The organism is Pseudomonas sp. NBRC 100443 (genome assembly GCF_030268185.1).
Classification (GTDB): domain Bacteria; phylum Pseudomonadota; class Gammaproteobacteria; order Pseudomonadales; family Pseudomonadaceae; genus Pseudomonas; species Pseudomonas citronellolis.
In genome coordinates, this window is sequence record NZ_BSQE01000029.1 from 1 (window position 1) to 53,292 (window position 53,292).

At 64.6% G+C, this 53,292-nt stretch carries 62 protein-coding genes (1 of these 62 only partly in view); 41 read left to right on the plus strand and 21 right to left on the minus strand.

Annotated features, from left to right (window positions below):
* From QSJ95_RS28305 to katG, 31 genes are all read left to right on the plus strand, one after another.
* The coding region (locus tag QSJ95_RS28305; RefSeq protein ID WP_285646896.1) for an elongation factor Tu at positions 1-836 on the plus strand (836 nt) is incomplete at its 5' end.
* Positions 837-995: 159 nt separating this feature from the next.
* A complete protein-coding gene (gene rpsJ, locus QSJ95_RS28310) occupies positions 996-1,307 on the plus strand; it encodes a 30S ribosomal protein S10 (protein ID WP_003243886.1) in 312 nt (103 codons plus the stop codon).
* Positions 1,308-1,389: 82 nt separating this feature from the next.
* Positions 1,390-2,025 carry a 50S ribosomal protein L3 gene (gene rplC / locus QSJ95_RS28315; protein ID WP_009617147.1) on the plus strand — a complete coding sequence of 212 codons (636 nt, stop codon included), beginning with the start codon at positions 1,390-1,392 and terminating at the stop codon, positions 2,023-2,025.
* Positions 2,026-2,039: 14 nt separating this feature from the next.
* Entirely contained in the window at positions 2,040-2,642 is a 603-nt protein-coding gene (rplD, locus tag QSJ95_RS28320) for a 50S ribosomal protein L4 (protein ID WP_009617148.1), read from the plus strand.
* Complete coding sequence (gene rplW, locus QSJ95_RS28325; protein WP_043273414.1) at positions 2,639-2,938, plus strand: 50S ribosomal protein L23; 300 nt, start codon at positions 2,639-2,641, stop codon at positions 2,936-2,938. Before rplD ends, rplW begins: the two co-directional genes overlap by 4 nt.
* Positions 2,939-2,949: 11 nt before the next feature.
* On the plus strand, positions 2,950-3,771 hold the full coding sequence (gene rplB / locus QSJ95_RS28330; protein ID WP_009617152.1) for a 50S ribosomal protein L2: 822 nt from the start codon (positions 2,950-2,952) through the stop codon (positions 3,769-3,771).
* 16 nt (positions 3,772-3,787) lie between these two features.
* Entirely contained in the window at positions 3,788-4,063 is a 276-nt protein-coding gene (gene rpsS, locus QSJ95_RS28335) for a 30S ribosomal protein S19 (protein WP_003093734.1), read from the plus strand.
* Positions 4,064-4,075: 12 nt separating this feature from the next.
* Positions 4,076-4,408 (plus strand): 50S ribosomal protein L22, encoded by a 333-nt coding sequence (gene rplV / locus QSJ95_RS28340; RefSeq protein WP_003103908.1) that lies wholly within the window; start codon positions 4,076-4,078, stop codon positions 4,406-4,408.
* Positions 4,409-4,421: 13 nt separating this feature from the next.
* The gene (gene rpsC / locus QSJ95_RS28345; RefSeq protein ID WP_009617162.1) at positions 4,422-5,108 is read left to right on the plus strand and encodes a 30S ribosomal protein S3; all 687 of its coding nucleotides are present in this window, start codon (positions 4,422-4,424) and stop codon (positions 5,106-5,108) included.
* Between the two features lie 11 nt (positions 5,109-5,119).
* Positions 5,120-5,533, plus strand: a complete 414-nt coding sequence (rplP, locus tag QSJ95_RS28350) for a 50S ribosomal protein L16 (protein WP_009617163.1) — start codon at positions 5,120-5,122, stop codon at positions 5,531-5,533.
* Positions 5,533-5,724, plus strand: a complete 192-nt coding sequence (rpmC, locus tag QSJ95_RS28355) for a 50S ribosomal protein L29 (protein ID WP_009617164.1) — start codon at positions 5,533-5,535, stop codon at positions 5,722-5,724. The genes rplP and rpmC overlap by 1 nt, the downstream gene beginning before the upstream one ends.
* A gap of 2 nt (positions 5,725-5,726) precedes the next feature.
* A complete protein-coding gene (gene rpsQ, locus QSJ95_RS28360; RefSeq protein WP_009617165.1) occupies positions 5,727-5,993 on the plus strand; it encodes a 30S ribosomal protein S17 in 267 nt (88 codons plus the stop codon).
* 16 nt (positions 5,994-6,009) lie between these two features.
* Positions 6,010-6,378, plus strand: coding sequence for a 50S ribosomal protein L14 (gene rplN, locus QSJ95_RS28365; RefSeq protein WP_003093714.1), 369 nt, complete (start codon positions 6,010-6,012; stop codon positions 6,376-6,378).
* A gap of 12 nt (positions 6,379-6,390) precedes the next feature.
* Positions 6,391-6,705 (plus strand): 50S ribosomal protein L24, encoded by a 315-nt coding sequence (rplX, locus tag QSJ95_RS28370; protein WP_009617167.1) that lies wholly within the window; start codon positions 6,391-6,393, stop codon positions 6,703-6,705.
* 17 nt (positions 6,706-6,722) lie between these two features.
* Positions 6,723-7,262, plus strand: a complete 540-nt coding sequence (gene rplE / locus QSJ95_RS28375) for a 50S ribosomal protein L5 (protein ID WP_009617168.1) — start codon at positions 6,723-6,725, stop codon at positions 7,260-7,262.
* Between the two features lie 13 nt (positions 7,263-7,275).
* Positions 7,276-7,581, plus strand: a complete 306-nt coding sequence (rpsN, locus tag QSJ95_RS28380) for a 30S ribosomal protein S14 (RefSeq protein WP_009617169.1) — start codon at positions 7,276-7,278, stop codon at positions 7,579-7,581.
* A gap of 188 nt (positions 7,582-7,769) precedes the next feature.
* Positions 7,770-8,162: a 30S ribosomal protein S8 gene (gene rpsH, locus QSJ95_RS28385; RefSeq protein ID WP_009617170.1), complete on the plus strand. Its 393-nt coding sequence runs from the start codon at positions 7,770-7,772 to the stop codon at positions 8,160-8,162.
* 11 nt (positions 8,163-8,173) lie between these two features.
* Positions 8,174-8,707, plus strand: a complete 534-nt coding sequence (gene rplF / locus QSJ95_RS28390) for a 50S ribosomal protein L6 (RefSeq protein WP_009617171.1) — start codon at positions 8,174-8,176, stop codon at positions 8,705-8,707.
* A gap of 10 nt (positions 8,708-8,717) precedes the next feature.
* A complete protein-coding gene (rplR, locus tag QSJ95_RS28395) occupies positions 8,718-9,068 on the plus strand; it encodes a 50S ribosomal protein L18 (RefSeq protein ID WP_009617172.1) in 351 nt (116 codons plus the stop codon).
* A gap of 3 nt (positions 9,069-9,071) precedes the next feature.
* Positions 9,072-9,572: a 30S ribosomal protein S5 gene (gene rpsE / locus QSJ95_RS28400; RefSeq protein WP_009617173.1), complete on the plus strand. Its 501-nt coding sequence runs from the start codon at positions 9,072-9,074 to the stop codon at positions 9,570-9,572.
* Positions 9,573-9,574: 2 nt separating this feature from the next.
* On the plus strand, positions 9,575-9,751 hold the full coding sequence (rpmD, locus tag QSJ95_RS28405; RefSeq protein ID WP_009617174.1) for a 50S ribosomal protein L30: 177 nt from the start codon (positions 9,575-9,577) through the stop codon (positions 9,749-9,751).
* A 3-nt stretch (positions 9,752-9,754) separates the two neighbouring features.
* Positions 9,755-10,189 carry a 50S ribosomal protein L15 gene (gene rplO, locus QSJ95_RS28410; RefSeq protein ID WP_009617175.1) on the plus strand — a complete coding sequence of 145 codons (435 nt, stop codon included), beginning with the start codon at positions 9,755-9,757 and terminating at the stop codon, positions 10,187-10,189.
* Positions 10,190-11,524, plus strand: coding sequence for a preprotein translocase subunit SecY (secY, locus tag QSJ95_RS28415; protein ID WP_009617177.1), 1,335 nt, complete (start codon positions 10,190-10,192; stop codon positions 11,522-11,524).
* Between the two features lie 29 nt (positions 11,525-11,553).
* Positions 11,554-11,670, plus strand: a complete 117-nt coding sequence (gene rpmJ / locus QSJ95_RS28420; RefSeq protein WP_002555468.1) for a 50S ribosomal protein L36 — start codon at positions 11,554-11,556, stop codon at positions 11,668-11,670.
* A gap of 130 nt (positions 11,671-11,800) precedes the next feature.
* Positions 11,801-12,157, plus strand: coding sequence for a 30S ribosomal protein S13 (gene rpsM / locus QSJ95_RS28425; protein WP_009617178.1), 357 nt, complete (start codon positions 11,801-11,803; stop codon positions 12,155-12,157).
* 18 nt (positions 12,158-12,175) lie between these two features.
* Positions 12,176-12,565 carry a 30S ribosomal protein S11 gene (gene rpsK / locus QSJ95_RS28430; RefSeq protein WP_003093689.1) on the plus strand — a complete coding sequence of 130 codons (390 nt, stop codon included), beginning with the start codon at positions 12,176-12,178 and terminating at the stop codon, positions 12,563-12,565.
* Positions 12,566-12,581: 16 nt separating this feature from the next.
* Positions 12,582-13,202 carry a 30S ribosomal protein S4 gene (gene rpsD / locus QSJ95_RS28435; protein WP_009617181.1) on the plus strand — a complete coding sequence of 207 codons (621 nt, stop codon included), beginning with the start codon at positions 12,582-12,584 and terminating at the stop codon, positions 13,200-13,202.
* A gap of 22 nt (positions 13,203-13,224) precedes the next feature.
* Complete coding sequence (locus tag QSJ95_RS28440) at positions 13,225-14,226, plus strand: DNA-directed RNA polymerase subunit alpha (RefSeq protein WP_009617182.1); 1,002 nt, start codon at positions 13,225-13,227, stop codon at positions 14,224-14,226.
* A gap of 43 nt (positions 14,227-14,269) precedes the next feature.
* Positions 14,270-14,659 (plus strand): 50S ribosomal protein L17, encoded by a 390-nt coding sequence (gene rplQ, locus QSJ95_RS28445; protein ID WP_009617183.1) that lies wholly within the window; start codon positions 14,270-14,272, stop codon positions 14,657-14,659.
* Between the two features lie 202 nt (positions 14,660-14,861).
* A complete protein-coding gene (gene bfr, locus QSJ95_RS28450; protein WP_009617184.1) occupies positions 14,862-15,326 on the plus strand; it encodes a bacterioferritin in 465 nt (154 codons plus the stop codon).
* A gap of 260 nt (positions 15,327-15,586) precedes the next feature.
* The gene (gene katG / locus QSJ95_RS28455) at positions 15,587-17,731 is read left to right on the plus strand and encodes a catalase/peroxidase HPI (RefSeq protein WP_009617185.1); all 2,145 of its coding nucleotides are present in this window, start codon (positions 15,587-15,589) and stop codon (positions 17,729-17,731) included.
* Between the two features lie 304 nt (positions 17,732-18,035).
* Here katG and uvrA read toward each other — a convergent pair whose 3' ends face one another.
* Positions 18,036-20,891 carry an excinuclease ABC subunit UvrA gene (gene uvrA, locus QSJ95_RS28460; protein WP_116426070.1) on the minus strand — a complete coding sequence of 952 codons (2,856 nt, stop codon included), beginning with the start codon at positions 20,889-20,891 and terminating at the stop codon, positions 18,036-18,038.
* 210 nt (positions 20,892-21,101) lie between these two features.
* Here uvrA and QSJ95_RS28465 point away from each other — a divergent pair, with 210 nt between their 5' ends.
* The 3 genes from QSJ95_RS28465 (at position 21,102) to QSJ95_RS28475 (ending at position 23,896) form a co-directional block, all read left to right on the plus strand.
* Positions 21,102-22,490, plus strand: coding sequence for an MFS transporter (locus QSJ95_RS28465; protein ID WP_043273422.1), 1,389 nt, complete (start codon positions 21,102-21,104; stop codon positions 22,488-22,490).
* 18 nt (positions 22,491-22,508) lie between these two features.
* Positions 22,509-23,006 carry a single-stranded DNA-binding protein gene (ssb, locus tag QSJ95_RS28470; RefSeq protein WP_009617188.1) on the plus strand — a complete coding sequence of 166 codons (498 nt, stop codon included), beginning with the start codon at positions 22,509-22,511 and terminating at the stop codon, positions 23,004-23,006.
* 692 nt (positions 23,007-23,698) lie between these two features.
* On the plus strand, positions 23,699-23,896 hold the full coding sequence (locus QSJ95_RS28475) for a hypothetical protein (RefSeq protein ID WP_285646915.1): 198 nt from the start codon (positions 23,699-23,701) through the stop codon (positions 23,894-23,896).
* Between the two features lie 43 nt (positions 23,897-23,939).
* Here the strand turns inward: QSJ95_RS28475 and QSJ95_RS28480 are convergent, their stop codons facing one another.
* The 19 genes from QSJ95_RS28480 to QSJ95_RS28570 all read right to left on the minus strand — a co-directional run bounded on the left by QSJ95_RS28480 (position 23,940) and on the right by QSJ95_RS28570 (position 41,070).
* Positions 23,940-25,175: a putative porin gene (locus QSJ95_RS28480; protein ID WP_285646916.1), complete on the minus strand. Its 1,236-nt coding sequence runs from the start codon at positions 25,173-25,175 to the stop codon at positions 23,940-23,942.
* 356 nt (positions 25,176-25,531) lie between these two features.
* Positions 25,532-26,488 carry a PDR/VanB family oxidoreductase gene (locus QSJ95_RS28485; RefSeq protein ID WP_285646917.1) on the minus strand — a complete coding sequence of 319 codons (957 nt, stop codon included), beginning with the start codon at positions 26,486-26,488 and terminating at the stop codon, positions 25,532-25,534.
* On the minus strand, positions 26,485-26,922 hold the full coding sequence (locus QSJ95_RS28490) for a RidA family protein (RefSeq protein ID WP_116426065.1): 438 nt from the start codon (positions 26,920-26,922) through the stop codon (positions 26,485-26,487). The genes QSJ95_RS28485 and QSJ95_RS28490 overlap by 4 nt, the downstream gene beginning before the upstream one ends.
* Positions 26,919-27,950: a Rieske 2Fe-2S domain-containing protein gene (locus QSJ95_RS28495; protein WP_285646919.1), complete on the minus strand. Its 1,032-nt coding sequence runs from the start codon at positions 27,948-27,950 to the stop codon at positions 26,919-26,921. Before QSJ95_RS28495 ends, QSJ95_RS28490 begins: the two co-directional genes overlap by 4 nt.
* Positions 27,951-27,969: 19 nt before the next feature.
* On the minus strand, positions 27,970-28,191 hold the full coding sequence (locus tag QSJ95_RS28500) for a recombinase-like helix-turn-helix domain-containing protein (protein ID WP_074985997.1): 222 nt from the start codon (positions 28,189-28,191) through the stop codon (positions 27,970-27,972).
* A 1-nt stretch (position 28,192) separates the two neighbouring features.
* Positions 28,193-28,510, minus strand: a complete 318-nt coding sequence (locus tag QSJ95_RS28505; protein WP_043315328.1) for a hypothetical protein — start codon at positions 28,508-28,510, stop codon at positions 28,193-28,195.
* A 9-nt stretch (positions 28,511-28,519) separates the two neighbouring features.
* Positions 28,520-29,662 carry an FAD-dependent monooxygenase gene (locus QSJ95_RS28510; RefSeq protein WP_285646922.1) on the minus strand — a complete coding sequence of 381 codons (1,143 nt, stop codon included), beginning with the start codon at positions 29,660-29,662 and terminating at the stop codon, positions 28,520-28,522.
* Positions 29,663-29,673: 11 nt separating this feature from the next.
* Positions 29,674-30,642 (minus strand): VOC family protein, encoded by a 969-nt coding sequence (locus QSJ95_RS28515; protein ID WP_285646924.1) that lies wholly within the window; start codon positions 30,640-30,642, stop codon positions 29,674-29,676.
* The gene (locus QSJ95_RS28520; protein WP_285646926.1) at positions 30,639-32,126 is read right to left on the minus strand and encodes an aldehyde dehydrogenase; all 1,488 of its coding nucleotides are present in this window, start codon (positions 32,124-32,126) and stop codon (positions 30,639-30,641) included. Before QSJ95_RS28520 ends, QSJ95_RS28515 begins: the two co-directional genes overlap by 4 nt.
* A gap of 10 nt (positions 32,127-32,136) precedes the next feature.
* Positions 32,137-32,940 carry an aspartate dehydrogenase gene (locus tag QSJ95_RS28525; RefSeq protein ID WP_285646928.1) on the minus strand — a complete coding sequence of 268 codons (804 nt, stop codon included), beginning with the start codon at positions 32,938-32,940 and terminating at the stop codon, positions 32,137-32,139.
* Between the two features lie 10 nt (positions 32,941-32,950).
* Positions 32,951-34,633: a thiamine pyrophosphate-binding protein gene (locus QSJ95_RS28530; protein ID WP_285646930.1), complete on the minus strand. Its 1,683-nt coding sequence runs from the start codon at positions 34,631-34,633 to the stop codon at positions 32,951-32,953.
* Positions 34,626-35,423, minus strand: a complete 798-nt coding sequence (locus QSJ95_RS28535) for an SDR family oxidoreductase (RefSeq protein ID WP_285646933.1) — start codon at positions 35,421-35,423, stop codon at positions 34,626-34,628. Before QSJ95_RS28535 ends, QSJ95_RS28530 begins: the two co-directional genes overlap by 8 nt.
* The gene (locus QSJ95_RS28540) at positions 35,420-36,241 is read right to left on the minus strand and encodes an IclR family transcriptional regulator (RefSeq protein ID WP_043315318.1); all 822 of its coding nucleotides are present in this window, start codon (positions 36,239-36,241) and stop codon (positions 35,420-35,422) included. The genes QSJ95_RS28535 and QSJ95_RS28540 overlap by 4 nt, the downstream gene beginning before the upstream one ends.
* Positions 36,242-36,245: 4 nt before the next feature.
* The gene (locus QSJ95_RS28545; RefSeq protein ID WP_285646935.1) at positions 36,246-37,082 is read right to left on the minus strand and encodes an alpha/beta fold hydrolase; all 837 of its coding nucleotides are present in this window, start codon (positions 37,080-37,082) and stop codon (positions 36,246-36,248) included.
* Positions 37,083-37,101: 19 nt separating this feature from the next.
* Complete coding sequence (locus QSJ95_RS28550; RefSeq protein ID WP_043315315.1) at positions 37,102-37,635, minus strand: cupin domain-containing protein; 534 nt, start codon at positions 37,633-37,635, stop codon at positions 37,102-37,104.
* A gap of 11 nt (positions 37,636-37,646) precedes the next feature.
* Complete coding sequence (locus QSJ95_RS28555) at positions 37,647-38,408, minus strand: SDR family oxidoreductase (RefSeq protein WP_285646938.1); 762 nt, start codon at positions 38,406-38,408, stop codon at positions 37,647-37,649.
* Between the two features lie 10 nt (positions 38,409-38,418).
* A complete protein-coding gene (locus tag QSJ95_RS28560) occupies positions 38,419-39,192 on the minus strand; it encodes an ABC transporter permease (RefSeq protein WP_285646940.1) in 774 nt (257 codons plus the stop codon).
* A gap of 16 nt (positions 39,193-39,208) precedes the next feature.
* The gene (locus QSJ95_RS28565; RefSeq protein WP_069862201.1) at positions 39,209-40,207 is read right to left on the minus strand and encodes an ABC transporter substrate-binding protein; all 999 of its coding nucleotides are present in this window, start codon (positions 40,205-40,207) and stop codon (positions 39,209-39,211) included.
* Positions 40,208-40,227: 20 nt separating this feature from the next.
* The gene (locus QSJ95_RS28570; RefSeq protein ID WP_134163483.1) at positions 40,228-41,070 is read right to left on the minus strand and encodes an ABC transporter ATP-binding protein; all 843 of its coding nucleotides are present in this window, start codon (positions 41,068-41,070) and stop codon (positions 40,228-40,230) included.
* Positions 41,071-41,678: 608 nt separating this feature from the next.
* Here QSJ95_RS28570 and QSJ95_RS28575 point away from each other — a divergent pair.
* The 7 genes from QSJ95_RS28575 (at position 41,679) to QSJ95_RS28605 (ending at position 51,121) form a co-directional block, all read left to right on the plus strand.
* Complete coding sequence (locus tag QSJ95_RS28575; protein ID WP_285646943.1) at positions 41,679-42,731, plus strand: hypothetical protein; 1,053 nt, start codon at positions 41,679-41,681, stop codon at positions 42,729-42,731.
* 114 nt (positions 42,732-42,845) lie between these two features.
* Positions 42,846-43,100, plus strand: coding sequence for a PAAR domain-containing protein (locus QSJ95_RS28580; RefSeq protein ID WP_069866530.1), 255 nt, complete (start codon positions 42,846-42,848; stop codon positions 43,098-43,100).
* A 42-nt stretch (positions 43,101-43,142) separates the two neighbouring features.
* Complete coding sequence (locus QSJ95_RS28585; RefSeq protein WP_285646946.1) at positions 43,143-46,031, plus strand: type VI secretion system Vgr family protein; 2,889 nt, start codon at positions 43,143-43,145, stop codon at positions 46,029-46,031.
* 2 nt (positions 46,032-46,033) lie between these two features.
* Entirely contained in the window at positions 46,034-48,007 is a 1,974-nt protein-coding gene (locus tag QSJ95_RS28590; protein ID WP_285646948.1) for a phospholipase D-like domain-containing protein, read from the plus strand.
* 4 nt (positions 48,008-48,011) lie between these two features.
* On the plus strand, positions 48,012-49,055 hold the full coding sequence (locus tag QSJ95_RS28595; RefSeq protein ID WP_285646950.1) for an SEL1-like repeat protein: 1,044 nt from the start codon (positions 48,012-48,014) through the stop codon (positions 49,053-49,055).
* A 31-nt stretch (positions 49,056-49,086) separates the two neighbouring features.
* On the plus strand, positions 49,087-50,088 hold the full coding sequence (locus QSJ95_RS28600) for an SEL1-like repeat protein (RefSeq protein WP_285646953.1): 1,002 nt from the start codon (positions 49,087-49,089) through the stop codon (positions 50,086-50,088).
* A 49-nt stretch (positions 50,089-50,137) separates the two neighbouring features.
* Positions 50,138-51,121, plus strand: coding sequence for an SEL1-like repeat protein (locus tag QSJ95_RS28605; RefSeq protein WP_502945327.1), 984 nt, complete (start codon positions 50,138-50,140; stop codon positions 51,119-51,121).
* A 254-nt stretch (positions 51,122-51,375) separates the two neighbouring features.
* On the opposite strand, the gene QSJ95_RS28610 is transcribed toward QSJ95_RS28605, so the two are convergent.
* On the minus strand, positions 51,376-53,292 hold the 3' portion of the coding sequence (locus QSJ95_RS28610; RefSeq protein WP_285646958.1) for a TonB-dependent siderophore receptor. It continues 525 nt past the right edge of the window; 1,917 of the gene's 2,442 nt are visible here — the last part of the coding sequence; its start codon lies off the right edge, out of view; it ends in the stop codon at positions 51,376-51,378.

Below are 53,292 nucleotides of genomic sequence, written 5' to 3' on the forward strand. Positions count from 1 at the left end.
TCCTGCTGTCCCGTCAGGTAGGCGTTCCCTACATCGTCGTGTTCCTGAACAAGGCCGACATGGTTGACGACGCCGAGCTGCTGGAACTGGTCGAGATGGAAGTTCGCGACCTGCTGAACACCTACGACTTCCCGGGCGACGACACTCCGATCGTGATCGGTTCCGCGCTGATGGCCCTGAACGGCCAGGATGACAACGAGATGGGCGTTTCCGCCGTGCGCAAGCTGGTGGAAACCCTGGACTCCTACATCCCCGAGCCGGTTCGTGCCATCGACCAGCCGTTCCTGATGCCGATCGAAGACGTGTTCTCGATCTCTGGTCGCGGCACCGTGGTAACCGGTCGTGTCGAGCGCGGTATCGTCAAGGTCCAGGAAGAAGTGGAAATCGTCGGCATCCGTCCGACCACCAAGACCACCTGCACCGGCGTTGAAATGTTCCGCAAGCTGCTCGACGAAGGTCGTGCTGGCGAGAACGTCGGCGTCCTGCTGCGCGGCACCAAGCGTGAAGACGTAGAGCGTGGCCAGGTTCTGGCCAAGCCGGGCACCATCAAGCCGCACACCAAGTTCGAGTGCGAAGTGTACGTGCTGTCCAAGGAAGAAGGCGGTCGTCACACCCCGTTCTTCAAGGGCTACCGTCCGCAGTTCTACTTCCGTACCACCGACGTGACCGGCAACTGCGAGCTGCCGGAAGGCGTCGAGATGGTAATGCCGGGTGACAACGTCAAGATGACCGTCACCCTGATCGCTCCGATCGCCATGGAAGACGGCCTGCGCTTCGCTATCCGCGAAGGCGGCCGTACCGTTGGCGCCGGCGTGGTTGCCAAGATCATCGAGTAATCGACCGATCTAGCGCATGAGGAAAAGGGGCCCTTCGGGGCCCCTTTTTCGTTGGATTGGTTAAATATTGACACCCTCCAGGGGCATCCGTACAATTGCGCCTCCTTTTAACGGGCGGAGTCCGCCCGTTGGGAATGGCAACTTGGAGTCTGAGGTCAAATGCAAAATCAACAAATCCGTATTCGGTTGAAGGCTTTTGACCATCGCCTGATCGACCAGTCTACCCAGGAAATCGTGGAAACCGCGAAACGTACTGGGGCTCAGGTGCGTGGTCCGATTCCTCTGCCGACCCGCAAGGAACGTTACACCGTGCTGATTTCCCCGCACGTCAACAAGGACGCTCGTGACCAGTACGAAATTCGTACCCACAAGCGTGTGCTCGACATCGTTCAGCCGACCGACAAGACCGTCGACGCGCTGATGAAGCTCGACCTTGCTGCTGGCGTCGAAGTACAGATCAGCCTCGGCTAATGCCTTCGGCATTGGTCGTGTAACGCTCTGAAATGGGCGGCCATAGCGGGTGAAAGCCCCGTACACTAAAGAGGTTCTTAAGATGACAATTGGTGTTGTCGGTCGTAAGTGCGGCATGACCCGCATTTTCACCGAAGATGGTGTCTCCATTCCGGTCACGGTCATTGAGGTCGAGCCGAATCGCGTCACCCAGTTCAAGAACGAAGAGACCGATGGCTATCGCGCTGTGCAGGTAACTGCCGGCGAGCGTCGTGCTTCTCGCGTGACCAAGGCTCAGGCCGGTCACTTTGCCAAGGCGAATGTCGCCGCCGGTCGCGGCGTGTGGGAGTTCCGTCTGGGCGAAGAGGAGTTCAAGGCAGGCGATTCCATCTCCGTCGATCTGTTCCAGGCAGGCCAGCTGGTAGACGTTACCGGCGAGTCCAAGGGTAAAGGCTACGCCGGTACCATCAAGCGCTGGAACTTCCGTGGTCAGGACAATACCCACGGTAACTCCGTTTCCCACCGCGTCCCGGGTTCGATCGGCCAGTGCCAGACTCCTGGTCGAGTGTTCAAGGGCAAGAAAATGTCCGGTCACATGGGTGCTGAGCGTGTAACCGTTCAATCCCTTGAGGTCGTGCGTGTCGATGCCGAGCGTAATCTGCTGCTGGTCAAGGGTGCCGTTCCTGGCGCTACCGGCGGTGACGTGCTCGTGCGTCCGGCAGCCAAGGCTCGCGGTTAAGAGGGGAAGCTGAGATGCAACTTAATGTGAACGGCGCTCAGGCTATCGAAGTCTCCGAGCGTACCTTTGGCAGCGAATTCAACGAGACTCTGGTTCACCAGGCAGTCGTCGCCTACATGGCTGGCGGCCGTCAGGGCACCCGTGCTCAGAAGACTCGTTCCGAAGTCTCCGGTGGCGGCAAGAAGCCGTGGCGTCAGAAGGGCACCGGTCGTGCTCGCGCTGGCACCATTCGCAGCCCCATCTGGCGTGGGGGCGGCACCACTTTCGCCGCCAAACCGCAGGATCACTCCCAGAAGCTCAACAAGAAGATGTACCGCGCAGCCCTGCGCTCCATCCTCTCCGAGCTGGTCCGTCTGGACCGCCTGGTCGTCGTTGCCGACTTCGCCGTCGATGCGCCGAAAACCAAAGGTCTGGTCAGCAAGCTGGACGGCCTGGGCCTGAAAGACGTGCTGATCGTCACCGATGGCGTTGATGAAAACCTGTACCTGGCTGCGCGCAACCTGGCGCACGTCGATGTACGCGACGTCCAGGGTTCCGACCCGGTCAGCCTGATCGCCTACGACAAGGTGCTCGTCACCGTGTCCGCCGTGAAGAAGTTCGAGGAGCTGCTGGCATGAACCAGGAACGCGTATTCAAAGTGCTGCTGGGCCCGCATATCTCCGAGAAAGCCACGGGGCTGGCGGACGGCAAGAGCCAATTCGTTTTCAAGGTTGCCACTGATGCAACCAAGCTGGAAATCAAGAAGGCCGTCGAAAGCCTGTTCGGCGTGAAAGTACGTCGCGTCACCACCCTGAACGTTCAGGGCAAGACCAAGCGTACCGTTCGCGGCCTGGGCAAGCGTAACGACTGGAAGAAGGCGTACATCGCCCTTCAGCCCGGCCAAGATCTCGATTTCGCAGCTGGCGCTGAGTAAAGGGGTGCATCATGGCAATCGTTAAATGCAAACCGACTTCCGCTGGTCGTCGCTTCGTCGTCAAGGTCGTGAACCAGAACCTGCACAAGGGTGCTCCGTTCGCTGGCCTGGTCGAGAAGAAGTCCAAGTCGGGCGGCCGTAACAACAACGGTCGTATCACCACCCGCCACATCGGCGGTGGTCACAAGCAGCACTACCGTCTGGTCGACTTCCGCCGCAACAAGGATGGCATCCCTGCCATCGTCGAGCGCGTGGAATATGACCCGAACCGCACTGCGCACATCGCTCTGCTGAAGTACGCGGACGGTGAGCGTCGTTACATCATCGCCCCCAAAGGCGTGGTGGCTGGCGATCAACTGATCTCCGGTATCGGCGCTCCGATCAAGCCCGGCAACAACATGCCGCTGCGCAACATCCCGGTGGGTAGCACCATCCACGGTATCGAGCTGAAGCCGGGCAAAGGCGCCCAGCTGGTTCGCTCCGCTGGCGCCTCGGCCCAGCTAGTAGCCCGTGAAGGTGCTTACGTAACCGTGCGTCTGCGTTCCGGTGAAATGCGTAAAGTCCTGGCTGACTGCCGTGCGACCCTGGGCGAAGTCTCGAACTCCGAGCACAGCCTGCGTTCGCTGGGTAAAGCTGGTGCCAAACGCTGGCGCGGCATTCGCCCGACCGTTCGTGGCGTCGCCATGAACCCGGTCGACCACCCGCATGGTGGTGGTGAAGGTCGTACCTCTGCTGGTCGTCATCCGGTATCGCCGTGGGGTCTTCAGACCAAGGGTAAGAAGACTCGCGCGAACAAGCGTACCGATAACATGATCGTCCGTCGCCGCAAGTAAATAGAGGGATACGACAGTGCCGCGTTCTCTGAAAAAAGGTCCTTTTATCGATCTTCACCTGCTGAAGAAGGTCGAAGTGGCGGTGGAAAAGAACGACCGCAAGCCGATCAAGACCTGGTCGCGTCGTTCGATGATTCTGCCGCATATGGTTGGTCTGACCATCGCTGTCCACAACGGCCGTCAACACGTGCCGGTCCTGGTCAACGAAGACATGGTCGGTCACAAACTCGGCGAGTTCGCTGCTACCCGCACTTATCGTGGGCATGCTGCGGACAAGAAAGCCAAGCGTTAAGGGGTAAGGAAGATGGAAGTAGCCGCTAAGCTGTCGGGCGCTCGTATCTCCGCCCAGAAAGCCCGCTTGGTCGCCGACCAGATCCGCGGGAAGAAGGTGGGCGAAGCGCTCAACCTCCTGGCTTTCAGCAGTAAGAAAGCCGCCGAGATCATGAAGAAAGTGCTGGAGTCGGCTGTTGCCAACGCTGAGCACAACGAAGGCGCCGATGTGGACGACCTGAAGGTCTCCACCGTCTTCGTCAACGAAGGTCGTTCGCTCAAGCGCATCATGCCGCGCGCCAAAGGCCGTGCTGATCGCATCGTCAAGCGGTCTTGCCATATCACTGTCAAGGTTGCGGACAAGTAACGGAGTCGATCAGATGGGTCAGAAAGTACATCCCAATGGCATCCGCCTGGGTATCGTCAAGGAGCACACCTCCGTTTGGTACGCAGATAAGCGCACTTACGCCGATTATCTGTTCGCCGACCTGAAGGTCCGTGAGTACCTCCAAGACAAACTAAAAAGCGCGTCCGTAAGCCGTATCGATATCCATCGCCCGGCTCAAACCGCACGTATCACCATCCACACCGCCCGTCCCGGTATCGTGATCGGCAAGAAAGGTGAAGATGTTGAGAAGCTGCGTCAGGACCTGACCAAGCAAATGGGTGTGCCCGTGCACATCAACATCGAGGAAATCCGCAAGCCGGAACTCGATAGCATGCTGGTTGCGCAGAGCGTAGCTCAGCAGCTGGAACGCCGCGTCATGTTCCGTCGCGCCATGAAGCGCGCCGTGCAGAACGCCATGCGTATTGGTGCCAAGGGCATCAAGATCCAGGTGAGCGGTCGTTTGGGCGGCGCTGAAATTGCTCGTACCGAATGGTATCGCGAAGGTCGTGTGCCCCTGCACACCCTGCGTGCCGATATCGACTATGCCACCTACGAAGCGCACACCACCTACGGTGTGATCGGTGTCAAGGTTTGGATCTTCAAAGGCGAGGTCATCGGTGGCCGCCAGGAAGAGCTCAAGCCGGTAGCGCCCGCTCCTCGTAAAAAAGCTGCTAAGTAAGGAGTACGCAAATGCTGCAACCTAAGCGTACGAAGTTCCGCAAGCAAATGACCGGTCACAACCGTGGCCTGGCTCATCGCGGTAGCAAAGTCAGCTTCGGCGAGTTCGCCCTCAAGGCGACCAGCCGTGGCCGTCTCACCGCGCGTCAGATCGAGTCCGCACGTCGTGCGCTGACCCGTCACGTAAAACGTGGCGGCAAGATCTGGATCCGCGTATTCCCCGACAAGCCGGTTACCAAGAAGCCCCTCGAAGTTCGTATGGGTAAAGGTAAGGGCGGCGTCGAGTACTGGGTGGCCCAGATTCAACCGGGCAAGGTCCTGTACGAGATCGAGGGTGTATCCGAAGAGCTGGCGCGTGAGGCATTCGCCCTGGCTGCTGCAAAGCTGCCGCTCGCCACCTCCTTTGTTAAGCGGACGGTGATGTGATGAAAGCGAATGAACTTCGTGAGAAATCCGTGGAGCAGCTGAACGAGCAACTGCTCGGCCTGCTGCGCGACCAGTTCAATCTGCGTATGCAGAAAGCAACTGGCCAGTTGGCGCAGTCCCACCTGCTCTCGCAGGTGAAGCGCGACATCGCTCGCGTCAAAACTGTGCTCAATCAGCAAGCAGGTAAGTGAACATGGCTGAAGCTCAGAAAACCGTCCGTACGCTGACCGGCCGCGTCGTCAGCGACAAGATGGACAAGACCGTCACCGTTCTGATCGAGCGTCGCGTCAAGCACCCGATCTACGGCAAATACGTGAAGCGTTCGACCAAGCTGCACGCCCACGACGAAACCAATCAGTGCCGCATTGGTGACCTGGTCACCATTCGCGAAACCCGTCCGCTGGCCAAGACCAAGGCCTGGACCCTGGTTGATATCGTCGAGCGCGCAGTGGAAGTCTAAGGGTCGGAGATAGATAATGATTCAGACTCAATCCATGCTCGATGTCGCTGATAACAGCGGCGCGCGTCGCGTAATGTGCATCAAGGTGCTCGGCGGTTCCCACCGTCGCTACGCCGGCATTGGCGACATCATCAAAGTCACCGTCAAGGAAGCGATTCCGCGCGGCAAGGTGAAGAAAGGCCAGGTCATGACTGCCGTGGTCGTTCGCACCAAGCACGGCGTTCGTCGCACCGACGGCTCCATCATCCGCTTCGACGGTAACGCCGCCGTCCTGCTGAACAACAAGCAGGAGCCGATCGGCACCCGTATCTTCGGGCCCGTGACTCGTGAACTTCGTACCGAGAAGTTCATGAAGATCGTCTCGCTCGCCCCTGAAGTGCTGTAAGGAGTAGCCGTCATGCAAAAAATTCGTCGTGACGACGAAGTCATCGTCATTGCCGGCAAGGACAAGGGCAAGCGTGGCAAGGTGCTGAAAGTTCTCGCTGACGACCGTCTGGTCGTTGGCGGTGTGAACCTGATCAAGCGCCACACCAAGCCCAACCCCATGCTCAACCAGCAAGGCGGGATCGTCGAGAAGGAGGCGCCTCTGCACGTCTCCAACGTCGCCATCTTCAACCCGGAAACCAGCAAGGCTGACCGCGTTGGCTTCAAGGTAGAAGACGGTAAGAAGGTTCGTGTCTTCAAGTCGACCCAGAAACCGGTCCAGGCTTGAGGGAGTAGGTAGATACCATGGCACGATTGAAAGAACTGTACCGGAAGGAAATCGCGCCCAAGCTGAAGCAAGAGCTTCAGCTGGCGAACGTGATGGAAGTTCCGCGCGTTACCAAAATCACCCTGAACATGGGTCTTGGCGAAGCTGTCGGTGACAAGAAAGTCATCGAGAGCGCCGTGGCTGATCTGGAAAAGATCGCAGGCCAGAAGCCGGTCGTGACTTACGCTCGTAAGTCCATCGCCGGCTTCAAGATCCGTGAAGGCTGGCCGATCGGCGTGAAGGTCACCCTGCGTGGCGACCGCATGTACGAATTCCTGGACCGCCTGCTCTCCATCTCCCTGCCGCGCGTGCGTGACTTCCGCGGCCTGAATGCCAAGTCCTTCGATGGCCGCGGCAACTACAGCATGGGCGTGAAAGAGCAGATCATCTTCCCGGAAATCGATTACGACAAGATCGATGCTCTGCGCGGCATGGACATCACTCTGACCACCACCGCCCGTACGGACGATGAAGGTCGCGCTCTGCTGCGCGCCTTCAACTTCCCGTTCCGCAACTGATTGGAGTAGGAACATGGCCAAAGAGAGCATGAAAAACCGTGAGCTGAAGCGTCAGCGCACGGTCGCCAAGTACGCCCAGAAGCGTGCCGAGCTGAAAGCGATCATCGCTAATCCGAACTCCTCCCAGGAAGAGCGTTGGAATGCGCAGGTCGCCCTGCAGAAGCAACCGCGTGACGCGAGCGCCAGCCGCCTGCGTAACCGTTGCCGCCTGACCGGTCGTCCGCACGGCTTCTACCGCAAGTTCGGCCTGAGCCGTAACAAGCTGCGTGAAGCCGCCATGCGCGGCGACGTACCGGGCCTGGTGAAAGCCAGCTGGTAAGTCGGTCGAGACGGGGCCGGCAACGGCTCCGTTGATCGCTTTGCGAAGCAAGCCCCCTCGTGGGGCTTGATTCGTTTTTGAGCGGTCTCTAGAATACCCGGCTCCCCTGAGCCTGGGTTTTTCTCACCCTGCGTTTTGAGGGTGAGTATCGTTGAAGGCTTATCTTTTGTATCAGGAGCATTAAGCCCATGAGTATGCAGGACCCGTTAGCAGACATGCTAACTCGCATCCGTAATGCCCAGATGGCTGAGAAGACCGTCGTGAGCATGCCGTCTTCCAAGCTGAAGGCGGCAGTAGCCAAAGTCCTCAAGGACGAAGGTTACATTGCGGACTATCAGGTCAGCGCCGAGGCCAAGCCTCAGCTGTCCATCGAGCTGAAGTACTTCGAAGGCAAACCCGTCATCGAAGAAGTGAAGCGAATCAGCCGTCCTGGCCTGCGCCAGTACAAGTCCGTAGATCAGCTGCCGAAAGTTCGCGGTGGTCTGGGTGTGTCGATCGTCTCCACCAACAAAGGTGTGATGACCGACCGCGCAGCCCGTGCCGCTGGCGTTGGTGGCGAAGTGCTCTGCACTGTGTTCTAAGGGGAATCAGCATGTCTCGCGTTGCTAAGAACCCCGTCAAGCTGCCCGCCGGCGTCGAAATCAAGCTGGCTGGTCAGGAACTCTCGGTCAAGGGCTCCAAAGGCTCCCTCGAGCTGAAAGTCCACCCGTCCGTAGAAGTCATCCAGGACAACGGTGAGCTGCGTTTCGCCGCCCGTAACGGCGACCAGCAGACCCGTGCCATGGCCGGTACCACCCGCGCCCTGGTCAACAACATGGTGATCGGCGTCAGCCAGGGCTTCGAGCGCAAGCTCCAGCTGGTCGGCGTTGGTTACAAGGCGCAGGCCAAAGGCCAAGTGCTGTCCCTGGCCCTCGGCTTCTCCCACCCGGTCGATTACGAACTGCCCGCCGGCATCGTCGCCGAAACCCCCAGCCAGACCGATATCCTGATCAAGGGCATCGACAAGCAGCTGGTCGGCCAGGTTGCCGCGGAGATCCGCGATTTCCGTCCGCCGGAGCCGTACAAAGGCAAGGGCGTGCGGTATTCGGACGAAGTCGTACTTCGTAAAGAAGCCAAGAAGAAGTAGGGCATAGCAAATGAGCGTCAAGAAAGAAACCCGTCTGCGTCGCGCTCGCAAGGCACGCCTGAAGATGCGCGAGCTGGAAGCCGTACGCCTTTGCGTGTACCGCTCCTCCCAGCACATTTACGCCCAGGTCATCGCGGCCGACGGCGGCAAGGTCCTGGCCAGCGCCTCGACCCTGGACAAGGAACTGCGCGAAGGTGCCACCGGCAACGTCGACGCAGCCAAGAAAGTTGGTCAACTGGTCGCCGAACGCGCCAAGGCTGCCGGCGTCACTCAGGTGGCGTTCGACCGTTCTGGCTTCAAGTACCACGGCCGCATCAAGGCCCTGGCTGATGCCGCTCGCGAAGGCGGTCTGGAGTTCTAAGTTATGGCAAACAACGATCAAAAGCGCGACGAAGGCTACATCGAGAAGCTGGTTCAAGTTAACCGCGTCGCCAAAACCGTAAAAGGTGGCCGTATCTTCGCCTTCACCGCGCTGACCGTGGTTGGCGATGGCAAGGGCCGTGTTGGCTTCGGTCGTGGCAAGGCGCGTGAAGTGCCGGCCGCCATCCAGAAGGCCATGGAAGCTGCTCGCCGCAACATGATCCAGGTGGATCTGAACGGCACCACCCTGCAGTACCCGACCAAGTCCGCCCATGGCGCCTCCAAGGTGTACATGCAGCCGGCTTCCGAAGGTACCGGCATCATCGCCGGCGGCGCCATGCGTGCCGTCCTGGAAGTGGCCGGTGTGCAGAACGTTCTGGCCAAGTGCTACGGTTCGACCAACCCGGTCAACGTGGTATACGCCACCTTCAAGGGCCTGAAGAACATGCAGTCCCCTGAGTCGGTAGCGGCCAAGCGTGGCAAGAGCGTCGAGGAGATTCTCTAACCATGGCAACTGTCAAAGTTACCCTGATCAAAAGCCTGAACGGCCGTCTGGCCAATCACAAGGCCTGCGTCAAAGGCCTGGGCCTGCGTCGCATCAATCATACCGTCGAAGTTCAGGACACTCCTGAGAACCGCGGCATGATCAACAAGGCCTACTACCTGCTGCGTGTGGAGGGTTAATCCATGCAACTGAACGATCTGCGTTCCGCGCCGGGTGCCCGTCGCGAGAAGCTGCGTCCGGGCCGTGGCATCGGTAGCGGTCTGGGCAAGACCGGTGGCCGTGGTCACAAAGGTCAGACCTCGCGCTCCGGCGGCACCATCGCCCCGGGCTTCGAGGGTGGCCAGCAGCCGCTGCACCGTCGTCTGCCGAAGTTCGGCTTCAAGTCCCTGAAAGCCCTGGATCGCGCCGAGGTTCGTACCTCCGAGCTGGCCAAGGTCGAAGGCGAAGTCGTCACCGTGCAGGCCCTGAAGGATGCCAACGTGATCAACCGCAACGTACAGCGCGTCAAAGTCGTGCTGTCCGGTGAAGTTGCCCGCGCGGTCACCCTGAAAGGCATCGGCGCCACCAAGGGCGCTCGTGCGGCTATCGAAGCAGCTGGCGGCAAAATCGAGGACTAAATGGCTAAGCAAGGTGCTCTCTCTGCGCTGAGCAACGGTGGCGGTCTGTCCGAGCTCTGGGCACGTCTGCGTTTCCTGTTCCTGGCGATCATCGTCTATCGGATAGGTGCGCACATCCCGGTTCCGGGCATCAACCCCGATCGCTTGGCGGCACTGTTCCGGCAGAACGAGGGGACCATTCTTAGCCTCTTCAACATGTTTTCCGGCGGCGCGCTGGAGCGCATGAGTATCTTTGCACTGGGGATCATGCCGTACATCTCGGCGTCGATCATCATGCAGCTCATGACCGCTATCAGCCCGCAGCTGGAGCAGTTGAAGAAAGAGGGTGAGTCTGGGCGTCGCAAGATCAGCCAGTACACCCGCTACGCAACGCTCGTCCTGGCGCTCGTCCAGGCCATCGGCATGGCCGTTGGTCTGGGCAGCCAGGGCGTGGCCTTCTCCAATGACTTCGGCTTCTACTTCGTGGCAGTCACCACCTTCGTGGCGGGTGCGCTGTTCATGATGTGGCTGGGCGAGCAGATCACCGAGCGGGGCGTCGGCAATGGTATCTCCATGCTGATCTTCTCCGGGATCGTCGCCGGCCTGCCGCGCGCCATCGGGCAGTCCTTCGAGTCCGCCCGTCAAGGTGACATCAACATCTTCGCCCTGATCGCCGTAGGCCTGCTGGCCGTCGCGATCATCGCGTTCGTGGTGTTCATCGAGCGCGGTCAGCGCCGCATCGCCGTGCATTACGCCAAGCGCCAGCAAGGTCGCAAGGTGTTTGCCGCGCAAACCAGCCATCTGCCGCTGAAAGTGAACATGGCGGGCGTGATCCCGGCCATCTTCGCCAGCAGCATCCTGCTGTTCCCGGCGTCCCTGGGCGCCTGGTTCGGTCAGTCGGAGGGCCTGGGTTGGCTGCAGGACGTCGCGCAAGCGATCGCTCCGGGGCAGCCGCTGAACATTCTGCTGTTTAGTGCAGGGATCATCTTCTTCTGCTTCTTCTACACAGCGCTGATGTTCAATCCCAAGGACGTGGCGGAAAACCTCAAGAAGTCCGGTGCATTTATTCCGGGTATTCGTCCGGGCGAACAGTCCGCTCGCTACATCGATGGCGTGCTGACCCGTTTGACCATGTTCGGTGCCCTGTACATGACGGCGGTGTGCCTGTTGCCCCAGTTCCTGGTGGTGGCTGCCCACGTTCCGTTCTACCTCGGCGGGACCTCGTTGCTGATCGTGGTCGTGGTTGTGATGGACTTTATGGCCCAAGTACAATCGCACCTCGTTTCTCACCAGTACGAATCCCTCATGAAGAAAGCCAACCTGAAGGGTTATGGCGGCAGCAGCATGCTGCGCTGACCGGCCCGTAAGGTTAGTAGGAGTCACTGATGAAAGTTCGTGCATCGGTTAAGAAGCTGTGCCGCAACTGCAAGATCATCCGTCGCGAAGGCGTCGTTCGCGTGATCTGCAGCGCGGAGCCGCGTCACAAGCAGCGCCAAGGCTGAGTGTGAACCACGCGTTATAGCCCGGCAGCTAGTGCGCTGCCGGGTTGATTATTTGTTATTACAGCGCTAATATCCGCGCCCTTTCTTGGCTTCCTGGGCGCCGGGTAGCTGTCAATTGGAGTTTTTCTGAATGGCCCGTATTGCAGGCGTAAACATTCCGGATAACAAGCACACTGTTATCTCGCTGACCTACATCTATGGTGTAGGTCGCACCACCGCACAGAGCATCTGCGCTGCCACGGGCATCAGCCCGGTAGTGAAGATCAAGGACCTGAGCGAAGAGCAGATCGATTCGCTGCGCAACGAGGTGGCCAAGCTGACCACCGAAGGTGACCTGCGCCGCGAAATCAACATGAACATCAAGCGTCTGATGGACCTCGGTTGCTACCGCGGTCTGCGTCATCGTCGCGGTCTGCCGGTTCGCGGTCAGCGTACCAAGACCAACGCGCGCACCCGCAAGGGCCCGCGTAAGCCGATCCGCAAGTAATCGCTTAGGAATATAGTCATGGCAAAACCTGCTGCTCGTCCTCGCAAGAAAGTCAAAAAGACGGTGGTCGACGGGATCGCGCATATCCACGCGTCCTTCAACAACACCATCGTTACCATCACCGACCGTCAGGGCAACGCCCTGTCCTGGGCCACTTCCGGTGGTTCGGGCTTCCGCGGCTCGCGTAAGAGCACCCCGTTCGCTGCCCAGGTAGCGGCCGAGCGTGCCGGCCAGGCTGCTCTGGAATACGGTCTGAAGAACCTTGACGTCAACGTCAAAGGCCCGGGCCCGGGTCGCGAATCGGCTGTTCGTGCGCTGAATGCCTGCGGTTACAAGATCGCCAGCATCACCGACGTAACCCCGATCCCGCACAACGGCTGCCGCCCGCCGAAAAAGCGTCGCGTGTAATAGGAGACAGTGAGAAATGGCTCGTTACATTGGTCCCAAATGCAAACTGTCTCGCCGTGAAGGCACCGACCTGTTCCTGAAGAGCGGCGCTCGCGCGCTCGACTCCAAGTGCAAGGCCGAACAGGTTCCTGGCCAGCACGGCGCTCGCCGTGGCCGTCTGTCCGACTACGGTCTGCAGCTGCGTGAGAAGCAGAAAGTCCGCCGCATCTACGGCGTGCTGGAGCGTCAGTTCCGTGGCTACTACCAAGAGGCTTCCCGCCGCAAGGGCTCCACTGGTGAGAACCTGCTGCAACTGCTGGAATGCCGTCTGGACAACGTCGTCTATCGTATGGGCTTCGGTTCCACCCGTTCGGAATCCCGTCAGCTGGTGTCCCACAAGACCATCAGCGTGAACGGTCAGACCGTCAACATCCCGTCCTATCAGGTGAAGGCCGGCGACGTCGTTGCTGTTCGCGAGAAATCGAAGAACCAGCTGCGTATCGCTCAAGCCCTCGAACTGTGCGCCCAGCGCGGTCGCGTTGAGTGGGTCGAAGTGGACACCGACAAGAAGGCCGGTACCTTCAAGAGCGTTCCGGCTCGTGCCGACCTGTCCGCCGACATCAACGAAAACCTGATTGTCGAGCTCTACTCCAAGTAAGGGCTAGAAAATAGGTGCATCCATGCAGAGTTCGGTAAATGAGTTCCTGACCCCCCGCCACATCGATGTGCAGGTGGTCAGCCAAACCCGCGCCAAGATCACGCTCGAGCCTCTCGAGCGTGGCTTCGGCCATACCCTGGGCAACGCGCTGCGTCGCATCCTGTTGTCCTCCATGCCTGGCTGTGCAGTGGTCGAGGCCGAGATCGACGGCGTACTCCACGAGTACTCGGCGATCGAAGGTGTTCAGGAAGACGTCATCGAAATCCTGCTCAACCTGAAAGGTCTGGCCATCAAGCTGCACGGCCGTGACGAAGTGACGCTGACCCTGGCGAAAAAGGGCTCGGGTGTGGTGACCGCTGCCGATATTCAGCTGGATCATGATGTCGAGATCGTCAACGGTGACCATGTTATCGCCCACCTGGCCGATAACGGCGCGCTGAACATGAAGCTGAAAGTCGCTCGTGGCCGTGGCTACGAGCCGGCTGATGCCCGCTCGAGCGATGAAGACGAAAGCCGCAGCATCGGCCGTCTGCAGCTCGACGCCTCGTTCAGCCCCGTGCGTCGTGTTGCCTACGTGGTCGAGAACGCCCGTGTCGAACAGCGTACCAACCTGGACAAGCTGGTCCTCGATCTGGAAACCAACGGCACCCTGGACCCCGAAGAGGCTATCCGTCGCGCCGCTACCATCCTGCAACAGCAGCTGGCAGCGTTCGTGGACCTCAAGGGCGACAGCGAACCCGTCGTTGAAGAGCAGGAAGACGAGATCGATCCGATCCTGCTGCGTCCGGTCGATGACCTGGAGCTGACCGTTCGTTCGGCCAACTGCCTGAAGGCGGAGAACATCTACTACATCGGTGACCTGATCCAGCGCACCGAAGTAGAGCTGCTGAAAACTCCGAACCTGGGCAAGAAGTCCTTGACCGAAATCAAGGACGTTCTGGCCTCTCGCGGTCTGTCCCTCGGTATGCGCCTCGACAACTGGCCGCCGGCAAGTCTTAAGAAAGACGACAAGGCTACTGCCTGATCGTCGTAGCTACCGAACGTAAAGTTTGGAAAGGAATTGAACCATGCGCCATCGTAAAAGTGGTCGTCACCTGAGCCGCACCAGCGCGCACCGCAAGGCTATGTTCCAGAACATGGCTGTGTCGCTGTTCGAACACGAACTGATCAAAACCACCCTGCCCAAGGCCAAGGAACTGCGTCGCGTTGCCGAGCCGCTGATCACCCTGGCCAAGGAAGACAGCGTCGCCAACCGTCGTCTGGCTTTCGACCGTACCCGTTCGAAAGCTGCCGTAGGCAAGCTGTTCAACGAGCTGGGCAAGCGCTACGCCAACCGTCCGGGCGGCTACCTGCGCATCCTCAAGTGCGGTTTCCGCGCTGGCGACAACGCCCCCATGGCGTACGTCGAGCTGGTTGATCGTGCTGTCGGCGGCGAAGCGGTCGAAGCTGCTGAGTAAGGCGAACGCCACTCATGAAAAACCGGGCTCAGGCCCGGTTTTTTATTGCCCGCTGGAAATGTATCTCGTTCCCTTCGGCCCAGGATCCGCGCGTCTTGCAAGGCACTCTCGCGCCGGCGGGACTATCCTCGAATTGATGCGGGTCATGGTCGTCGAGGACCAAATTCTCTTCAATTATTCACCGGACTCATGGAGCTGACTGATGCAAGGCCATGCTGAAGTAATCGACTACCTCAATACCCTGCTGACCGGCGAGCTGGCCGCGCGCGACCAGTACTTCATCCACTCGCGCATGTACGAGGACTGGGGCTTCGCCAAGCTCTACGAGCGCCTCAACCACGAGATGGAAGAGGAAACCCAGCACGCCGACGCCCTGATCCGCCGCATCCTGTTGCTGGAGGGCACGCCGCGCATGCGTCCCGACGATATCCACCCGGGCCGTACCGTGCCGGAAATGCTCGAAGCCGACCTCAAGCTGGAGCGCCAGGTGCGTGCGGCCCTGGCCAAGGGCATCGCGCTGTGCGAACAGCACAAGGACTTCGTCAGCCGCGACATGCTCAAGGTCCAGTTGGCCGACACCGAGGAAGACCACGCCTACTGGCTGGAGCAGCAACTCGGGCTGATCGCCAAGATGGGCCTGGAGAACTACCTGCAGTCGCAGATATGAGGTTTCGTCTGCAATGAAAGAAGCCCCTCGCGCCTATCGGTCGCAGGGGCTTTTTTGTTTCCACCAGGCGCGCCAGGGGGAGGATTCCGGTGCTGTATTTCCGTTGTTCGGGAGGCTATCGCGCACGGTTCTGCTAAGAGACAAAAACTATCGTGCCGTTGCTTTTCATAAATTGGTCCCCCCAGCGGAGCGGTACTAGTCTTAATCCACCGTCGGCAGCTGTCGACCAGACCGACCCGATGAGGACAAAGGAGAAAGCAATGTCGAATGAATCGAAATGCCCGTTCCATTATGTTGCTGGTGGCGGTACTACCAACGAGGACTGGTGGCCGAATCAACTGAAGTTGGACCTACTGAACCAGCATTCGGAAAGATCCAACCCGTTGGGTGAGAAGTTCAACTACCGCGACGAGTTCAAGAAACTCGACTACTCGGCCCTGAAGGCCGACCTGAAGCACATGATGACCGACTCCCAGGAATGGTGGCCGGCCGACTGGGGCCACTACGGTGGCCTGATGATCCGCATGGCCTGGCACGCCGCCGGGACCTACCGTATCGCCGATGGCCGCGGCGGCGTGGGCCGCGCCCAACAGCGCTTCGCCCCGCTGAACTCCTGGCCGGACAACGTCAGCCTGGACAAGGCGCGGCGCCTGCTGTGGCCGATCAAGCAGAAATACGGCCAGAAGATCTCCTGGGGCGACCTGATGGTGCTCGCCGGCAACGTGGCCCTGGAAAGCATGGGGTTCCGTACCTTCGGCTTCGGCGCCGGCCGCGAAGACGTATGGGAGCCGGACAACGACGTCAACTGGGGCGACGAGAAGACCTGGCTCGTCCACCGCGACCCCGAGGCCCTGGCCAAGAACCCCCTGGCGGCCACCGAGATGGGCCTGATCTATGTGAACCCCGAAGGCCCCAATGCCAGCGGTGACCCGTTGTCGGCCGCGCCCGCCATCCGTGCGACCTTCGGCAATATGGCGATGAACGACGAAGAGATCGTCGCCCTGATCGCCGGTGGCCACACCCTCGGCAAGACCCACGGTGCCGGCTCGGCGGACCACGTCGGCGCTCCCCCGGAAGACGCCCCCCTCGAGCAGCAGGGCCTGGGCTGGGCCAGCAGCTATGGCTCTGGCGTCGGCGCCGACGCCATCACCTCCGGCATCGAGGTGGTATGGACGCAAACGCCGACCCAGTGGAGCAACTTCTTCTTCGAGAACCTGTTCAAGTACGAATGGGAACAGACCCGCTCGCCCGCCGGGGCCATCCAGTGGGTCGCCAAGGATGCGCCGGAGATCATCCCCGATCCCTTCGATCCGTCGAAGAAGCGCAAGCCCACCATGCTCACCACCGACCTGACGCTGCGCTTCGATCCGGAATTCGGGAAAATCTCCAAGCGCTTCCTCGATGACCCGCAGGCCTTCGCCGATGCGTTCGCCCGCGCCTGGTTCAAGCTGACCCACCGCGACATGGGGCCGAAGGCCCGCTACCTCGGCCCGGAAGTACCGAAGGAAGACCTGATCTGGCAGGACCCGCTGCCGCCGGCCACGCACAACCCGAGCGCTGCGGACATCGCCGACCTGAAGGCGAAGATCGCCGAGTCCGGCCTGTCGATCGCCGAGCTGGTGTCCACCGCCTGGGCCTCGGCCTCCACCTTCCGCGGTGGCGACAAGCGCGGCGGCGCCAATGGCGCGCGCATTCGCCTGGCGCCGCAGAAGGATTGGGAGGTCAACAATCCGCAGCAGCTCGCCAAGGTATTGGCCAAGCTCGACGAGATCCAGCGGTTCTCCGGCAAGGCTTCGCTGGCCGATGTGATCGTGCTGGCCGGCAACGTGGGCGTCGAGCAGGCCGCCAAGGCTGCCGGCGTGAACATCGAGGTGCCCTTCGCACCGGGCCGCGCGGATGCCCGTCAGGACCAGACCGACGTCGAGTCCTTCGAGGTGCTCGAACCCATCGCCGATGGCTTCCGCAACTACAAGAGCGCCAATCCCGGCGCGTCCACCGAGGCACTGCTGGTCGACAAGGCCCAGCTGCTGACCCTGACCGCTCCGGAGATGACCGTGCTCGTCGGCGGCCTGCGCATGCTGGGGGCCAACTACGACGGTAGCGCTCACGGCGTGTTCACCGACCGGCCCGGCGTGCTCAGCAACGACTTCTTCGTCAACCTGCTGGACATGGGGACCGTCTGGGCGCCGGTGGACGGCTCCGCGGAGGTCTTCGAGGGCCGGGCCCGCAAGGGCGGCGAGCTGAAGTGGACCGCTACCCGTGCCGACCTGATCTTCGGTTCGCACTCGGTGCTGCGGGCGCTGGCCGAGGTCTACGCCAGCAGCGATGCCAAGGAGAAGTTCGTGAAGGACTTCGTCGCCGCCTGGACCAAGGTGATGAACCTGGACCGCTTCGATCTGGCCTGATGTTCTTGGGCTGGGAAGAAAAGGCGCCGCTTTGGCGGTAGCAGTGGCCACTTGAAAGAAAATGCCGTTTCCCTTTTACGGGGAAGCGGCATTTTCATGTGGGTTGCCGGCTGCTTCGAGGTGCTTTTCGTAGGATGGGTTGAGCTTGCGAAACCCATGCGGCCATCGGTGATGGGTATCGCTTCGCTCAACGCCATCCTACGAAAAGCTACGCTCGCTCCTACGCCGCCCAGGCTATGACATTGCCATGTTGGACTCACCGGCCCCCGGACGCCCCGGGGGCACGGACAGCCCCTTTCAGCGGTCAGGCCCGATCGCGTTCCAGCAGTGGCTTGAGGAAGCGCCCGGTGTGCGAGGCCTCCATCTCCGCCACCTGCTCCGGCGTGCCGCTGGCGATGATCTGGCCGCCCTTGGAGCCGCCCTCGGGGCCGAGGTCGACCAGCCAGTCGGCGGTCTTGATCACGTCCAGGTTGTGCTCGATCACCACCACCGTGTTGCCGTGGTCGCGCAGGCGGTGCAGTACGTCGAGCAGTTGCTGGATGTCCGCGAAGTGCAGGCCGGTGGTCGGTTCGTCGAGGATGTACAGGGTCTTGCCGGTGTCGCGCTTGGACAGCTCGCGGGACAGCTTCACGCGCTGCGCCTCGCCGCCGGACAGGGTGGTCGCGCTCTGCCCCAGCTTGATGTACGACAGGCCCACGTCGATCAGCGTCTGCAGCTTGCGGGCGATGGCCGGCACGGCGTCGAAGAACGCGCGGGCGTCCTCGATGGTCATGTCCAGCACCTCGGTGATGCTCTTGCCCTTGTAGCGGATCTCCAGCGTCTCGCGGTTGTAGCGCTTGCCCTTGCAGACGTCGCAGGGCACGTAGATATCCGGCAGGAAGTGCATCTCTACCTTGATCACGCCGTCGCCCTGGCAGGCTTCGCAGCGGCCGCCCTTGACGTTGAACGAGAAGCGCCCCGGGCCGTAGCCGCGCGAGCGGGCCTCCGGCACGCCGGCGAACAGCTCGCGGATCGGCGTGAACAGGCCGGTGTAGGTCGCCGGGTTGGAGCGCGGCGTGCGGCCGATCGGGCTCTGGTCGATGTCCACCACCTTGTCCAGGTGCTGCAGGCCGTCGAAAGAATCGTAGGGCGCGACTTCCAGGCTGGTGGCGCCGTTCAGCGCGGTGGCGGTGATCGGGAACAGGGTGTTGTTGATCAGCGTCGACTTGCCCGAGCCGGACACGCCGGTAACGCAGGTGAACAGGCCGACCGGAAGCTCCAGGTTGACGTTGCGCAGGTTGTTGCCGCGCGCGCCCTTGAGCTTGAGCAGCTGCTTCTTGTTGCGCGGCGTGCGCTGCGCCGGCACCACGATCTTCTGGCGGCCGGAGAGGTACTTGCCGGTGACCGAGTCCGGGTGGCTCATGACCTGCTCGGGCGTGCCCTCGGCGACGATCTGCCCGCCATGCACGCCGGCGCCGGGACCGATGTCGACCACGTAGTCGGCGAGGCGGATGGCGTCCTCGTCGTGCTCCACCACTATCACCGTGTTGCCCAGGTTGCGCAGGTGGGTGAGGGTGGCCAGCAGGCGTTCGTTGTCGCGCTGGTGCAGGCCGATGGAGGGCTCGTCGAGGATGTACATCACCCCCACCAGGCCCGCGCCGATCTGGCTGGCCAGGCGGATGCGCTGGGCCTCGCCGCCGGACAGGGTGTCGGCGCTGCGGTCGAGGGTCAGGTAGTCGAGGCCGACGTTGACCAGGAACTGCAGGCGCTCGCGGATTTCCTTGAGGATCTTCGCCGCGATCTCGCCGCGGCGGCCGGTCAGGGTCAGGCCGGCGGCGTATTCGCTGGCCTCGCCCACCGGCATCGCGGTGACCGCCGGCAGCGTCTTGTCGCCCACCCACACGTGGCGCGCCTCGCGGCGCAGGCGGGTGCCGTGGCAGTCCGGGCAGGGCTGGGTGCTGAGGAACTTGGCCAGCTCCTCGCGCACGGTCATGGACTCGGTCTCGCGGTAGCGGCGCTCCAGATTCGGCAGGATGCCCTCGAAGGGGTGCGCGCGTTTGACGATGTCGCCGCGGTCGTTGAGGTAGCGGAACTCGACGTTCTCGCGTCCCGAGCCGCCGAGGATGAACTTCTGGTGCTCGGGCGAGAGTTCCTGGAAGGGCACCTCCAGGCTGAAGCCGAAATGCGCGGCCAGCGAGCCGAGCATCTGGAAGTAATAGACGTTGCGCCTGTCCCAGCCGCGGATGGCGCCCTCGGCCAGGGTCAGTTCGCCGTTGACCACCCGGCGCGCGTCGAAGAACTGCTTCACGCCCAGGCCGTCGCAGGTGGGGCAGGCGCCGGCGGGGTTGTTGAAGGAGAACAGCTTGGGTTCCAGCTCGCTGATGGAGTGGCCGCACACCGGGCAGGCGAAGCGCGCGGAGAAGATCATCTCCTCGCCTTCATCGCCCTGCTTTTTGTCGTCTTCGTCGGGAAGGGGGGCGACCAGGGCGATGCCGTCGGCCAGGTTGATGGCCGTCTCGAAGGACTCCGCCAGGCGCTGCTGCAGGTCGCCGCGGACCTTGAAGCGGTCCACCACCACGTCGATGGAGTGCTTCTGCTTCTTGTCCAGCTTGGGCAGCTCGTCCAGCTCGTAGAGCTTGCCGTCGACCCGCGCGCGGACGAAGCCCTGGGCACGCATTTCGTCGAACACCGCCAGGTGCTCGCCCTTGCGCTCGCGGATCACCGGGGCCAGCAGCATCAGCCGGCGGCCCTCGGGCAGCGCCAGCACTTGGTCGACCATCTGGCTGACGGTCTGCGCCTCCAGCGGGATGTCGTGGTCCGGGCAGCGCGGGATGCCGACGCGGGCGTAGAGCAGGCGCAGGTAGTCGTAGATCTCGGTGATGGTGCCCACGGTGGAGCGCGGGTTGTGCGAGGTGGACTTCTGCTCGATGGAGATGGCCGGCGACAGGCCCTCGATGGTGTCGACGTCGGGTTTTTCCATCATCGAGAGGAACTGCCGGGCGTAGGCCGACAGGGATTCCACGTAGCGGCGCTGGCCTTCGGCGTAGAGCGTGTCGAAGGCTAGGGACGACTTGCCGGAGCCGGACAGGCCGGTGATCACGATCAGCTTGTCGCGCGGCAGGGTCAGGTCGATGTTCTTCAGGTTGTGGGTACGTGCCCCACGGATGAGGATCTTGTCCACAGCGGCCTCGCATGGCGGGCGAAAACCGTTGAGTATACGTTTCCCCGGCAGTACGCGGCAAAGTGGCGCGTCTGTGCCTCCGGCGGCTGGGCTGCTAGAATGCCCGGCTATTTTTCGGCGTCGGCGGCAGCCGGCCATCCGGGAACGGATGGGCACGCCATTGCGGGGGCAAGAAGCACAGCCCGCTCCAGTCATTCCCCTGAGGGACTTATGCACGACACCCACACTGAGCGCATGAGTGGCACCGAAACCCGCGCGGCCGTCGGCCTTTCCCTGGTCTTCGCGTTCCGCATGCTCGGCATGTTCATGGTCCTGCCGGTCCTGGCCACCTACGGCCAGGACCTGGCCGGCGCGACCCCGGCGCTGATCGGCCTGGCCATCGGCGCCTACGGCCTGACCCAGGCCATCCTGCAGATTCCCCTGGGCACCCTGTCCGACCGCATCGGCCGCCGGCCGATCATCGTCGTCGGGCTGCTGGTGTTCGCCCTCGGCGCGGCCGTGGCGGCCAACGCCGACAGCATCTGGGGCGTGATCGCCGGGCGGGTGATCCAGGGCGCCGGGGCGATCTCCGCGGCGGTGATGGCGATGCTCTCGGACCTGACCCGCGAGCAGCACCGCACCAAGGCCATGGCCACCATCGGCATGAGCATCGGCGTGTCCTTCGCCGTGGCCATGGTCGCCGGCCCCGTGCTGACGCACCTGTTCGGCCTGCACGGGCTGTTCTGGTTCACCGCCGGCATGGCCCTGGTCGGCCTGCTGATGATCCTGTTCTTCGTGCCGACGCCGGACCACCGCCTGCAGCACCGTGAGTCCAGCGTCGCCGGCCAGGCGCTGCTGCCGACCCTGAAGAACGCCGAGCTGCTGCGACTGGACGCCGGCATCCTGGTGCTGCACGCGATCCTCATGGCCAGCTTCGTGGCTCTGCCGCTGGCCCTGGTGGAACGCGCCGGGCTGCCCAAGGAAGAACACTGGTGGGTCTACCTGACCGCGCTGCTGGTGGGCTTCTTCGGCATGGTGCCGTTCATCATCTACGCCGAGAAGAAGCGCCAGATGAAGCGCGTGCTGGCCGGTGCGGTGGCCACCCTGATGCTCTGCGAGCTGTTCTTCTGGGAATTCGGATACAGCCTGAAGGAACTGCTGTTCGGCATCGTCGTCTACTTCACCGCGTTCAACCTGCTGGAAGCCTCGCTGCCGTCTCTGGTGAGCAAGGTCTCGCCGGCCGGCGGCAAGGGCACGGCGATGGGCGTGTACTCCACCAGCCAGTTCCTCGGCGCCGCCGTGGGCGGCATCCTCGGCGGCTGGATGTTCCAGCACGGCGGGTTGGACGGGGTGTTCATCGGCTGCGCCGTGCTGGCTGCCATATGGCTCGCGATTGCTGTTACCATGCGCGAACCGCCGTATGTAACGAGCATCCGCCTGCCCCTGTCCGACGAGGCGCTGGGCGATGCCTCGTTGGCCGAGCGTTTCAAGGCATTGCCCGGTGTGAGCGATGTGATGGTGGTCGCCGAAGAGGCCGCCGCTTATGTCAAAGTAGATTCCCAACAAGTGGATCGCACGTCCCTCGAACGCCTGGCAGGCGTCGAGCCGGCGACGTGCTGAAGCCTTTAGGAGAGCGTCATGGCCCGTGGGGTTAACAAAGTCATTCTGGTTGGTAACGTCGGTGGCGATCCGGAAACCCGCTACCTGCCCAACGGCAATGCGGTGACCAACGTCACCCTGGCCACCAGCGAGAGCTGGAAGGACAAGCAGACCGGCCAGCAGCAGGAACGTACCGAATGGCACCGCGTGGTGTTCTTCGGCCGCCTGGCGGAGATCGTCGCCGAGTACGTGCGCAAGGGCTCGCAGATCTACGTCGAAGGTAGCCTGCGCACCCGCAAGTGGCAGGGCCAGGACGGTCAGGACCGCTACACCACCGAGATCGTGGTAGACATCAACGGTAACATGCAACTGCTCGGCGGCCGTCCGGGCGCCGGTGGCGACGACGCCCCGCGCGCGCCGCGCGAACCCCAGCAGCGCCCGCAACAGGCCCCGCGCCCGGCGCCGCAACAACAGGCCGCCCCGGCCCCGCAACCGGCCGCCGACTACGACAGCTTCGACGACGACATTCCGTTCTAAGCGTCGGACAGGTCCGAAAAAGCCCGGCATTCCCCCAGGGGATGCCGGTTTTTTTCATGCCTGCAGAGCGTCGGCAGTCTTGCCGGCTCGGCCCGCGAACCGCGCCGGGGCGTCCGGCTATCGCGGACAAGGTCCGTTCCTACGGGGGGAGGCATGCCGTGCCTGCCGGCAACCTGTAGGAGCGGGCCCTGCCCGCGATTTCGCGCGCAGGGCGCGCTCCTACATGGGAATGGCGCGGGTGGGGCGGCGTAGGAGCGGATCTCATCCGCGAATCGCGCCGGAACCTCCGGCTATCGCGGACAAGGTCCGCTCCTACGAGGAAACTCCATACCTCACAGCAAATTGTAGGAGCGGGCCCTGCCCGCGATTTCGCGCGCAGGGCGCGCTCCTACATGGGAATGGCACGGGTGGGGCGGCGTAGCGGATCTCATCCGCGATCCGCGCCGGATCGTCCGGCTATCGACACCTCGTAGGATGGCGTTGAGCGAAGCGATACCCATCGCCATCGCCGCATGGGTTTCGCAGGCTCGACCCATCCTACGAAAAGCGCCCCGGCGCGGTGGGTACGGCAATTGCCTCGCGTTCCCCACGTTTTTCGCAAAAAACCTTTGCTGACTCGGCTATTTCGTTAGCTGGCTAATTAAGTGATTCTGACTCCGCCTTGATGCAAGTCAAACAACGGAGAAGAACCCATGAGCGTAGTTGTCACTGAGCGCGACGAAGACCACAAATCCCGCGAATTCCGTGCCCTCGGCCGGCGCTGCTGGGACGTGCACCAGCAGGGCCTGCTGGTCGGCGTGTTCCACAGCGAGCAGGAGGCCCACGCCTACCGCGAGAACCTGGAGCGGGAAGAGGTGCAGCGCCACGCGCGGGACGCGGAGCGGTTCTGAGCGGCCCGCGGGGCCAGGCGCCGGCCTGGCCCCGCCGCCCGGCTCAGAAGTAGTAGCCGATGTTCAGGTTGGTGCGGAAGTACCAGTCGTTGCTGCCCGAGGAGGTGGTCGAGGTCCAGCCCGTGCCGTTCTCCGCGCCGCCCCAGGGGTTGGCGTTGCGCGCCCAGGTGAAGTCCAGCCAGGCCATCACCGGCAGGGCGAAGAACTGGATGCCGGCGGTGTACATCTGCGAGTCGTCCCAGCCGCTCCTGTCCTTCCACAGCCGGCTGTAGTCGTTGTACAGCTTCACCTTCTTCACCGGCCCCAGCCAGGGCGTGGCGAGGTCGTAGCCGACGTTGAGCCCGCCGATGCTGCCCTTGGCCGCCACCAGGAAGGCCGGGGTCAGGCCGTTGCCGCCCATGAGCACGGAATCGTCGCTGACGCCGCTGGGGTTCTTCGGGTCGTATTCGTAGCGGATCGCCTGGGTCGAGATCGTCCAGGGGCCGTTCTTGAACACCCCGTGGGCGCCGGCCGCCCAGAAGCTGCCGTTGTCGTCGGTGGTGGCGTTGTACAGCCGCGAGGCGGCCAGGGAAGCACCCACCTCGTTGTTCCAGTCGCCGGCCTGGAAGCTGCGCGCCAGGCGCAGGTTGACCTGGTCGCGCTTCTCGTTGTCCTGGCGGCCGTGCAGCGCCGGGATGGCGTTGTCCTTGAGGTCCGCGTAGCGCCCGACTTCCGGGGCGTAGCGGATGCTCGACGGCAGCATGCGCGGGTAGTAGGCGGCCTGGAAATCCCAGTCGCTGTCCTTGTAGCCGTACTTCAGGCCGGTGCCGGTATTCACGCCGAAGCCGAGGAAGAACGGGATGTGGTAGCTCCAGCCGAACTGCGGGTAGGGCAGCAGGCCGAAGGGCCTGGCCGGCGCGCCCACCTGCAGGTCGGCGCGCTCGTCGAAGCGGTAGCCGAGGTAGGCGCGGTCCACCGCGCGCTTGTTGCGGTCCTGGAACCAGTAGCCGGCGTCGAGGCTGAACTGCTGGTAGCGGCCCTGCACGTCCAGGCGGAAGGTGTCGAACAGCCAGCGCGCCGGGCGGTTGATGCTGCTGTCCCAGTCTTCGTAGCGGTAGTTGGCGCGCAGCGCGCCGCCGACGTCCAGGCTGGCGTCGCCGTCCTCGCTGCGCCAGGAGATGTGCGGGAAGGGCTTGTTCTGCATGCCCTGGCTGATGGTCGGCGCCGGGCCGGGCTCGGTGGCGAAGAGCAGCGGAGCGTGTGCCAGCGCGAATGCGGCCAGCAGGGTGGGTCTCGACATGGAAGCGTCACCTCGGAAAAGGCAGCCTCGGAAGTGGGCCAGCAGGGCCGCACGCAGCTTCACGAAGGCTGGTCGTTTTTGTTTCTTGTATGAATCAACGTTTCAATTTCCTGCCCGAGGAGAAGAGCAGTTTCCATGCCATGGAGGGGAGGCTGTTTTTCTATATATTTCCTATTTATATCAATGTGTTATTGGTGAAACGCAGGCGTTTGAACCACCCGTGAAACGCCCCCGTATCGGTGTTACGCGGATGCCCAGACGTGGGGCGCGAGGGGCGAATCCGGTGCGTTGGGAAACGCCGGCAGAAACGAAAACGGCAGCCCTGGGGCTGCCGTTTTGCGCAAGGCGAGGGAAGGCTACAGGTCGAGCACCAGGCGCCGGCTGCGGCAGCCGGAAACGCAGACCATCATCGACTGGTTGGCGGCGCGCTCGGCTTTGGTCAGCACGCCGTCGCGGTGGTCCACCTCGCCTTCCAGCACCTTGACCTCGCAGGAGCCGCAGACGCCTTCGCGGCAGCTGTAGTCGAGGTCGCAGCCCTGTTCCAGCAGCACGTCCAGCAGCACCATGCCGGCTTCCATGCGCAGGTGCTTGCCGCTTTTGCGCAGCTCCACCTCGTAGCTGTCCAGGGCATCTTCCGCGGCGGCCTGTTCGACGGCGGCGAAGCGTTCGATGTGCGCGTTGGGGTAGCCCAGGGCCTCGCAGGTGCGTTCGAAGGCGTCGAGCATCGGCGTCGGGCCGCAGCAGTAGAAGTGCGCGTCGGCGGGGCGCTCGGCCAGGTAGGTGGCGAGGTCCGGCGGCAGGCCTTTCTCGTCGTCGAAGTGCAGTTGCACCCGGGCGTCGAGGCCGCGCAGTTCTTCCAGCAACGCGGCCTCGCGGCGCGAGCGCGCGCAGTAGATCAGTTCTGCGGAGCGGCCGAGGGCGAGCAACTGGCGGAACATGCAGTAGATCGGCGTGATGCCGATGCCGCCGGCCACCAGAACGCTGTGGCTGGCGTCGGCGTCCAGGGCGAAGTTGTTGCGCGGCGCGGAGATCTGCAGCTGGGTGCCGACGCGCAGGTTGTCGTGCACCCAGCGCGAGCCGCCGCGGCTGTTGCGGTCGCGGAGGATGCCGACCACGTAGCGCCCCTGGTCGCTCGGCGAGTTGAGCAGCGAGTAGCTGCGCACCAGGCCGTTGGGCAGGTGCAGGTCGATGTGCGAACCGGCCTCGAACGGCGGGAACCGGGTGTCGCCCGAGGGGCGCAGTTCCACGCTCATGATGCCTTCGGCCTCGTGGCGCAGGGTGTGCACCAGCGCCGGGATGGTTGCGTTGCTCATGGCTGTACCTCGGCGGTGCGCAGGTCGACGTCCAGGCGCGCGCTGGCCTCGATCTCGACGCGCAGTTCGGGGAACACCAGGCCGCTCACTGCCACCAGGGTGGAGGTGGGGTAGCAGGCCTGGCCGGCGAAGAAGTCGCGACGGGCGCGGCCGACTTCGTCCTTGGCGGCGATGTCGGTGACGTAGACGGTCAGTCGGTAGAGATTGCCGACGTGGCCGCCGGCGGCCTCGACCAGCGCCCGGCACTTGCCCAGCACCAGCAGCGTCTGCTCGTAGACGCCCAGCGGCGCGCCGCGCTCGGCGGCCTCGCGGGTGGCGGGATGCCCGGTCATCCCGGACATCACCACTTCGTTGCCGATGCGCAGGGCGTTGGACCAACTGGCGCCGGGCGCTTCCGCCAGCGCCTCGGCCCGTACCCGGACGACTGCGTTCATAGCTGCCTGGCCTCGATCAGTTCCAGCTGTTCCTTGGCCTTGCTCTTCAGGTAGCGGCGGATGCGCACCACGCCCAGGTCGTGCTGGTAGAGGTTCTCGCGCTGGTTGGCGTCCGGCTCCATGTGCTCCAGCAGCACCCGGTCCTGCTCCAGCACCGCCCAGTGGCGCGCCTCCAGGCGGTTCTTGTAGAGGAAGCGCCAGGTGTCGCGCTGCCAGCCGGTGAGCGGCCGGCAGCGCCAGTGGAACACCGCGCACAGCTGCGGGCTGCTGGGCGTGTAGCTGCCGACGATGGTGAAGTTGCCGCCCGGGCCGCCGGTCTTCGGGTAGGGGATTTCCAGGCGCAGCCAGTGGCAGCCGTTGTCGACGAACTCGGTCCAGTCGAAGTTCACCCCGCGCTGGCCTTCCTTCTCGAAGAAGAAGCCCTGCTCGGTGTCGCGGGTGACGAACTTGGCGCTGGCCGCGCCTTCGCTCATGGAGTGGGACATCTTGTGCAGGTAGGTGCCGTGCATCGGGTCCATGACGTTGTCGATGACGTAGCGGTAGTCGCCGCGCCACTCGGTGTAGCAGATGAAGCTGCTCCATTCGGGCGAGGTCAGCTGCTCGGGCAGCACCAGCTCCGGCGGGCTTTCCAGGTGTGGGGCGGCGGCGTTGTAGAGGAAGATCGCGCCGGCCGCCTCGCGGACGTGGAACATGCGCGTCGGGCGGCTGCCTTCGAGCTTGCAGCCGGGGCTGCCGGGGACCTTGGTGACGGTGCCGTCGCAGCGCACTTCCACGCCGTGGTAGGGGCATTGCAGGCGGTCGCCCAGCACCGGGCCGAGGGACAGCGGCGCGCCGCGGTGCGGGCAGTGGTCCTCCAGGGCGTGGACGCTGCCATCGTTGTCGCGCCAGAGGGCGATCTTGTAGCCCAGGCGGCGGATGGACAGCGGCTTGTCGCCGAGCAGTTGCGAAGGCAGGACGGGGAACCAGAGGTTCTTCAGGCCATTGGCCAGGATCTTCTCGACAGGATCGACGGTCAGTTGCGCGGTCATTTTTCTCGTTCCTTGCCCGTTATTCGCCCAGGCGGGCCATCAGGGTCTTGTAGGCGTCTTCGGTCCACTCGCCGCTGGTCAGCGGGCAGGGCGGGCCGGCCAGGTTCAGGTGCTCCAGCAGGCTCGGCAGGTCGTGCCTGCCGGCGGCGTAGGCGCGCTCGATGGAGTCGCCCAGCAGGTCTTCGAAGGGCGTGCTGGGGCGGCTGCGCGACTGGTGCGTTTCGTTGTAGGGCTCGGTCATTTCATTGGCCTCCATTGCGGACCCGTTCGCGGATGTTTTCGCGCACCGGGACGAAGTCGTAGGTCGGGTAGCATTCGCTGCGGAACACGCCCCAGGCGGAGCGCTCCAGTTCGACGTTGACGCGCGGCAGCAGCGCCGGCGGCAGGCGCAGGGTGACGATCTGGCCCAGGCCCATGGCCACGGTCCAGGAGACGATCTCCACGCCTTCGCCGGGGAAGCGTTCCCACCAGTCCATCTTTTTCATGTGGGCCTGGATGTCCTCCAGGTTCTTCGACTGGTCGTGGCGCAGCAGCACGGTCAACAGCAGGGTTTCGCTCATGCTCGTTCCTCAGGCCGCGTGGTCGACTGGGATGGCCCAGGCGTCGTAGCCGTACACCCAGTCGGCGTTGCCGCCGGCCTTGAGCCACTGGTTGCCGCGCGAGCCGATCTGGATCTGGCTGGTGCGTTCCAGGCGCGCGTCCTGGTAGGCCGCGAGCGCCGCCGGGACCTGCGCCAGCTCGCGCACGCCTGCGAGCATGCGGCCGAGCACCACGGCGTCCTCGATGGCCTGGCCGGCGCCCTGGGCCATGAACGGCATCATCGGGTGGCAGGCGTCGCCGAGCAGCACCAGGCTGTCGCGGGTCCAGTAGGGCAGCGGGTCGCGCTCGTAGAGGGCGGTCTTGAGCACCTCGTCGCAGGCCTCCAGCAGGGCGCGGGCGTGCGGGTGGTAGTGGGCGTAGCTTTCGCGCAGTTCCTCGACGCTGCCCTGGGTGGTCCAGCTTTCCAGGTGCCAGCTGTCCTGGGCGGTGGTGGCGAAGATGAAGATGTCGCGGCCGCGGTTGAGCGGGAAGGTGACGATCTGGCTCTGTGGGTTCGGCCCCCACCATTTGGTGAAAGCCTGGATGTGCGGCACCTGGGCGACCTTCACCGCCGGCACCACGGCGCGGTAGGCGACCACCCCGGTGAAGCGCGGGTGCTCCTCGCCGAACAGCGCGGCGCGCACCACCGAATGGATGCCGTCGGCGCCGATCAGCACGTCGACGCGGTCCTGGCCGCCGTCGGCGAATTCGATGTGCACGCCGTCGGCCTCCTGGCGCACGGCCTGGGCGCGCTGGGCGAAGCGCACGCGCTCCAGAGGGAAGGCTTCGGCCAGGGCGGCCAGCAGGTCGGCGCGGTGGATGGTCAACTGCGGCGCGCCGTACTTGCGCTCGGCGGCGTCGGCCATCTCCAGGCGCGAGGTTTCCTCGCCGCTGTCCCAGGTGCGGCTGATGCGGTGGGTGGGCCGCGCCGCGCTGGCGCGCACCGCCTCGCCGACGCCCAGGCCGTCGATGGCCTTGACCGCGTTGGGCGTCAGGTTGATGTCGGCGCCGACGCGCAGGAACGCCTTGGCCTGTTCGTACACCACGACGTCGTGGCCGGCGTGCAGCAGGGCGATGGCGGCGCACAGGCCGCCGATGCCGGCGCCGAGCACGCCGATCTTCAGCTTGGACATGGGCTTTCTCCTCAGCTCTTGTTCTTTTCTGTCAGGAATTTGCCTTGCGGGCCCTCGGCGCCTTTCTGCCGCCGGGTGACGCCGTCCAGGCCACCGGCGATGGCCCACTCGGCGAACACCGTGGGGCCTGGCTCGAAGCTGCGCGGCTGCCAGTCGCCGGTCAGCTGGTCCTCGTCGGCGTAGTACTCCACCAGCGCCCCGGCGGGGTTCTTGAAGTACCAGAAGAAGGCCGAGGACACCGGGTGGCGCCCGGGGCCGATCTCGGTGTCCCAGCCGCAGCGGGCGATGTGCATGCCGCCGCCGAACACCTCGTTGATGTCGCGCACGGTGAAGGCGACGTGGTTCAGCCCGGCGCGCGGCGCCGGCAGTTGGAGCATGAACAGGTCGTGGTGGCCGCCTTCCTCGGCGGTGCGCAGGAAGGCGCCGCGGCCGGGGTAGCGGTCCGAGGTCTGGAAGCCGAAGGCTTCGCGGTAGAAGGCTTCGCAGGCATCCACATCCTTGACGAAGAACACCACGTGGCCGACTTCCACCGGGGTGGCGCGTTCGTAGATCGGGCTGGGCTTGTTGATCCGCGCCTTGCTGTTCCAGGTGTTGTGCGCGCCGCATTCCTTCAGCACCAGCTCGCGCTTGCGGGTGACCTGCAGGCGGATCGCCAGGCCGTTGGGGTCGGTGCAGCCGATGCGCCCGCCGCCCTCGACGAAGCCCGGCGCCGTGGCGATGCGGCTGGCGTAGAGCGCCAGGTCGTCGGCGCTGGCCACGCCCCAGACCACCTCGCGCACCGTCGAGCCGGGCTCGATGGCCGGCGGCAGGCCGGGCTTGTCCAGGGCGGCGACCACCACGCGGCAGCCGTTGAGGGTTTCGAAGACCACCTGGTCGGTTCGCTCGTCGACCAGGCTCAGGCCCCAGTCCTCGAAGAAGCGCCGGCAGCGCGGCAGGTCTTCCACGCCGTAGGTGATCTCGTCGATGCCAAGTACGCTCATGCTGTCGCTCCGGCCCAGGCGATGGGCTGCTGGTTGAGGCCCCAGTACAGGGCTTTCTGCTCCATGTACTGGAGGATGCCCAGGCGCCCCTTCTCGCGCCCCAGGCCACTGTCGTTCCAGCCACCGAAGGGGGTGGCGATGGAGAATTGCTTGTAGGTGTTGATCCACACGGTGCCGGCCTGCACGGCGCGGCCCAGGCGCCAGGCGCGCTGGAAGTCGCGGGTCCAGATGCCGGCGGCGAGGGCGTAGACGCTGTGGTTGGCCTGCTCGATCAGCTGGCGCTCGTCGTCGAAGGGCAGGGCCGCCAGCACCGGGCCGAACACCTCTTCCTGGCACAGGCGCGCATCGTTGCCCAGGCCGTCGATGATGGTCGGGGTGTAGTACCAGCCGCGCTCGTACTGCGGCCCTTGCGGGCGGCGGCCGCCGGCGAGCAGGCGGCCGCCCTCGGACAGGCCCAGGTCGACGTAGCGCTCGACGCTCTCGCGGTGGCGCTCGCTGATCAGCGGGCCCATCTGCGTGGCCTCGTCGGCCGGGTCGCCGATGCGCAGGCGCTCGGCGCCTTCGACCAGGCGTTGCAGGAAGCGTTCGTACAGCGGCCGGGCGACGAACAGCCGCGAACCGGCGATGCAGGATTCCCCCGAGCTGCTGAAGATGCCGTAGAGCACCCCGGCCACGGCGTGGTCGAGGTCGGCGTCTTCCAGGACGATGGTCGGTGACTTGCCGCCCAGCTCCATGGACACCGGCATCATCTTGTCCGCGGCGATGCGCGCGATGTGCTTGCCGGTGCTGGTGCCGCCGGTGAAGGACACGCGCTTGACCAGCGGGTGGCGGGTGATGGCGTCGCCGATCAGCGAGCCCTTGCCCGGTAGCACGCTGATCAACCCGGCCGGCACCCCGGCCTGGATGCACAGGCGCGCCAGGGCCAGGGCCGCCAGCGGGGTGATTTCCGCCGGCTTGATCAGCACCGCGTTGCCGGCGGCCAGGGCCGGCGCCAGCTTCTGCGCCTCGGAGGCGATCGGCGAGTTCCACGGGGTGATGGCGGCGACCACGCCCATGGGCTCGTAGACGCTCATGCTGAGGAAGTCGCCGCGCGAGGGGCTGATGCTTTCCTCCAGGGTCTCGCAGGCCGCGGCGAAGAACTGGAAGGTGCCGGCGGCGCTGGCCACCAGGGCGCGGGTCTCGCGGATCGGCTTGCCGTTGTCCAGGCGCTGCAGTTGCGCCAGTTCCTCGGCGTGCTCGCGGATCAGCTGCGCCACGCGGTACAGCACCGCGGCGCGCTCGTGGGGCTTGCGCTGCGCCCAGCCGCTGGCGAGGAAGGCGCGCTGGGCGCCCTGGATGGCTTCTTCCACGTCGGCCAGGCCGGCGGCGTGCAGGCGGGCGATGGGCGAGCCGTCGGCCGGGTAGTGGCTGGCGTACAGGTCGCCGCCGCCCAGGCGCCACTGGCCAGCGATGCAGATGGGTTGGATTGCGTCGAGATCGAGCATGGCGCTGTCCTCAGATGGAGACGGCGTGGGCGTGGTTGCCCAGCGCGCGGACGATGCTGAGCACGGTCAGCATCGAGGTCTTGGGGTTGGCCGCCAGCGGCTTGCCGCGCAGGGTCATCTCGAATTCGCCGAAGGCGCCGCGGGCCTGGTAGTGGTGCACGTTCTCCTCGCTGTTGGGGTCGGCGATCAGGCGCACGCGGGTGGCGTCCAGGCCCAGGCCGGCCAGCGACAGGGTGGCGGCGACGTTGGCGTTCTTCGGGTAGCGCGAGGAGGCCTCGCGGGCGCTGCCCTCGAAGATCACCGTGGGTTCGGTGAGGCCGTCGAGGTCGAAGCGCTCGTCGGCCGGCGTGCCCTTCCAGGCGCGGCTCGGCTTGCGCCCGCTGTAGACCACCGAGTCCAGCCCGGCGACCCTGGCCGCGGCCAGCGCGTCGATGCCGCCGATGGCCCCGGAGAGCAGTTCGACCTGGGTGCCGCCGCGCCGCGCGGCTTCTTCCAGGCGCGCGGCCAGGCCGTCCTCGGAGAGCGCGCCGATGGACACCAGCAGGCATGGGATGCCGCGCTCCAGGGCCGGGATCACGTGCTCGGCCAGGGCCGCGTGGCCGGCGCATTCCACCAGCAGGTCGGGGCGCCGGGCGTAGTCCAGGGTCTCGACGACGCGGGCCTGCGCGGCGATGCCGGCCAGGCGCTGGCGCGCCTGGTCGAGGTGGCCGGCCGGGACCACCACCTGGTCGAGCGCCAGGTCGCGGTCGTCCTTGAGCATTTCCAGCACGCTGAGGCCGATGGCGCCGCAGCCGATCATGGCGATGTGCAGCATGGCGGGGTCCTCAGGCCGTGGCCTTCTGGTGGCGGGTTTCCATGTTCGGCGGGCCGGCGAACTGCTTGGCGAAGTTGCCCACCGCGCACATGTCCACTTCCAGCAGGAAGGGGCCGTCGGCGGCGTAGGCGCTTTCCAGCACGCCGGCGAAGTCCGCCAGGTCCTTGACCAGCGCGTGGCGCAGCCCCACCGACTCGGCCAGGCGCGCGTAGTCCGGGGTGTGCAGGTCGACGTAGCAGTGGCGGCCGCCGTACACGGCGTCCTGGATGTTGCGGATCACGCCGTAGCGCTGGTCGTTCATCAGCAGGATCACCACCTTGGCCTTCTCCTGCACCAGGGTGGCGATCTCGCCCAGGTTGAGGATGAAGCCGCCGTCGCCGCACAGCGCGAAGACCTTGCGCTGCGGGGCGTTCTCCGCCGCCGCGATGGCCGCGCCTATGCCCATGCACAGGCCCTGGCCGATGCCGCCGCCGAGGGCGTGGATGCCGGCCTGGGGGTGGAACAGGTGGATCAGGCGGTTGCCCCAGATGCTGTTGGACAGGGTCACGTCGCGCACCCAGGTGAAGTCGCGGCCGGTCATGCCTTGCAGCTGCTCGACCATCGAGGCGTAGGGGCCGAGTTCTTCCAGCAGTTGCGCACGCGATTGCTCGCGTACCTGGCGCAGTTCCTCGGCGAAGCCCGGCTCGACCTTCAGCCGGCCCTCCAGGCGCTCGGCCAGGCCGGCCAGGGCCAGCGCCGAGTCGCCGCAGATGAACAGCTCGCTGTTGTAGCAGCGGCCCTCGATGGCCGGGTTGGCGTCGATGCGGTAGGTCACCGGCGGCAGCTTCAGGGCGTACTTGAAGGTCTCGTTGCTGCGCAGCCGCGAGCCGGCCACCAGCAGGGCGTCGCAGCTTTGCAGGAAGGCTTCCACCCGCTTGTTCTGGGAGAAGGCGCCGAGGCAGCGCGGGTCGTCCTCGTTGACCACGCCACGGCCCTGGGTGGAGGTGATGACGCCCACGCCCAGGTCCATCAGGCGCTTCACTTCGCGGCCGGCGTGGCGGGCGCCGCCGCCGAGCCAGAGCATCGGCCGGCGCGCGCTGGCCAGGCGCTCGGCGACGCGGTCCAGGGTCTCGGCGGTGGGCGCGGCGACCGGCACCGGCAGCGGCGCCAGGTCTTCGGGCATGGGGATGTAGGCGGACTGGATGTCGATCGGGATTTCCACGCTGACCGGGCCGGCCGGCGCGCTCAGGGCAGTCTGCACGGCGAGCTTGAGGGTGCTCAGCGCGGTCTCGGCGCTGCGCACGCGGAAGGCCGCCTTGGACACCGCCTTGAGCATGGCCAGCTGGTCGCGGGCCTCGTGGATGTAGGCCAGGTCCTGGTCCAGGTAGGGCGTCTCGATCTGCCCGGTCAGGTGCAGCAGCGGGGTGCCGGCGGTCAGCGCCTCGACCAGGGCTCCGGCGGCGTTGCCGGCGGCGGTGCCGGTGGAGGTCAGGCACACGCCCAGGCTGCCGTTGGCGCGGGCGTAGGCGTCGGCCATGTTGGTGGCGCCGGCCTCGCCGCGGGCCATGACGAAGCGGATGTTGCCGCGCACGGCGAAGGCGTCGAGGATCGGCATGTTGTGGATGGAAATCACCCCGAAGGCGGCCTTGACCCCGCACTGTTCGAGGAAGGCGGCGACGGCGGCGCCCACGGTGACCGAGTTTTCGTTACGCATGGCGGGACAAGCCTCCGGATACATCGATGTGGCTGCCGGTGGTGTAGGCCGACAGCGGTGAAACGAGGAACAGCAGGGCGTTGGCGGCTTCGCGCGGCAGGCCCAGGCGCCCCAGGGGAATCTGTTTGCTGCGTGCCAGTTGCGCGGTCCATTGCGCCCAGTCCAGCTCGCGTTCTTCGCGGGCCTCGAAGCGCCGGCGCCACTGGCCGGACTCCACCAGGCCGATGAGGATGCCGTTGACGCGGATGCCCTTCGGGGCGAACTCGACGGCCAGCGAGCGCACCAGGTTCTTCAGCCCGGCGCGGGCCGCCGAGGTGCAGACCATGTGCGGCTCCGGCTGGCTGGCGAGCAGCGAGTTGGTGCAGACGATGGCGGCGTTCGCCTGGCCTTCCAGCTGCGCCAGGAAGGCACGCACCGGGTGGATCACCGAGAAGAACTTCAGCTCCAGCTCGTCGCGCCAGGCTTCGTCGCTGGTCTGCGCGAAGGTGGAGACGCGGCCCTGGCCGGCGTTGCACACCAGCATGCTGGCGGCGCCCAGTTGCTGTTGGCAGCGCGCGGCGAAGTCGCGCACCTGGCCGGCGTCGAGCACGTCGCAGGGGGCGGCCAGCAGGCGCGCGTCGGGGAAGCGCTGGCGCAGATCGGCTTCGGCTTGCGCCAGGCGCCCGCTGTCGCGGCCGCAGAAGGCCACGGCGGCGCCGGCTTCCAGCAGCAGTTCGACGGTGGCCAGGCCGATGCCGGAGCTGCCGCCGGTGACCACGGCAACGCGGCCGCGCAGGTCGCACAGGCTCATGAATGCACCCTCTGCAGCGACAGGACGTTGGGGTTGGGCATGTGCCCGAGCAGGCCGGAGAGTTCCTCGGCGCTGTTGCGCACCTGGCGCACCAGCGGTTCCAGCAGGTGCTCGGCGATGCGCGTGGCGGGGATGGTCACGCCCATGGCGGCGCAGACGCGCCCGGTGTGGTCGCGCACCGGCGCGGCGACGGTGGAGATGCTCGCCTCGAAGAAGCCTTCGCTCAGCGCATAGCCGCGCAGGCGGTCGTTCTGCACCAGGTCGAAAAGCTCCTCGGTGTTGCGCGGGGTGCCCTCGGAGAAGCGCTCCAACTGCTTCTCCGGATACAGCTCGCGCAGCGCGGCGAGGTCCAGGTCTTCCAGGAGGATGCGCCCGAGCACGGTGGCGTGGGCCGGCAGGCGGGTGCCGACGTTGACCGCGCTGGTGAGGATCGACGGCGGCGAGATCTTCGCCACGTAGACGATGTTGCGCCCGTCGCGCACCACCAGGTTGCAGGAGTAGCCGATGGCGTCGCACAGGCGGCGCAGGATCGGCTGGCCCAGCTCGGTGAGCTCCAGCGAGGCCAGGTATTCGAAGCCCAGGCGCAGCACCGCCATGCCCAGGCGGTATTCGTTGCCGCTGCGGGTGACGAAGCCCAGGGCCTCCAGGGTGGCCAGCAGGCGGAAGATGGTGGTGCGCGGCAGCTGCAGGCGGCGCGCCAGTTCCGGGGCGGTGAGGGTGCGGTCGTGGCGGGTGAACTCGCCCAGCAGCGTCAGGCCGCGTTCCAGCCCCGGAACCATGTAGCGTTCCTGGTTTTCGGTGAGGGTGTCGGTACTCATGGTTTCAGTCCTTGTCGAGGAAGCGGACGAGGTGTCCGGCCAGGGCTTCGGGGCATTCGATGGGGCTGGCGTGGCCGGCGCCGGGGACGAGCTGGAAGGGTGCCGCCAGCGCCGCGGCGACTTCGCGGCAGGCGGCCGGCAGAGTGATGCCGTCCTCGCTGCCGCACAGCACCTCGACGGGCACCGGCGGGCGGCCCAGGCGCAGCAGGTCGTCGCCGCACAGCAGCTCCACCGCCTGGCGGTAGCCGTGGGGCTTGAGCCGCGCCATGTTCCAGTGCACCCAGGCCAGCGCCTCGGCACTCGGGCTGGCGCCGAGCATGGCCGGGGCGCGGCGTTCGGCGAGGCCGGCGATGCCCTCGCTGGCCAGAGCGGCCAGGCGCCGGCTGCGCACCGCTTCGCCTTCGGCCGGGCGCGCGCCGTAGCCGTGCGCCGGGCTCAGCAGCAGCAGGCGGGCAACGCGCCGCGGCTCAGCGTTGGCCAGGGCGAGGGCGGTCAGCGCGCCCAGGGAATGGCCGAGCAGCACGCAGCGCTGCACGTCCAGCGCGTCCAGCAGCTCGCGCAGGCGCTGCATGTAGGCTTCCGCCCGCGGCGCGGCTTCGGCCAGCGGCGTGGATTCGCCGTAGCCGGGGGCGTCCCAGGCGATGAGCCGCGCGCGCGCCTTCAGGCACTGCGCCAGCGGCAGCCAGGAGGCCGCGCCTGAGCCGATGCCGTGCAGCAGCACCAGCGCCGGGGCATCGGCCGCGCCGGCCTCGCGCCAGGCGCTGACGACCTCGCCGCGGCGCACCAGGCGCTGCGGGAAGTCGCGTTCCAGGTCGGCCTGCCAGGCGGCCGCCGTGCTCATCGCCGTCATCGTCCGGCCCTCAGCGCTTGATGCTGGCCAGCGGGTGCTCTGGCGGGTAGGTCGGGGTGATCGGCTTCTTCGCCCCGAGCATCACGCACATCAGCGCGTCCTCGTCGCCGATGTTGATTTCCTCGCGGTACACGCCCGGCGGCACCGAGATCACGTCGCGGTCGCCGAGGATGGTCTCGAAGCGCTCGCCGTCCTTCTCCAGGATCACCTTGAGCTTGCCGCGCAGGACGAAGAACACTTCCTCGACGTCGACGTGCAGGTGCGGCGGGCCTTCATGCCCGGCCGGGATGACCATGGTGGAGAAGGTGAAGTGCTCGGAGGGGATGGTGTTGTTGTCGGCGTTCACGCCGGTGCCGCCGGTGCCGATGTAGCGCATCTGCGCGCGGCGGTACTTGGGGTCGTAGTCGGCCTGGAACTTCAGCGCGTTCCAGTCGTACTGGCGGGTGGAATAGCGCGCGATGCGCGAGTTGCACCACTGCTCGAAGCTGGCGCCGGCCGGGCGTTCCCAGCTCTTGGGTTGCTGTTGCAGGTTGAGATCGGTCATCGGTTTTCTCCTCAGAGCATGACGAACCCGCCGTTGACCGGCAGGGTCTGGCCAGTGACGAAGCGGGACAGGTCGGACAGGGCGAACAGCACGGCGCCGCTCACGTCCGCGGGCAGCTGCGCGCGCTGGATGGCGCGCTGGCGGCGGTACAGTTCGTGGCGCTCGGCGGGGACGTAGGCGGTGGCCTCGACCTCCACCAGGCCGGGGGCGATGGCGTTGACGGTGATGCCGTCGGCGCCCAGCTCGCGCGCCAGGGTGCGCGTCATGGCGATCAGCGCGCCCTTGCTGGCGGTGTAGGCGAGCAGGTTGGGCGCGCCCCACAGCGGGGTGTCGGAGGCCAGGTTGACGATGGCGCCGCGGCCGCTTGCGCGCAGCGCCGGCAGGCAGGCGTTGGTCATCAGCCAGGCGCCGCGCACGTTGACTTGCATGACCAGGTCCCAGGTGGCGATGTCCAGCGCCTCGCCGGGCTTGCCGCCGGAGTTGGTCACCGCGGCGTTGTTGACCAGGCCGTCGAGGCCGCCGAGGCGTTCCACGGCGGCTTCCACGCAGGTTGTGATGGAGTGCGGCTCGCGCAGGTCGAGGGCCAGGCCGTCGACCGGCAGCCCCTGCTCGCGCAGGTTGGCGGCGGCCGCCTGGACCGCGTCGGCGCGCAGGTCGGCGATCGCCACGCGGGCCCCGGCGCGGGCCGCCGCTTCGGCGAAGGCCAGGCCCAGGCCGCCGGCGCCGCCGGTGATGAGCACGCGGCGCCCTTGCAACAGGTTGCTTGCAGTCATGGGGGCGTCCTCAGGCGGTGGCCAGGTTGGCCTTGGGCAGGTAGTGCAGGACGCGCTTCTCGGCCCAGACCACCGCGGCGTAGGCGAGCACGCCGATCAGCGTGAGCGCGACTATGGTGACGAACACCCCGGCGGTGTTGCCCTGGCCCTCGGCGTCCACCAGCAGGAAGCCCAGGCCCTTGTTGCCGCCGACCAGCTCGCCGACGGTGACGCCGATCACCGCCAGGGTGGAGGCGATGCGCAGGCCGGAGAACAGCGCGCTCATCGCCGAGGGGAACTCCACCAGGCGGAACAGCTGCCAGCGGTTGGCGCTCAGGGCGCGGACCAGGTTGATCATGTCCGGGTCGACGGTGCGGATCGCCGAGAGCACGTTGATCATCACCGGGAAGAACACGATGAGGATGGCGATGAGGATCTTCGGGTACATGGTGTAGCCCAGCCACATCACGAACAGCGGGGCGAAGGCCACCTTGGGGGCGATCTGCAGCGCCAGGATGTAGGGCGAGAGCATGGCCTCGGCCGACGGCGACAGGCCCAGGGCGACGCCGATGACCACGCCCAGCAGGGCGCCCAGGGCGAAGCCGACGATGATCTCCAGGGTGGTGATCAGGCTGTGCTCCAGCAGGTTGCCGGTCTGCCACATGGTCACGGCCTCCCGGGCCACGCGGGTGAGGTTGGGCAGGACGAACTCGGGCATGCCGAGCAGGCCCGGGCCCCATTGCCAGAGGGCGAGGAAAACCACCAGCAGCGCCAGGCTGCCGGCGCTCGAACGGGAAAGCGTCATGTGCGACTCCGGGTGCTTACTGTTGCGCCAGGCGGGCGGCGTTGGCCTCGACGAAGCGGTTGGTGTAGAGCTCGGCCAGCGGGGTGGCGCGCGGCACTATCTTTTCCTCGACGTAGAAGCGCGCGACCTTGGCCAGGCGCTGCTCGTCGATGTGCCCGGGGACTGCCTGGCCCGGGTACACGTGCTCGTCGTAGAGCCGGAAGATGCGTTCCAGCGAGGCCTCCTTGCCCTTGTAGGCCGGCACGGCGGCGGCGAAGGTGGCGGCGGCGCCCTTGGGATCGGCCATGATGTCGGCCATGCCCTTGAGGGTGGCGCTGACCACGCCCTGGACCACATCCGGGTGGTTGGCGATGGCGTCGTCGGAGGCGAGGATGGCCTGGGCCATGCTCTCGAACACCTGGTCCTGGGGCAGCAGCCTGGCCTTCAGCCCGGCGTCCTCGGCGTTGACGAACCAGTCCGGCACCCCGGCCATGGCCTGCGCCTTGCCGGCGGAGAACAGCTGCCAGACGCCGGCTGGACCTGCGGCCTGGATGTCCACGTCGTCGCGGCCCAGGCCGGCCTTGCGCAGCGAGGCGAGCAGGGCGTAGTAGGTGGTGTCGGAGTAGGACATCACCGTCAGGGTCTTGCCCTTGAGCGCCTTCACCGAATCGATGCCGCTGTCGGTGCTGGCCGCCAGCAGGGTCACGCCGCCGCCGCCGAGCACGGCCACGGCCTTCACCGGCACGCCGTTGGCGCGCACCACGATGGGCGTGTCGCCGATGGCGCCGCCGACCAGGGCGTTGCCCGAGCCGATCTGCTTGGCCACGTCGACGCCGCCCTTGCCGGCGAGGAAGGTCACCTTGAGGTTCTCGGCCGCGTAGTAGCCCTTCTGCTGGGCGATGACCCAGGGCGCGAAGGCCGGCGAGCTGGGCGGCGCCGGCAGCAGGTAGGTGACCTCGGTGGGCGCGGCGCTGGCGGCGCAGGCGCACAGGGCGAGCAGCGGTCCGGCGAAGCGGGAGAGCAGGGTGTTGCGCATGAGCGGGTCCTCGTGCGGGGTCAGTGGAGAAGGTCGTCGCCGACTTTCAGCAGGTCCATCAGGTGCCCGACCAGGGGGCCGGCGCCGGGCAGCTTGCGGCGTTCCAGGGGGTTGTCGCGGTGCGGCAGGTCGACCTCGATCTCCTCGATGATGTTGCCGGGGCGGGCGCTCATGACCAGGATGCGGTCGGAGAGGGCGATGGCTTCCATGAGGTCGTGGGTGATGAACAGCGCGGTCTTCTGCTGCTCGTAGAGCATCTGCGCCAGGTCCTGCTGGAGGATCATCTTGGTCTGCGCGTCGAGGGCCGAGAACGGCTCGTCGAGGAACAGCACCTGCGGGTCGATGGCCAGGGTGCGGGCCAGGGCCGCGCGCTGGCGCATGCCGCCGGAGAGCTGGAACGGGTAGTGGTCGCCGAAGCCGGCCAGGTGGCACTTGTCGATCAGCCGCTCGGCCACCGCGCGCCGCTGCGCCGCGGCCACGCCCTGGATCTCCAGGCCCAGCTCGACGTTGCGGCGGATGCTGCGCCAGGGCATGAGCAGGTCCTTCTGCAGCATGAAGGCGACCTTGGCCACCGGCTTGACCACCCGCTCGCCGCCGACGAACACCGCGCCCTCGCTGGGGGTATAAAGCCCGCTGCCCATGTTCAGCAGGGTGCTCTTGCCGCAGCCGGAGGGGCCGATGATGGAAACCACCTCGCCCTTGCGGATGCTGAAGTTCAGCCCGCGCACGGCGAAGGGCGCATCGCGCTCGCCCTTCTTCGGGAAGCACTTGCCGACGTTCTCGAAGACGATCTCCACGTCGGCCGGCCGCGCACCTTCCTGGCGACGCATGGAGTTGGTTCCCCGTTCTACGACGGCGTACATCTCTTGGGTGGCAGCCATGTTCCTCATCTCACTATGTTTCATATACGGTGCGTTGATTTATGCATGAACAATGCCACGTGATTTTTCTGACGAGTGCTTTTGTTTATTCCTTATTAATCAAATAGTTGTGCGTTTCCGCTGTGAAACGCCCGATTGTTTCACCCATGAAATGGTTTTTCGAAGGCACTGGGAAATTTCTGCACAGCGAGGTAGCAGATCGGCTGCGGGTGCTACCTATCAGTGCGCCATCAGGGGCGCGGCGGGAAGGCGAGGGATTTGCGGGGAAGGCGAGGGGGACTTTGTAGGAGCGAGCTTGCTCGCGAACGGGCCCCGCTGCGGAAGCGGTTCGCGAGCAAGCTCGTTCCTACAGGGAATGGCCGTCCGCGGTGCGGGTTCAGAACTGGTGGTTGACGGTGGCGTTGCGTTGCTCGCCGAAGCGGGCATGGGTCCGGATGATGGCAATTTCCCTTCATTTCGGCATTGTCCGGAGATTTGCTAAGTTCGACGCCCTGACTCGGATGTCGACAAGCCAAGGAGCAAAGGATGGCGCTATCCAACCCATTCCCGTTTGCGACCCCCTCCATCCCGCGTATGCCGGAGCCACGGCCATGAGTGGATGGAGGTCTGCCTATTCCTCTTCACCTTATCCCCATGGCGGCTCCATCTATGACCGGCTGCAGCGCCTGCGCCCCGAGCCGGAGCGCGTAGCGCCATCGCGCCGTGCGTTCCTGACGGGCATGGCCGCTTTGGTCGATGCCAGGGTGCGCCTGCCGGGGATTCCTGCCACCGCCTCGATCACTCTGGAGGCGCTGGCGCAAGTGCCGGAACCGTCCCTGGATGCCCGCCTGCTGGATGCCCGTGGCCTGCAGCGGGTTTTCCTGCGTGTGGACAGCGGGAAGCCCGCTGAGCGGGAACTGCTGCCACGTGCTTCGCAATTGCTGCTGGCCGCGCTGGAGGATTGCCGGCAACTGGATGGCCTGGATATTTCCGCCAGCCGTATCGCGCTGCTGCCGCCGAGTGGAGTCTCCGTCGAGCGTTGGTTGATGCAGGTGCTACCGATCTGGCCGGACGACTTGATACCGGGGCAGGGGTTCGACCTGATCGCCTCGGAACCCGCAGCCTGGCTGGCCGAGCAGTTCTCCGCTCCCCAAGGCCCCGAGTACCTGCTCTGCCTGGCGGTGGACAGCCAGGTTCATGTCCAGTCGCCCTCCTGGCACGTGCCAGGCGCGATGCCTGGCGAGAGCATCGTGCTGCTGCTGTTTCGTCGACAGTTGTCCGAGGGATCGCCGACGACCTTGCCGGTATGGCGGACCAAGGTTGCGGAGCAGGCTGTCGAGGCGCCGTCGAAGCAACTGGAAAATGCTTGCGAAGCTCATGGCGTGGATAAAGGAAGAGTCGGTGCGCTGATAGTCGAGAGCGCCCGCAGCGTCGGACAGCTGCGCCAGTTGCATCAGTTGCTCCAAGGGCATCTGCCGGCTTGCGAGCCGGAAGGCGTTGTCGATGTGAGCCGGCTGACCGGCAGCATCGGCCCGGACCATCTGCGCCTGGCGCAGTTGGCCGTAGCCCGCCTGGCCTGGTCCCAGACCCGCGTTGTGGCGCTCCTGACAGGGGCCGACGACGCCTGGCTGCTGGCTGCCGAATCGGCGAAGGCGGAAGCGTAGAAGGAAGCCCTCGTGGGGGAGGGCCATCACTCTGGCAGCATTCCTCAGGGAAGCAGCCATTTGTTAGTGTCCGGAACCGGACTCATTCATTTCGCGCGGTACAGGGAGGTCGTCATGCGCCCGATCATCGTTCTCAACGATCCCACATCCGATGGCGGGAAGGTGCTGGAAGGCTCCCCGACATCGCTCATCAACGGCCTGCCGGTGGCGCGGGTCGGCGACAAGGTCAGTTGCCCGCACGGCGTCGGGGTGATCGTCACCGGTGATGCGAGCACCGTCGTCGATGGCCGTGCCGTCGCCCGGGACGGAGACCTGATCTCCTGCGGGGCACGGCTGATCGCCACTCAGCTCGACAGTGGAATCCTCTAGCCACGGCTGATCGTCGCTCTTTCATCTTCAGGAACCCTTCGTATGGACACGAAAGACCTTGCTTTCTGGCTGGGGCAGCAGCCGACCCAGGCCGGCCGCCTGTTGCAGTTGCACACCCCGCTCGGCCCCGACCACCTGCTGGCCCTGCGGGCCCACGGCCAGGAGCGCCTGGGCCGGCTGCCACGCTACGTGGTGGACGTGGCCTGTGCCGACCCCGACTTCGATCCCGAGCGCCTGATCGGCCAGCCCGTCCGCCTGGCGCTGATGCTCGACGACGGCAGCCTGGCCTACCGCCATGGCCTGGTGCAGGGCCTGGATTACCTGGGCAGCGACGGCGGCCTGCACGACTGGCAACTGGTGTTCCGGCCCTGGTTCATGCTGCTGGAGTACCGCAGCGACTGCCGCATCTGGCAGAACCGCAGCCTGCCGGAGATCCTCGCCGAAGTCCTGGCTCACTACGAACAGGCCGGCGACGGCTACCGCCTGGAACTGCGGCGGGAATACCCGGCGCTGTCCTACGTCACCCAGTTCAACGAGAGCGACGCCCACTTCGTGCAGCGCTGGTGCGAGCAGGAAGGGCTGTTCTGGTACGTCGAGCACGACGCCGAGGGTCACCGCCTGGTCTTCATCGACGATGCCGACAGCCTCCAGCCGCTGGCGCCGCAGCTTCTGCGCTTCCATCGCCAGGCCGCCACGGAGGCGCGCGACGGCATCACCGGCTGGCGCACCGGCGGGCGCCTGCTCAGCGGCCTGGTCAGCGCGCGCAGCGTCGACTACCGCAGCCACGGGCAACCGCGAGAAGCACAGACCCCGGCCCTGTCGGCCGCCTCGGCGCCGCGTGCCCTGGAGCGCTACGGCTACCGCGGGCAGTACGGCTGGAACGCCCAGGAGCGGGGCGACTGGCTCGGCCAGGTGCGCATGGAGCAGCAGGAGTCGGCGGCCCGGCGCATCCACGGCGAGGGCGGCGTGCGACAGATGTGCGCCGGCCACTGGTTCGAACTGAGCCAGCACCCGCTGTACGACGACAAGGGCGCGGAGGCGCGGCGCTTCCTGCTGATCGAGGTGGAATTCTTCGCCCAGAGCAACCTGCCGCTGGCCGAGCAGCGCCGTGTTCCACAGGGCAGCCTCGAACCCCTGCTCGCCGAGGCCTGGCGCGGCCACGGCCTGGCGCCCGAAGCGCGCCTCGAGGCGCCGGGCTTCTACCTCAACCGTTTCGAGGGCCAGACCTGGCCGCTGCCCTATCGCAGCCCCCAGGAGCACTTCAAGCCGGAGCACCCCGGCCCGCAGACCGCGGTGGTGGTGACGCCGCCGGGCCACGAAGTCTTCACCGACGAACTCAACCGCATCTGCGTGCGCTTCCACTGGGACCGCCTGAGCCCGGACGGCGAGCTAAGCACCTGCTGGCTGCGCATGCTGCAGCCCAGCAGCGGCCCGGAATGGGGCAGCGTGCACGTGCCGCGAGCCGGCGAGGAAGTGTTGGTGACCTTCCTCGACAACGACATCGACCGCCCGCTGGTGCTCGGCCAGGTCTACGGCGGACACCGCCCGGCCTGGCACTCCAGCGGCCTGATGAGCGGCTACAAGAGCAAGGAGATCGCCGGCAGCGGCTTCAACCAGTGGGTGATGGACGACTCCACCGGGCAGGTGCGCACGCAGATCCACAGCAGCTACGGCTGCAGCCAGCTGAACCTGGGCTACCTGATCGACCAGCAGGGCAACCGGCGCGGCGCGCTGCGCGGCAGCGGCTTCGAATTGCGCACCGACGCCTACGGCGCCCTGCGCGCCCAGCAGGGCCTGTACCTGAGCACCTGGGCGCGGGGCAACGCCCAGGGCGGGCAACTGGACAGCGGCGAAGCGCAGGCGCAACTGAAGGACAGCGAGGAGCGCCTGCGCAGCCTCTCGGAAAGCGCCCGCCAGCACAACGCCGAGGCGTTGCAGGCGGGCCTCGACAGCCTCCAGCAGCTGAACAGCGACGCCGAGCTGCGCTACGGTGAACAGACCGGGGCCGATACCGGGCCGAGCAGCCAGCAACGCAATGGCGGCGACACCGCCTGGGCGATCCGCAGCGGCGGCCGCGGGCAGGCGCCGGGCTACCACAAGCCGCTGCTGATCGCCTCGGCGCCGGCCGACATCGCCACCGCCACCCCGCAAAGCACCCACCTGCACAGCGGCAAGCACCTGACGCTGAGCACCGGCGCGGACATCAGCCTGGCCAGCGGGCAATCGCTGCTGGCCAGCGTGGCGCAGCGCATCAGCCTGTTCGCGCAGAGCGCCGGGGCCAAGCTGTTTGCGGCCAAGGGCAAGGTGGAGCTGCAGGCGCAGAGCGACGACATGGAGCTGACGGCGCAGAAGACCGTGCGCATCACCTCCACCAGCCAGCGCATCGAGATCGCCGCGCAGGAGGAAATCCTGATCACCAGCGGCGGCGCCTACATCCGCCTGAAGGGCGGCAACATCGAAATCCACGCCCCCGGCGCCATCGACGTGAAGGGCGCGAAAAAGGTGTTCAGCGGGCCGACCCGGCTCAACCCCGACAATCCCGCCTGGCCGAGCGCTTCGGTCAACAGCAAGCTGCGCCTGCGGACCGGTCGCAGCAATGCCGCCAGCTACATGCCCTGGACCGGCATGCCCTACCAGCTTTTCGCCGGCGGAGCACTGCTCAAGCAGGGCGTGATGGATGACAGCGGCGAGTTGGAAATCGACCACCATGTCACCACCGACCGCTACACCCTGGAACTGGCCAACGGCGTGCGTTTCGACATTCCGGTGGCCAGCCAGTACCTGGGCGACCAGGAGAACGGTGAGCGCGCCAACCGTGGGTTGCATCACCACGAGACCTTGCACAACCCGGATATGCTGGAGTCCGGAGGGGACCGCAGCCTGTTCCGCCAGGCCTACGATTCGTTGTTCGAAAAGGATTCCAAGGAGTGAGCATGGAAAGCTGCCCGATCGCCACCAGTATGACTCAATCCGGCAACGTCAACTTGCGCTGGTTCGTGCCACAAACCGAGTACTCTCCGCTTGAAAGCACCTTCGAACCCTTGGTGAATGGCGAGCGAGCCTTCGGGGCGGTCTACGATGCGATAGTCGCGGCCAAGCACAGCGTCGAGATCATCTGCTGGGGCTTCCAGCCGTCCATGTACTTCCGGCGGGGCGATAGAAACAGCCTGTGCATCGGCGAACTGCTGGCGCGTAAAGGCGCCGAGGGCGTCAAGGTCCGGGTGCTCTGCTGGTACGACAGCCTGCACATCGCCCAGTACGGCGAGAACATGACCCCCGGCGACAACCTCGGCAGCTCGCTGAACCGGTTGCGCAGCCGCGACCTCGACCTGCGCAATGAGGCGCAGCGTGAGCTCGACGATGCCTGGTATTCCCAGGCCCGGCTGAGCAACGTCAAGCAGGGGCGTGGACCATTGGAGTTGACCCAGGACTTCTTCAACAAATTGCGCTTCGGTGGTGACCCCACCAACTATTTCGCCAACGTGGAGTTCGTCACGCGCGATTTCGGCCTGTTGGCGCGTGCAGAGATCGCCTGGCGCGTAGCCATGCGTGGCGACGACTCCGAACGCAGCAGAAAGACCAAGGCAGCGAACGCCACGGCGATGTCCGCCGAACCTTCGCATCACCAGAAGATGGTCCTGGTCGACTACGAGCACCCGGAAATGGCCATGGGTTTCGTTATGGGCCACAACATGCTCGATGCCTACTGGGACAAGGATGACCACAGCCACCTGCGCATGCATGCGCAGATGGGGCGCAATGGCCTGACGCCGCGCCAGGATATTTCCAGCCGGGTGACCGGGCGGGTCCTGGAGGCCTTGAACCTCAACTTCTGCGAGGCCTGGAAGATGTCCACCGGTATCGACCTGCTCCCGCCTCGCAAGGCCATCGCCTGCCAGCTCAAGCCGCGCTCGGGCTTTGGCCAGCCGCTGATGACCCAGGTGCTGCGCACCCAGTCCCAGGTCGGCAGGCAGGACATCAAGCAGTTGTACAAGAAGGCTGCCAACAATGTCACCCAGTTCATCTATATCGAGAACCAGTATTTCCGTTGGGAGCCCCTGGCAAAGCTCATCAAGCAGACTGCCGTCGCGCACCTGGAAAAGGGACGTGATCCGGGAAAGGATGGCCCGATTCACCTGTTCGTCGTCACCAATTCCAGCGATGCAGGAATGGGCGATGGCACCATCAATACCTACCGCATGCTGGAGAGCCTGGGCCGAGCGGATGTCTTGCCTAAGGTCGCCGAGGCCGAGCGCAACGATGCACTGGACCGGGAACTGGCCAAAGCCAACCAGAACGTCCAGTACATGCAGATGGCCCTGGGCAGCTACAACAATGACTCACGGCTGGCCTCCATTCCGGCCTCCGCCGTGGAGAACCTCAAGAAACGCCTGGAAAAGGCCATCGCCGAGCGCGATGAACTGGCACGCAAAATCTCCAAGCAGAAGCAGGACAACAAGACCATCGTGCCCACCGAAGTGCCGGGCCTGAAAGTCCATGTCTGCACCCTGGTGGCTCCCGACTCGCCGCCGGGCAACTGGATGGATGTCTATATCCACAGCAAGTTGATGATAGTCGACGACGTGTTCATGACGCTGGGCTCGGCCAATATCAATACCCGTAGCATGGAAGTAGATAGCGAATTGAATATCTGCCATGAAGATGCAGGCATCACCAAGCCGTTGCGTCAGAGTATCTGGGGAATCCATACCAAGGGGATGGGGGCGCAGGATGATCCGGCGGAGGCGTTCAAACAGTGGCAGTTAATTATTAATCAGAATAAGTCTCGCTTGGAAAGTAATAGAGCGAGTGGTGGGGGGCATGGAGCCTCTGCTCCAAGATATGCTCCATTTGCATCGTTGGTTGAATTTTTTCGTGATAGCCCAAAGCGAAGTCGACTGGATTGAATAAATGTGGAATTTTAAGTTAGGCCTATCTCTCTTATTTCTCATCAGCCTGGCAGGTTGCTTCGATAGAGATGAAAAAATGATCACCCAGAGAAAACTGCAAACTGCTTATGAAAATCTAGAATTTTCCTGCACTCATGAGGCGGATCGCCTCCCTCGGTTGAGTGCTGATGCAGATCTGCTTTATCGCTATGGGTTGTTTGTTGAGCGAAAAACAGGATCGAAAGATTTTAATTTGGCTGCTCGTTATTACCGGATTGCTGCCGCTCATGGCCACTATAAGGCCAATGGAAGACTGCAAGATATGGTATCGCAGGGGATGGCTGACTCACCAGACGCTCCAAGTGAAACCGTTGCATTGGCGAAGCAGTTGATCGACCAGGGTGTTCCCGGTGGATACTATGATATGGGACATTACCTCTCTCAGGGGTATGGTGTTGAGCAAGATGATGAAAAATCTCGACGCTATATCCGGAAAGCTGCTGATTTGGGAAATCCCGATGCGCAATATTATGTGGCGGAGTTATTGGGGCGGATTGTTGGGCCGAAAGACGATATGGTTCGCTTGCGCCGATGTGCCATGGAGCAAGGACATGCAGAGGGGGCCAGTGCTTTAGCTGGGTATTTGCAGGCGCTTCAAGACTACCCCGAGGCAGTAAAGGCATACCAAGAGGCAGTTAGATCGGGGCATAGTTTGTCAGCCTATTATCTGGGGAAATCTTTTGCTCCTGAGAATGTTAATAATGAACTCTACCGTCTGGGGTTGGTAGGTGATAAAGAGCGCTCCAGACGTTACAGCTTGATCAGCAAGTTTTTGGAGATTCATGAGTACCAGAATCCCAAGGTTCCGGATGTCGATCAGATCGTGCCTTTACCACCGGCCAAACTGCCTGAATGGGACGGCACTTTCCAATGGCTGAAGGAGCGTGAAGCCGCTGGTGATCCGGAGAAGCCTTCCGAAGAGCTGGTGGAACGGTTGGCCCGGGAAAAGCAGCTGGACCCGAAGACTGGGCTGCCGCTGTCCGGTGAGTTTTCCAGACAAGGATGATGGTTTGCGGAACACGTTAGGGTTTCTTGCCGTGGCATTGCTGCCGGGCCTGGGTGGTTGCTTCGAAGACCAGGCGCCGCCAGCGCAGGCTGCATATGCCAACCTGGCGTTTGCCTGCCGCCATGAGTCGGACAATTTGCCAGGGGTGGATCAGGAGGCGGATCGGCTCTATCGCTATGGTCTATTTATCGAGCGTAGATCCGGCCCAAAGGACTTCGATGCCGCCGCGCGCTATTACCGCATTTCCGCCGCGCTAGGCCACTACAAGGCGAACGGACGTTTGCAGGACCTCGTCTCGCAGGGTATGGCGGCGTCACCGGATGCACCGCGTGAAACCATTGCATTGGCCTGGCAACTGATCGATCAGGGGGTGCCAGGAGGGTACTACGATATGGGACATTATCTTTCCCTAGGGTATGGCGTCGAACAGGATGATGAAAAATCTCGACGCTATATTCGGAGGTCTGCGGACCTGGGAAATCCTGATGGCCAATATTATGTGGCTGAGCTGTTTGGGAAATATGCTGGTCCGAAGAAAGATATGCTGGCGATGCGTCGATGTGCGATGGAGCAAGGGCATGCAGCGGCCGCTGATGCCTTGGCGGGATATCTGAAGGTCACTCGAGAGTATTCCGAGTCACTAAAGGCTTATCAAGAGGCTGTCAGATCAGGGAGTGTCTTTTCGGCATCGTTTCTTGGCGATGCCTTCAGTCCTGAAAATGTGAATAATGAACTCTTCTCTCTGGGGCTGGCAGGTGATAAGGAGCGCGCCAGGCGTTACAGCCGGATCAGTAAGTTTCTCACAAACTATGAATACCAGAATCCCAAGGTGCCGGATGTCGATCAGATAGTACCTTTACCTCCAGCCAAACTGCCGGAGTGGGATGGCACCTTCCAGTGGCTGAAGGAACGCGAAGCCGCTGGTGATCCGGAGAAGCCTTCCGAAGAGCTGGTGGAACGGTTGGCCCGGGAAAAGCAGCTGGACCCGAAGACTGGGCTGCCGCTGTCCGGTGAGTTTTCCAGACAAGGATGATGGTTTGCGGAACACGTTAGGGTTTCTTGCCGTGGCATTGCTGCCGGGCCTGGGTGGTTGCTTCGAAGACCAGGCGCCGCCAGCGCAGGCTGCATATGCCAACCTGGCGTTTGCCTGCCGCCATGAGTCGGACAATTTGCCAGGGGTGGATCAGGAGGCGGATCGGCTCTATCGCTATGGTCTATTTATCGAGCGTAGATCCGGCCCAAAGGACTTCGATGCCGCCGCGCGCTATTACCGCATTTCCGCCGCGCTAGGCCACTACAAGGCGAACGGACGTTTGCAGGACCTTGTCTCGCAGGGCATGGCGGCGTCACCGGATGCACCGCGTGAAACCATTGCATTGGCCAGGCAACTGATCGATCAGGGAGTGCCCGGCGGGTATTACGATATGGGGCATTATCTCTCGCTGGGGTATGGAATTGAGCAGAATGAGGAAAAGGCCCGAATCTACATGCGTAAAGCAGCAGATCTAGGGAGTCCAGATGCGCAGTATTATGTGGCTGAGCTTTTGGGGAGAGTCGTTGGGCCTAAAGATGTAATGCTGCAAATGCGCCGTTGTGCCATGGAGCAAGGGCATGGAAAGGCAGCAAGTGATTTAGCTGGCTATCTTCAGGAACTTAAAGACTATCCCACCGCTGTGCTTGCACTGCACAAAGGTGTGATGTCAGGAAATGTAGCGTCGGCTCGTAGGATAGCAAAGGCTTTTGAGGGGCCATCTGCGGAAGAAGAACTATATTACTTGGGCTTGCCTAAGGATGATGAGCGGGCGCATCGCTATCATGCGATAGAGAAGTTTCTTGGTCGCTATGAGTATGAAAGTCCAAAAATCCCAGATATTGATCAGATCGTACCTTTACCTCCTGCCAAATTGCCTGATTGGGACGGTACCTTCCAGTGGCTGAAGGAGCGCGAAGCCGTCGGTGATCCAGAGAAGCCTTCCGAAGAACTGCTGGAACGGTTGGCCCGGGAAAAGCAGCTGGACCCGAAGACAGGGCTACCGCTTTCCGGTGAGTTTTCCAGCCAGTGGTAGGTTGCAGGCCGCGGTTGTTACCCGAGCGGCCTGCCTAGGGGTTGGCATCGATCAGCCCTTGGTGATTGAAAGTCTACGGAGTTTGTCGTCAGGGGCTTTTTACGGCGAGCTTTCAGGCGCGTCTGCCGCTTCATGGTTTTTGTCCATGCCCCTCACCCCAAGCCTCTCCCGCGCGTCAGGTCCTGGGGAGGGCATGCGGCGGGCGCGGAAAAGGGCTGGGGTGAGGGGCCGCCCGCGGTGCGGGCGGCTTGGGCTCAGAACTGGTAGTTGAGCGTGGCGGTGACGTTGCGTTTCTCGCCGAAGTAGCAATAGTCGAGATTGTAGCAGGAGGCCACGTAGTCCTTGTCCAGCAGGTTGTTGGCGTTGAGGCTGACGTCCAGGCCCTTCATGCCGAGCTTGCCAAGGTCGTAGCCGATGCGCGCGTCGACCAGGGTGTAGTCGGGCACGCGCAGGGTGTTTTCCTTGTCCGCCCAGGTTTCGCCGACGTAGCGGGCGCCGCCGCCGATGCTCAGGCCGTCCAGGGGGCCTGCGTCGAAGGCGTAGTCGGCCCACACCGAGGCCATGTGCTTGGGCGCCTGGTTCGGGGTGTGGCCCTGGTTGCCGTCCAGCGCCTTGCTGTAGGTGATGTCGGTGTAGGTGTAGCTGCCCAGCAGCTTGAGGTTCTTGGTCGCCTGGATGTGCGCTTCCAGTTCCAGGCCCTGGGAGCGGATCTCGCCGACCGAGGTGTAGAAGTTGTCCTGCGGCTCCTTGGTGGCCACGTTCTCCTGGGTGATGTGGAACAGCGAGGCGGTGTACAGGCTGGCGCTGCCCGGCGGCTGGTACTTCAGGCCAAGCTCCCACTGCTTGCCTTCGGTGGGCTCCAGCGGGGTGCCGTTCTGGTCGGAGTAGGCGTTGGGGTTGAACGACTCGGAGTAGCTGACGTAGGGCGCTATGCCGTTGTCGAACAGGTAGAGCACGCCGGCGCGGCCGGTGAATTTCTTCCAGTCGTCGTCGGCCTTGCTGCCGCTGCTGCGGTTCTTGTCTTCCACCGTCACCCAGTCCTGGCGCATGCCCAGGGAGAAGCGCCAGTTGTCCAGGTCGATCAGGTCCTGGGCGTAGACGCCGGTCTGTTCCAGGCGGCGGGTGTGGTTGTCGTCGGGGTAGTAGCTGATGGCGGCGTTGCCGTAGACCGGGTCGAAGGCGTCGATGGGCGCCACCGAGCCGGAGGACCAGTCCACCGAGGTGTGCCGGCGCTGGTAGTCCAGGCCCATCAGCAGGGTGTGCTGCGCCGCGCCGGTGGCGAATTCGGCCTGGGCCATGTTGTCGATGATGTAGGCCTCCAGGCGCTCGCGGGCGCCGGAGAAGTAGCGTGTCAGCTCGTTGCTGTCCGGGGCGGTCCAGCCGTAGCCGTAGACCTGCGCCAGGCTCACGTCGGACTCCAGGTAGCGGAAGTTCTGCCGCGCCGACCAGACGTCGTCGATGCGGTGCTCCAGCTGGTAGCCGAACATGCGCTGGGTGCGGTCGAAGTCGTCGATGCCCGGTTCGCCGTCGAAGAAGTCGCGGTCGATCTTGCGGCCGTTGTGGTGGTACAGCGCGCCGTCGGCCGGCACGCCGCTGTGGTAGCCGCCGTTGGGGTCGTGCTGCAGGTAGCCCTGGAGGGTCAGGGTGGTGTCGTCGCTGAAGTCGATGGCCAGGCTCGGGGCGATGGCGTAGCGCTCTTCCTTGGTGTGATCGAACTGGGTGTCGGCGCCCTTGCCCAGGCCGACCACGCGGTAGGCGATGCGTTTCTCCTCGTCCAGCGGGCCGCTGAAGTCGAAGCCCAGTTCGCGCTGCTGCATGTTGCCGACGCTGGCGGTGACCTGGTGGTAGTCCTCGTACAGCGGCTTCTTGCTGGTCAGCGCCACCAGGCCGCCGGGCAGGCTGCGGCCGTAGAGCACCGAGGACGGGCCCTTGAGTACGTCGATGCGTTCGAGGAAGTACGGGTCGATCTGCATCGAGCTGAAGGTGCCGCTGTCGCCCATGGCCTTGAGGCCGTCCAGGTAGATGTTGTCCACGCTGTTGTCGGCGAAGCCGCGCATCACCACGTAGTCGTAGCGGTTGGAGGCGCCGACCTGGCCGGTGAAGATGCCGGGGGTGTAGCGGATCGCCTGCTGCACGGTCTTCGAGCCCTGGTCCTGGATCTGCTCGCGGGT

What these genes read in the sequence shown, in the direction of transcription:
- rpsJ (WP_003243886.1), top strand. Translation starts at nt 996, where the DNA reads ATGCAAAATCAACAAATCCGTATTCGGTTGAAGGCTTTTGACCATCGC.
- rplC (WP_009617147.1), top strand. Translation starts at nt 1,390, where the DNA reads ATGACAATTGGTGTTGTCGGTCGTAAGTGCGGCATGACCCGCATTTTC.
- rplD (WP_009617148.1), top strand. Translation starts at nt 2,040, where the DNA reads ATGCAACTTAATGTGAACGGCGCTCAGGCTATCGAAGTCTCCGAGCGT.
- rplW (WP_043273414.1), top strand. Translation starts at nt 2,639, where the DNA reads ATGAACCAGGAACGCGTATTCAAAGTGCTGCTGGGCCCGCATATCTCC.
- rplB (WP_009617152.1), top strand. Translation starts at nt 2,950, where the DNA reads ATGGCAATCGTTAAATGCAAACCGACTTCCGCTGGTCGTCGCTTCGTC.
- rplV (WP_003103908.1), top strand. Translation starts at nt 4,076, where the DNA reads ATGGAAGTAGCCGCTAAGCTGTCGGGCGCTCGTATCTCCGCCCAGAAA.
- rpsC (WP_009617162.1), top strand. Translation starts at nt 4,422, where the DNA reads ATGGGTCAGAAAGTACATCCCAATGGCATCCGCCTGGGTATCGTCAAG.
- rplP (WP_009617163.1), top strand. Translation starts at nt 5,120, where the DNA reads ATGCTGCAACCTAAGCGTACGAAGTTCCGCAAGCAAATGACCGGTCAC.
- rpmC (WP_009617164.1), top strand. Translation starts at nt 5,533, where the DNA reads ATGAAAGCGAATGAACTTCGTGAGAAATCCGTGGAGCAGCTGAACGAG.
- rpsQ (WP_009617165.1), top strand. Translation starts at nt 5,727, where the DNA reads ATGGCTGAAGCTCAGAAAACCGTCCGTACGCTGACCGGCCGCGTCGTC.
- rplN (WP_003093714.1), top strand. Translation starts at nt 6,010, where the DNA reads ATGATTCAGACTCAATCCATGCTCGATGTCGCTGATAACAGCGGCGCG.
- rplX (WP_009617167.1), top strand. Translation starts at nt 6,391, where the DNA reads ATGCAAAAAATTCGTCGTGACGACGAAGTCATCGTCATTGCCGGCAAG.
- rplE (WP_009617168.1), top strand. Translation starts at nt 6,723, where the DNA reads ATGGCACGATTGAAAGAACTGTACCGGAAGGAAATCGCGCCCAAGCTG.
- rpsN (WP_009617169.1), top strand. Translation starts at nt 7,276, where the DNA reads ATGGCCAAAGAGAGCATGAAAAACCGTGAGCTGAAGCGTCAGCGCACG.
- rpsH (WP_009617170.1), top strand. Translation starts at nt 7,770, where the DNA reads ATGAGTATGCAGGACCCGTTAGCAGACATGCTAACTCGCATCCGTAAT.
- rplF (WP_009617171.1), top strand. Translation starts at nt 8,174, where the DNA reads ATGTCTCGCGTTGCTAAGAACCCCGTCAAGCTGCCCGCCGGCGTCGAA.
- rplR (WP_009617172.1), top strand. Translation starts at nt 8,718, where the DNA reads ATGAGCGTCAAGAAAGAAACCCGTCTGCGTCGCGCTCGCAAGGCACGC.
- rpsE (WP_009617173.1), top strand. Translation starts at nt 9,072, where the DNA reads ATGGCAAACAACGATCAAAAGCGCGACGAAGGCTACATCGAGAAGCTG.
- rpmD (WP_009617174.1), top strand. Translation starts at nt 9,575, where the DNA reads ATGGCAACTGTCAAAGTTACCCTGATCAAAAGCCTGAACGGCCGTCTG.
- rplO (WP_009617175.1), top strand. Translation starts at nt 9,755, where the DNA reads ATGCAACTGAACGATCTGCGTTCCGCGCCGGGTGCCCGTCGCGAGAAG.
- secY (WP_009617177.1), top strand. Translation starts at nt 10,190, where the DNA reads ATGGCTAAGCAAGGTGCTCTCTCTGCGCTGAGCAACGGTGGCGGTCTG.
- rpmJ (WP_002555468.1), top strand. Translation starts at nt 11,554, where the DNA reads ATGAAAGTTCGTGCATCGGTTAAGAAGCTGTGCCGCAACTGCAAGATC.
- rpsM (WP_009617178.1), top strand. Translation starts at nt 11,801, where the DNA reads ATGGCCCGTATTGCAGGCGTAAACATTCCGGATAACAAGCACACTGTT.
- rpsK (WP_003093689.1), top strand. Translation starts at nt 12,176, where the DNA reads ATGGCAAAACCTGCTGCTCGTCCTCGCAAGAAAGTCAAAAAGACGGTG.
- rpsD (WP_009617181.1), top strand. Translation starts at nt 12,582, where the DNA reads ATGGCTCGTTACATTGGTCCCAAATGCAAACTGTCTCGCCGTGAAGGC.
- QSJ95_RS28440 (WP_009617182.1), top strand. Translation starts at nt 13,225, where the DNA reads ATGCAGAGTTCGGTAAATGAGTTCCTGACCCCCCGCCACATCGATGTG.
- rplQ (WP_009617183.1), top strand. Translation starts at nt 14,270, where the DNA reads ATGCGCCATCGTAAAAGTGGTCGTCACCTGAGCCGCACCAGCGCGCAC.
- bfr (WP_009617184.1), top strand. Translation starts at nt 14,862, where the DNA reads ATGCAAGGCCATGCTGAAGTAATCGACTACCTCAATACCCTGCTGACC.
- katG (WP_009617185.1), top strand. Translation starts at nt 15,587, where the DNA reads ATGTCGAATGAATCGAAATGCCCGTTCCATTATGTTGCTGGTGGCGGT.
- QSJ95_RS28465 (WP_043273422.1), top strand. Translation starts at nt 21,102, where the DNA reads ATGCACGACACCCACACTGAGCGCATGAGTGGCACCGAAACCCGCGCG.
- ssb (WP_009617188.1), top strand. Translation starts at nt 22,509, where the DNA reads ATGGCCCGTGGGGTTAACAAAGTCATTCTGGTTGGTAACGTCGGTGGC.
- QSJ95_RS28475 (WP_285646915.1), top strand. Translation starts at nt 23,699, where the DNA reads ATGAGCGTAGTTGTCACTGAGCGCGACGAAGACCACAAATCCCGCGAA.
- QSJ95_RS28480 (WP_285646916.1), bottom strand. Translation starts at nt 25,175, where the DNA reads ATGTCGAGACCCACCCTGCTGGCCGCATTCGCGCTGGCACACGCTCCG.
- QSJ95_RS28485 (WP_285646917.1), bottom strand. Translation starts at nt 26,488, where the DNA reads ATGAGCAACGCAACCATCCCGGCGCTGGTGCACACCCTGCGCCACGAG.
- QSJ95_RS28490 (WP_116426065.1), bottom strand. Translation starts at nt 26,922, where the DNA reads ATGAACGCAGTCGTCCGGGTACGGGCCGAGGCGCTGGCGGAAGCGCCC.
- QSJ95_RS28495 (WP_285646919.1), bottom strand. Translation starts at nt 27,950, where the DNA reads ATGACCGCGCAACTGACCGTCGATCCTGTCGAGAAGATCCTGGCCAAT.
- QSJ95_RS28500 (WP_074985997.1), bottom strand. Translation starts at nt 28,191, where the DNA reads ATGACCGAGCCCTACAACGAAACGCACCAGTCGCGCAGCCGCCCCAGC.
- QSJ95_RS28505 (WP_043315328.1), bottom strand. Translation starts at nt 28,510, where the DNA reads ATGAGCGAAACCCTGCTGTTGACCGTGCTGCTGCGCCACGACCAGTCG.
- QSJ95_RS28510 (WP_285646922.1), bottom strand. Translation starts at nt 29,662, where the DNA reads ATGTCCAAGCTGAAGATCGGCGTGCTCGGCGCCGGCATCGGCGGCCTG.
- QSJ95_RS28515 (WP_285646924.1), bottom strand. Translation starts at nt 30,642, where the DNA reads ATGAGCGTACTTGGCATCGACGAGATCACCTACGGCGTGGAAGACCTG.
- QSJ95_RS28520 (WP_285646926.1), bottom strand. Translation starts at nt 32,126, where the DNA reads ATGCTCGATCTCGACGCAATCCAACCCATCTGCATCGCTGGCCAGTGG.
- QSJ95_RS28525 (WP_285646928.1), bottom strand. Translation starts at nt 32,940, where the DNA reads ATGCTGCACATCGCCATGATCGGCTGCGGCGCCATCGGCCTCAGCGTG.
- QSJ95_RS28530 (WP_285646930.1), bottom strand. Translation starts at nt 34,633, where the DNA reads ATGCGTAACGAAAACTCGGTCACCGTGGGCGCCGCCGTCGCCGCCTTC.
- QSJ95_RS28535 (WP_285646933.1), bottom strand. Translation starts at nt 35,423, where the DNA reads ATGAGCCTGTGCGACCTGCGCGGCCGCGTTGCCGTGGTCACCGGCGGC.
- QSJ95_RS28540 (WP_043315318.1), bottom strand. Translation starts at nt 36,241, where the DNA reads ATGAGTACCGACACCCTCACCGAAAACCAGGAACGCTACATGGTTCCG.
- QSJ95_RS28545 (WP_285646935.1), bottom strand. Translation starts at nt 37,082, where the DNA reads ATGAGCACGGCGGCCGCCTGGCAGGCCGACCTGGAACGCGACTTCCCG.
- QSJ95_RS28550 (WP_043315315.1), bottom strand. Translation starts at nt 37,635, where the DNA reads ATGACCGATCTCAACCTGCAACAGCAACCCAAGAGCTGGGAACGCCCG.
- QSJ95_RS28555 (WP_285646938.1), bottom strand. Translation starts at nt 38,408, where the DNA reads ATGACTGCAAGCAACCTGTTGCAAGGGCGCCGCGTGCTCATCACCGGC.
- QSJ95_RS28560 (WP_285646940.1), bottom strand. Translation starts at nt 39,192, where the DNA reads ATGACGCTTTCCCGTTCGAGCGCCGGCAGCCTGGCGCTGCTGGTGGTT.
- QSJ95_RS28565 (WP_069862201.1), bottom strand. Translation starts at nt 40,207, where the DNA reads ATGCGCAACACCCTGCTCTCCCGCTTCGCCGGACCGCTGCTCGCCCTG.
- QSJ95_RS28570 (WP_134163483.1), bottom strand. Translation starts at nt 41,070, where the DNA reads ATGTACGCCGTCGTAGAACGGGGAACCAACTCCATGCGTCGCCAGGAA.
- QSJ95_RS28575 (WP_285646943.1), top strand. Translation starts at nt 41,679, where the DNA reads ATGAGTGGATGGAGGTCTGCCTATTCCTCTTCACCTTATCCCCATGGC.
- QSJ95_RS28580 (WP_069866530.1), top strand. Translation starts at nt 42,846, where the DNA reads ATGCGCCCGATCATCGTTCTCAACGATCCCACATCCGATGGCGGGAAG.
- QSJ95_RS28585 (WP_285646946.1), top strand. Translation starts at nt 43,143, where the DNA reads ATGGACACGAAAGACCTTGCTTTCTGGCTGGGGCAGCAGCCGACCCAG.
- QSJ95_RS28590 (WP_285646948.1), top strand. Translation starts at nt 46,034, where the DNA reads ATGGAAAGCTGCCCGATCGCCACCAGTATGACTCAATCCGGCAACGTC.
- QSJ95_RS28595 (WP_285646950.1), top strand. Translation starts at nt 48,012, where the DNA reads ATGTGGAATTTTAAGTTAGGCCTATCTCTCTTATTTCTCATCAGCCTG.